Origin of the sequence: Nocardioides cremeus, assembly GCF_030518195.1 — a bacterium.
GTDB classification, from domain to species: domain Bacteria; phylum Actinomycetota; class Actinomycetes; order Propionibacteriales; family Nocardioidaceae; genus Nocardioides; species Nocardioides cremeus.
Genome location: NZ_JAULSC010000024.1, coordinates 1 through 56,053, shown reverse-complemented (window position 1 = coordinate 56,053; position 56,053 = coordinate 1). Strand labels below are relative to the sequence as shown.

The 56,053-nt window shown below is 70.0% G+C and carries 55 protein-coding genes, 1 pseudogene and 4 riboswitches; of the genes and pseudogenes, 35 read left to right on the top strand and 21 right to left on the bottom strand.

Annotated elements, in window-relative coordinates; all coding sequences use genetic code 11:
- Positions 1-178 precede the first annotated feature (178 nt).
- From QWJ41_RS18365 to QWJ41_RS18355, 3 genes are all read right to left on the bottom strand, one after another.
- The gene (locus QWJ41_RS18365) at positions 179-667 is read right to left on the bottom strand and encodes a hypothetical protein (RefSeq protein WP_302709925.1); all 489 of its coding nucleotides are present in this window, start codon (positions 665-667) and stop codon (positions 179-181) included.
- 50 nt (positions 668-717) lie between these two features.
- On the bottom strand, positions 718-1,305 hold the full coding sequence (locus tag QWJ41_RS18360) for a hypothetical protein (protein WP_302709920.1): 588 nt from the start codon (positions 1,303-1,305) through the stop codon (positions 718-720).
- A 174-nt stretch (positions 1,306-1,479) separates the two neighbouring features.
- Positions 1,480-2,739 (bottom strand): MFS transporter, encoded by a 1,260-nt coding sequence (locus QWJ41_RS18355; RefSeq protein ID WP_302709919.1) that lies wholly within the window; start codon positions 2,737-2,739, stop codon positions 1,480-1,482.
- A 311-nt stretch (positions 2,740-3,050) separates the two neighbouring features.
- Here QWJ41_RS18355 and QWJ41_RS18350 point away from each other — a divergent pair, with 311 nt between their 5' ends.
- Positions 3,051-4,085, top strand: a complete 1,035-nt coding sequence (locus QWJ41_RS18350; RefSeq protein ID WP_302709918.1) for an alkaline phosphatase family protein — start codon at positions 3,051-3,053, stop codon at positions 4,083-4,085.
- A 180-nt stretch (positions 4,086-4,265) separates the two neighbouring features.
- On the opposite strand, the gene QWJ41_RS18345 is transcribed toward QWJ41_RS18350, so the two are convergent.
- Complete coding sequence (locus QWJ41_RS18345; protein ID WP_302709917.1) at positions 4,266-5,096, bottom strand: hypothetical protein; 831 nt, start codon at positions 5,094-5,096, stop codon at positions 4,266-4,268.
- 99 nt (positions 5,097-5,195) lie between these two features.
- On the opposite strand from QWJ41_RS18345, the gene QWJ41_RS18340 reads away from it, so the two are divergent.
- Both QWJ41_RS18340 and QWJ41_RS18335 read left to right on the top strand, forming a co-directional pair.
- A complete protein-coding gene (locus QWJ41_RS18340) occupies positions 5,196-5,834 on the top strand; it encodes an RNA polymerase sigma factor (protein WP_302709916.1) in 639 nt (212 codons plus the stop codon).
- Positions 5,835-5,921: 87 nt separating this feature from the next.
- Positions 5,922-6,824 (top strand): hypothetical protein, encoded by a 903-nt coding sequence (locus QWJ41_RS18335; RefSeq protein ID WP_302709915.1) that lies wholly within the window; start codon positions 5,922-5,924, stop codon positions 6,822-6,824.
- A 387-nt stretch (positions 6,825-7,211) separates the two neighbouring features.
- On the opposite strand, the gene QWJ41_RS18330 is transcribed toward QWJ41_RS18335, so the two are convergent.
- From QWJ41_RS18330 to QWJ41_RS18320, 3 genes are all read right to left on the bottom strand, one after another.
- Entirely contained in the window at positions 7,212-7,826 is a 615-nt protein-coding gene (locus QWJ41_RS18330) for a recombinase family protein (protein ID WP_302709914.1), read from the bottom strand.
- A gap of 179 nt (positions 7,827-8,005) precedes the next feature.
- Positions 8,006-8,422 carry a type II toxin-antitoxin system VapC family toxin gene (locus QWJ41_RS18325; protein WP_302709913.1) on the bottom strand — a complete coding sequence of 139 codons (417 nt, stop codon included), beginning with the start codon at positions 8,420-8,422 and terminating at the stop codon, positions 8,006-8,008.
- Between the two features lie 8 nt (positions 8,423-8,430).
- Positions 8,431-9,879 (bottom strand): FitA-like ribbon-helix-helix domain-containing protein, encoded by a 1,449-nt coding sequence (locus QWJ41_RS18320; protein ID WP_302709912.1) that lies wholly within the window; start codon positions 9,877-9,879, stop codon positions 8,431-8,433.
- A 199-nt stretch (positions 9,880-10,078) separates the two neighbouring features.
- Between QWJ41_RS18320 and QWJ41_RS18315 the strand changes: the two genes are divergently transcribed.
- The 5 genes and pseudogenes from QWJ41_RS18315 to QWJ41_RS18295 form a co-directional block, all read left to right on the top strand.
- Entirely contained in the window at positions 10,079-10,882 is an 804-nt protein-coding gene (locus QWJ41_RS18315) for a cyclase family protein (protein ID WP_084622976.1), read from the top strand.
- Between the two features lie 334 nt (positions 10,883-11,216).
- A complete protein-coding gene (locus QWJ41_RS18310; RefSeq protein ID WP_302709908.1) occupies positions 11,217-11,495 on the top strand; it encodes a type II toxin-antitoxin system TacA family antitoxin in 279 nt (92 codons plus the stop codon).
- A 2-nt stretch (positions 11,496-11,497) separates the two neighbouring features.
- Positions 11,498-12,001 (top strand): GNAT family N-acetyltransferase, encoded by a 504-nt coding sequence (locus tag QWJ41_RS18305; protein WP_302709907.1) that lies wholly within the window; start codon positions 11,498-11,500, stop codon positions 11,999-12,001.
- 150 nt (positions 12,002-12,151) lie between these two features.
- Complete coding sequence (locus QWJ41_RS18300) at positions 12,152-12,766, top strand: recombinase family protein (RefSeq protein ID WP_302709905.1); 615 nt, start codon at positions 12,152-12,154, stop codon at positions 12,764-12,766.
- 410 nt (positions 12,767-13,176) lie between these two features.
- A pseudogene (locus tag QWJ41_RS18295) lies at positions 13,177-13,337 on the top strand (transposase); the annotation flags it as partial.
- Positions 13,338-13,383: 46 nt separating this feature from the next.
- Here the strand turns inward: QWJ41_RS18295 and bioD are convergent.
- From bioD to bioB, 4 genes are read right to left on the bottom strand one after another with little or no spacing between them, the layout of a single operon-like run.
- Positions 13,384-14,097, bottom strand: a complete 714-nt coding sequence (gene bioD / locus QWJ41_RS18290) for a dethiobiotin synthase (RefSeq protein WP_302709904.1) — start codon at positions 14,095-14,097, stop codon at positions 13,384-13,386.
- Positions 14,094-15,224 carry an 8-amino-7-oxononanoate synthase gene (locus QWJ41_RS18285; protein WP_302709902.1) on the bottom strand — a complete coding sequence of 377 codons (1,131 nt, stop codon included), beginning with the start codon at positions 15,222-15,224 and terminating at the stop codon, positions 14,094-14,096. The genes bioD and QWJ41_RS18285 overlap by 4 nt, the downstream gene beginning before the upstream one ends.
- Positions 15,221-16,534, bottom strand: a complete 1,314-nt coding sequence (locus QWJ41_RS18280; RefSeq protein WP_302709901.1) for an adenosylmethionine--8-amino-7-oxononanoate transaminase — start codon at positions 16,532-16,534, stop codon at positions 15,221-15,223. The genes QWJ41_RS18285 and QWJ41_RS18280 overlap by 4 nt, the downstream gene beginning before the upstream one ends.
- The gene (bioB, locus tag QWJ41_RS18275) at positions 16,531-17,604 is read right to left on the bottom strand and encodes a biotin synthase BioB (protein ID WP_302709900.1); all 1,074 of its coding nucleotides are present in this window, start codon (positions 17,602-17,604) and stop codon (positions 16,531-16,533) included. The genes QWJ41_RS18280 and bioB overlap by 4 nt, the downstream gene beginning before the upstream one ends.
- 429 nt (positions 17,605-18,033) lie before the next feature.
- Between bioB and QWJ41_RS18270 the strand changes: the two genes are divergently transcribed.
- The 3 genes from QWJ41_RS18270 to QWJ41_RS18265 all read left to right on the top strand — a co-directional run bounded on the left by QWJ41_RS18270 (position 18,034) and on the right by QWJ41_RS18265 (position 19,833).
- Positions 18,034-18,330: an antibiotic biosynthesis monooxygenase family protein gene (locus QWJ41_RS18270; protein ID WP_302709899.1), complete on the top strand. Its 297-nt coding sequence runs from the start codon at positions 18,034-18,036 to the stop codon at positions 18,328-18,330.
- Between the two features lie 316 nt (positions 18,331-18,646).
- A complete protein-coding gene (locus tag QWJ41_RS22085) occupies positions 18,647-18,922 on the top strand; it encodes a GNAT family N-acetyltransferase (RefSeq protein WP_369292737.1) in 276 nt (91 codons plus the stop codon).
- A gap of 155 nt (positions 18,923-19,077) precedes the next feature.
- Positions 19,078-19,833: a class I SAM-dependent methyltransferase gene (locus QWJ41_RS18265; protein ID WP_302709897.1), complete on the top strand. Its 756-nt coding sequence runs from the start codon at positions 19,078-19,080 to the stop codon at positions 19,831-19,833.
- A 173-nt stretch (positions 19,834-20,006) separates the two neighbouring features.
- Here QWJ41_RS18265 and QWJ41_RS18260 read toward each other — a convergent pair whose 3' ends face one another.
- Positions 20,007-20,621, bottom strand: coding sequence for a recombinase family protein (locus QWJ41_RS18260; RefSeq protein ID WP_302709895.1), 615 nt, complete (start codon positions 20,619-20,621; stop codon positions 20,007-20,009).
- A gap of 164 nt (positions 20,622-20,785) precedes the next feature.
- On the opposite strand from QWJ41_RS18260, the gene QWJ41_RS18255 reads away from it, so the two are divergent.
- Both QWJ41_RS18255 and QWJ41_RS18250 read left to right on the top strand, forming a co-directional pair.
- Positions 20,786-21,019 (top strand): ribbon-helix-helix protein, CopG family, encoded by a 234-nt coding sequence (locus QWJ41_RS18255; protein ID WP_302709893.1) that lies wholly within the window; start codon positions 20,786-20,788, stop codon positions 21,017-21,019.
- Entirely contained in the window at positions 21,016-21,258 is a 243-nt protein-coding gene (locus tag QWJ41_RS18250) for a hypothetical protein (RefSeq protein ID WP_302709892.1), read from the top strand. The genes QWJ41_RS18255 and QWJ41_RS18250 overlap by 4 nt, the downstream gene beginning before the upstream one ends.
- A gap of 63 nt (positions 21,259-21,321) precedes the next feature.
- Here QWJ41_RS18250 and QWJ41_RS18245 read toward each other — a convergent pair whose 3' ends face one another.
- Together QWJ41_RS18245 and QWJ41_RS18240 are read right to left on the bottom strand one after the other, a co-directional pair.
- Complete coding sequence (locus tag QWJ41_RS18245; protein ID WP_302709891.1) at positions 21,322-22,251, bottom strand: aminoglycoside phosphotransferase family protein; 930 nt, start codon at positions 22,249-22,251, stop codon at positions 21,322-21,324.
- Positions 22,252-22,747: 496 nt separating this feature from the next.
- Entirely contained in the window at positions 22,748-23,407 is a 660-nt protein-coding gene (locus QWJ41_RS18240) for an HAD family hydrolase (RefSeq protein WP_157953213.1), read from the bottom strand.
- A 1,145-nt stretch (positions 23,408-24,552) separates the two neighbouring features.
- A riboswitch (cobalamin riboswitch) is annotated at positions 24,553-24,736 on the top strand.
- Between the two features lie 56 nt (positions 24,737-24,792).
- Here QWJ41_RS18240 and QWJ41_RS18235 point away from each other — a divergent pair.
- The 5 genes from QWJ41_RS18235 to bluB are packed head-to-tail and all read left to right on the top strand — an operon-like array spanning position 24,793 to position 29,237.
- Complete coding sequence (locus QWJ41_RS18235) at positions 24,793-25,638, top strand: ferredoxin-like domain-containing protein (RefSeq protein WP_302709890.1); 846 nt, start codon at positions 24,793-24,795, stop codon at positions 25,636-25,638.
- Entirely contained in the window at positions 25,635-26,300 is a 666-nt protein-coding gene (locus QWJ41_RS18230) for a precorrin-8X methylmutase (protein ID WP_068751239.1), read from the top strand. The genes QWJ41_RS18235 and QWJ41_RS18230 overlap by 4 nt, the downstream gene beginning before the upstream one ends.
- A complete protein-coding gene (cobJ, locus tag QWJ41_RS18225; RefSeq protein ID WP_302709887.1) occupies positions 26,297-27,826 on the top strand; it encodes a precorrin-3B C(17)-methyltransferase in 1,530 nt (509 codons plus the stop codon). The genes QWJ41_RS18230 and cobJ overlap by 4 nt, the downstream gene beginning before the upstream one ends.
- Entirely contained in the window at positions 27,823-28,596 is a 774-nt protein-coding gene (gene cobM / locus QWJ41_RS18220) for a precorrin-4 C(11)-methyltransferase (RefSeq protein ID WP_224131696.1), read from the top strand. The genes cobJ and cobM overlap by 4 nt, the downstream gene beginning before the upstream one ends.
- Positions 28,596-29,237 (top strand): 5,6-dimethylbenzimidazole synthase, encoded by a 642-nt coding sequence (gene bluB / locus QWJ41_RS18215; protein ID WP_302709885.1) that lies wholly within the window; start codon positions 28,596-28,598, stop codon positions 29,235-29,237. Before cobM ends, bluB begins: the two co-directional genes overlap by 1 nt.
- On the opposite strand, the gene cbiE is transcribed toward bluB, so the two are convergent.
- Entirely contained in the window at positions 29,212-30,423 is a 1,212-nt protein-coding gene (cbiE, locus tag QWJ41_RS18210) for a precorrin-6y C5,15-methyltransferase (decarboxylating) subunit CbiE (protein ID WP_302709884.1), read from the bottom strand. The two genes, bluB and cbiE, sit on opposite strands and share 26 nt — an antisense overlap.
- 56 nt (positions 30,424-30,479) lie before the next feature.
- Positions 30,480-30,626: riboswitch (cobalamin riboswitch) on the top strand.
- Positions 30,627-30,655: 29 nt separating this feature from the next.
- Between cbiE and QWJ41_RS18205 the strand changes: the two genes are divergently transcribed.
- From QWJ41_RS18205 to QWJ41_RS18170, 8 genes are all read left to right on the top strand, one after another.
- Positions 30,656-32,713 carry a VWA domain-containing protein gene (locus QWJ41_RS18205; RefSeq protein ID WP_302709883.1) on the top strand — a complete coding sequence of 686 codons (2,058 nt, stop codon included), beginning with the start codon at positions 30,656-30,658 and terminating at the stop codon, positions 32,711-32,713.
- Positions 32,713-33,327 (top strand): cob(I)yrinic acid a,c-diamide adenosyltransferase, encoded by a 615-nt coding sequence (gene cobO, locus QWJ41_RS18200; RefSeq protein ID WP_224131704.1) that lies wholly within the window; start codon positions 32,713-32,715, stop codon positions 33,325-33,327. Before QWJ41_RS18205 ends, cobO begins: the two co-directional genes overlap by 1 nt.
- Complete coding sequence (gene cobBC, locus QWJ41_RS18195) at positions 33,321-35,753, top strand: bifunctional hydrogenobyrinic acid a,c-diamide synthase/histidinol phosphate aminotransferase CobBC (RefSeq protein WP_302709882.1); 2,433 nt, start codon at positions 33,321-33,323, stop codon at positions 35,751-35,753. The genes cobO and cobBC overlap by 7 nt, the downstream gene beginning before the upstream one ends.
- A gap of 8 nt (positions 35,754-35,761) precedes the next feature.
- On the top strand, positions 35,762-36,802 hold the full coding sequence (gene cobT, locus QWJ41_RS18190; protein ID WP_302709880.1) for a nicotinate-nucleotide--dimethylbenzimidazole phosphoribosyltransferase: 1,041 nt from the start codon (positions 35,762-35,764) through the stop codon (positions 36,800-36,802).
- Positions 36,802-37,569 carry an adenosylcobinamide-GDP ribazoletransferase gene (locus tag QWJ41_RS18185; protein ID WP_302709927.1) on the top strand — a complete coding sequence of 256 codons (768 nt, stop codon included), beginning with the start codon at positions 36,802-36,804 and terminating at the stop codon, positions 37,567-37,569. Before cobT ends, QWJ41_RS18185 begins: the two co-directional genes overlap by 1 nt.
- Positions 37,566-38,522 (top strand): cobalamin biosynthesis protein, encoded by a 957-nt coding sequence (locus tag QWJ41_RS18180; protein WP_302709879.1) that lies wholly within the window; start codon positions 37,566-37,568, stop codon positions 38,520-38,522. Before QWJ41_RS18185 ends, QWJ41_RS18180 begins: the two co-directional genes overlap by 4 nt.
- A 132-nt stretch (positions 38,523-38,654) precedes the next feature.
- On the top strand, positions 38,655-38,873 hold the full coding sequence (locus tag QWJ41_RS18175) for a CbtB domain-containing protein (protein ID WP_068751247.1): 219 nt from the start codon (positions 38,655-38,657) through the stop codon (positions 38,871-38,873).
- Positions 38,874-39,038: 165 nt separating this feature from the next.
- On the top strand, positions 39,039-39,866 hold the full coding sequence (locus QWJ41_RS18170) for a CbtA family protein (RefSeq protein ID WP_302709876.1): 828 nt from the start codon (positions 39,039-39,041) through the stop codon (positions 39,864-39,866).
- A 37-nt stretch (positions 39,867-39,903) separates the two neighbouring features.
- Here the strand turns inward: QWJ41_RS18170 and QWJ41_RS18165 are convergent, their stop codons facing one another.
- Genes QWJ41_RS18165 through cobN form a run of 6 tightly spaced genes read right to left on the bottom strand, consistent with a single transcriptional unit; the run spans position 39,904 to position 47,661 of the window.
- Positions 39,904-40,557 (bottom strand): (2Fe-2S) ferredoxin domain-containing protein, encoded by a 654-nt coding sequence (locus QWJ41_RS18165; protein WP_302709875.1) that lies wholly within the window; start codon positions 40,555-40,557, stop codon positions 39,904-39,906.
- A gap of 32 nt (positions 40,558-40,589) precedes the next feature.
- Positions 40,590-41,111 carry a bifunctional adenosylcobinamide kinase/adenosylcobinamide-phosphate guanylyltransferase gene (locus tag QWJ41_RS18160; protein ID WP_302709874.1) on the bottom strand — a complete coding sequence of 174 codons (522 nt, stop codon included), beginning with the start codon at positions 41,109-41,111 and terminating at the stop codon, positions 40,590-40,592.
- Complete coding sequence (locus tag QWJ41_RS18155; RefSeq protein ID WP_302709873.1) at positions 41,108-41,842, bottom strand: cobalt-precorrin-6A reductase; 735 nt, start codon at positions 41,840-41,842, stop codon at positions 41,108-41,110. The genes QWJ41_RS18160 and QWJ41_RS18155 overlap by 4 nt, the downstream gene beginning before the upstream one ends.
- The gene (locus tag QWJ41_RS18150) at positions 41,839-43,317 is read right to left on the bottom strand and encodes a cobyric acid synthase (RefSeq protein ID WP_302709872.1); all 1,479 of its coding nucleotides are present in this window, start codon (positions 43,315-43,317) and stop codon (positions 41,839-41,841) included. Before QWJ41_RS18150 ends, QWJ41_RS18155 begins: the two co-directional genes overlap by 4 nt.
- On the bottom strand, positions 43,314-44,042 hold the full coding sequence (gene cobF, locus QWJ41_RS18145) for a precorrin-6A synthase (deacetylating) (RefSeq protein WP_302709871.1): 729 nt from the start codon (positions 44,040-44,042) through the stop codon (positions 43,314-43,316). The genes QWJ41_RS18150 and cobF overlap by 4 nt, the downstream gene beginning before the upstream one ends.
- Before the next feature lie 7 nt (positions 44,043-44,049).
- Positions 44,050-47,661 carry a cobaltochelatase subunit CobN gene (gene cobN / locus QWJ41_RS18140; protein ID WP_302709870.1) on the bottom strand — a complete coding sequence of 1,204 codons (3,612 nt, stop codon included), beginning with the start codon at positions 47,659-47,661 and terminating at the stop codon, positions 44,050-44,052.
- Between the two features lie 38 nt (positions 47,662-47,699).
- A riboswitch (cobalamin riboswitch) is annotated at positions 47,700-47,808 on the bottom strand.
- Between the two features lie 17 nt (positions 47,809-47,825).
- Here cobN and QWJ41_RS18135 point away from each other — a divergent pair.
- The 9 genes from QWJ41_RS18135 (at position 47,826) to thiC (ending at position 55,135) form a co-directional block, all read left to right on the top strand.
- Entirely contained in the window at positions 47,826-48,404 is a 579-nt protein-coding gene (locus tag QWJ41_RS18135) for a histidine phosphatase family protein (RefSeq protein WP_302709869.1), read from the top strand.
- A gap of 5 nt (positions 48,405-48,409) precedes the next feature.
- Positions 48,410-49,162 (top strand): uroporphyrinogen-III C-methyltransferase, encoded by a 753-nt coding sequence (cobA, locus tag QWJ41_RS18130; protein ID WP_302709868.1) that lies wholly within the window; start codon positions 48,410-48,412, stop codon positions 49,160-49,162.
- 120 nt (positions 49,163-49,282) lie between these two features.
- A riboswitch (TPP riboswitch) is annotated at positions 49,283-49,392 on the top strand.
- Positions 49,361-49,999, top strand: coding sequence for a thiamine phosphate synthase (gene thiE / locus QWJ41_RS18125; protein WP_302709867.1), 639 nt, complete (start codon positions 49,361-49,363; stop codon positions 49,997-49,999). Its footprint overlaps the riboswitch before it by 32 nt.
- The gene (gene thiO, locus QWJ41_RS18120; RefSeq protein ID WP_302709866.1) at positions 49,996-51,111 is read left to right on the top strand and encodes a glycine oxidase ThiO; all 1,116 of its coding nucleotides are present in this window, start codon (positions 49,996-49,998) and stop codon (positions 51,109-51,111) included. Before thiE ends, thiO begins: the two co-directional genes overlap by 4 nt.
- A complete protein-coding gene (gene thiS / locus QWJ41_RS18115; protein WP_302709865.1) occupies positions 51,108-51,296 on the top strand; it encodes a sulfur carrier protein ThiS in 189 nt (62 codons plus the stop codon). The genes thiO and thiS overlap by 4 nt, the downstream gene beginning before the upstream one ends.
- A gap of 5 nt (positions 51,297-51,301) precedes the next feature.
- Positions 51,302-52,060 (top strand): beta/alpha barrel domain-containing protein, encoded by a 759-nt coding sequence (locus QWJ41_RS18110; protein ID WP_302709926.1) that lies wholly within the window; start codon positions 51,302-51,304, stop codon positions 52,058-52,060.
- Positions 52,057-52,641, top strand: coding sequence for a thiamine phosphate synthase (locus QWJ41_RS18105; protein ID WP_302709864.1), 585 nt, complete (start codon positions 52,057-52,059; stop codon positions 52,639-52,641). The genes QWJ41_RS18110 and QWJ41_RS18105 overlap by 4 nt, the downstream gene beginning before the upstream one ends.
- A complete protein-coding gene (gene thiD, locus QWJ41_RS18100; RefSeq protein ID WP_302709863.1) occupies positions 52,638-53,450 on the top strand; it encodes a bifunctional hydroxymethylpyrimidine kinase/phosphomethylpyrimidine kinase in 813 nt (270 codons plus the stop codon). Before QWJ41_RS18105 ends, thiD begins: the two co-directional genes overlap by 4 nt.
- Positions 53,450-55,135 (top strand): phosphomethylpyrimidine synthase ThiC, encoded by a 1,686-nt coding sequence (gene thiC / locus QWJ41_RS18095; protein WP_302709860.1) that lies wholly within the window; start codon positions 53,450-53,452, stop codon positions 55,133-55,135. Before thiD ends, thiC begins: the two co-directional genes overlap by 1 nt.
- Positions 55,136-56,053 lie beyond the last annotated feature (918 nt).

Below are 56,053 nucleotides of genomic sequence, written 5' to 3'. Positions count from 1 at the left end.
TGGTCGGTGGTGGCCGCAGCCCCCTTGGGCAGATCCCATGGCCACCACCGGGCAGTTCTCGTGGCCGTCAGCGGGCAGGTTTCATGTCCGCCACTGGGCAGTTCTCACTGGCCCTTGACAGATGTGTTGCCCGTCGGGAGCTGTGGCGCCAGTTCACGCGTGTGGAACGCCCGCAGGGTCAGCGGGCGTTGAGGAAGCCGATCGCCATGGCGCCCCACCAGCCGAGTTGCGAGAGCGAGGCGGTGATGGCGCAGAGGCTGAGGCGGAATCGGCGGGGGTCCTCGCTGAGCCGGGCGTGCAGCCACATCGCGAGCAGGCCGTTCCAGCCGATCAGCAGGACCAGTCCCAATTTCGCTTGGGTGATGGGGCCGGTCAGGTCGGGCTCGAGCAGGACGCCGCTGAGCACGAGCCCGCCGAAGCCTGCCCAGATCGGGACGTGGACGTTGCCGGCTTGGCGGAGCACGTCGACGAGCTCGGACCGTCCGGCCATCCAGCGGAGTGCGACCCAGTCGACGGTGAGTACGGCACCGAAGCCGACGACCAGGCAGGCCAGGTGCGCGAAGAGCGCCGCCTCGTGCAGCGTCTGGTCGGGGGCGATGTGAGCAGCGGTCCATACCGAGGCTCCCCCCAGCCCGGTGAGGGCGAGGCCCGCGACGACGTATGGCACCCACGAGGGGAGCGGTGGTGCCGCCGCTGGCCTCGCGTCGAGCGCGCTCGTCACTCGGTGGTGAGCTCGACGCCAGTGAACTCGACGGTCGCTCCCTCGGTGAGTGCCGGCGTCTCGGACTCCTCACCGTGGCGGTTGAACGTCGGGACGCCGAGGCTCGCGCGTAGGGTGTAGGTGCCTGCCTCGGGCACGGTGAAGTTGTTGGCGTAGTGGTAGAAGGTCGAGTAGTAGAAGTTCAGCTTCATCTCCTGCACGACCTTTCCGTCGGCGTCGAGGACCTCGAGAGTGATCGGCACGTCGGGGACGGTCCGCCCAGTCGAGGTCTCGGTCGGGATGATCTCGATGTGGTGGGTCTCCTCGGCCTTCGGCGCCCGGAACCGCGCACCGTGCGTGCCGTGCACCTCGAACCACGGCTCGGCCGCCTCGGTGATCAGGTTGATGGTCCACTCGCCGGACTCGACCGTCTGGCCCTTCTCGGCCAGCTCGTCGGCGAGGACCTCGTACTGCCTCTGGACTCCGGCTGGGACCGCGAACTCCGTCTCGTCCTTCGTGTCGGCCTCGGCGCTGCACCCGGTGAGTGCGGCGAGGGCAAGGGGGGCGGTCAGGGCGGCCAGGGCGGCCAGAGCGGCGCGTTGCATGGTGTGTCCTTTTAGGTTGGCCTGGTTAGGTAAGGCTTACCTTACCCGGACTGCTGGCGTGCGTGGTGCCCGGGCCACGAGATGGTCGGGCGCAGAGAGTCGACGACGGTGGCACCGCCGATCTCGCACCGCGAGCGCGGTGCGCGATCGCGGTGCGAGAGGGAATCGCGGTGGTCAGCCCGGGCTCGTGGAGCGCCGCCGGGTGGTGGGCCAGAGCAGGGCGAGCGAACCGACCTGCAGCAAGGTGATCACGGACGCCAGGACGGCGACGTGGTCGGTGATCAGCGCGCCGGCCAGCGCTCCGCCGGCGAGGGCCCCGATGCCCTGGACCGCCGCGAAGACGCCGTACGCCGTCGCACGGCGTCCGGCCGGCACCAGGTCGGCGACGTACGCCTTGACCGAGGAGTCCTGAATGCCGTTGGCGACACCCCAGATGCCAATGCCGAGCAGGACCAGCCCGACGGCATTCGCGAACACGAGCAGCGGTACGACGGCGACCAGTGGCGGTACGACGACAAGTGTCCTCGGCCCCCAGCGGTCGAAGGCATCGCCGGTGGCGAGGGCGGCGACGCCTGCGACCGCCATGCCCAGGGCATAGACGAGGGGAATGGCGGCGGGCGAGAGCAATCCGTCCTCGACGAACCGGTAGGCCATGACACCGAACGTCATCAGGCCTGCCGTCGCGAACGCCGCAGCGAGGGAGAACCGGTGGAAGGTGCGCGGCAGGTCGCGGCCCACCGCACGAGCGGCGGCACGTCGCTGCGCCGAGACCGGCGCCTGCTCCTCCGGATCCGGGTCGGCGAGACCCGGGACTCGTCGCCTCAACACGGCCAGCAGCACCAGTGACAGAGCGCCGGGAATGGCGAGCAGCGCGAATCCGGGCCACAGCAGACCAGTGAGCGCGGCCACTCCCGCCAGCAACAGCGGACCGGAGAACGCACCAACCTGGTCCAGCGCCTTGTGGACAGCGAAACCCCGCCCGCGGCCGGTCGGCTGCGCCATTCGGGCCAGCAGCGCCGACTTGGCAGGGCTGCGAACCGCCTTGCCCGTCCTCTCCAGCAGGATCAGCAGTGAGGCCACGGCGAGGCCGGCTCCCCCGAGAAAGGGTGTGACAGCCAACAACGGCACGCACACGGCAGTCATCGCGTATCCGACGACTGTGAGTCGCCAGTGGCGGTGGCTGCGGTCAGCCCATGGCCCGGTCACCAGGCGCAGGACAAGCGCGATCCCCTCGCCGGCACCGGTCACCAGGCCCACCGTCAACGCCGACGCTCCCAAGGTGCCGAGGAAAGGCCCGGCCATCGCCCGCATGCCCTCGTAGAGCATGTCGGCAGTCAGGCTGACGAGACCGAAGCCGACGATCGCCTGCCAGGGTGTCCAAGTGCGCGATGAACGTCTCCGGTCGGCGAACTCGTCGGAGCTTGTCCGGGTCACGTCAGCTGATCCTGACATCGATCGTGCCGAGTGTCGTGCTCGCCTCAGCCCCGACCGGCGCAGGTGCATTCCCGCCCGCGCCTAACCCAGACGGCGCGGCGGTGCGCCAGATCGGCCGACCTCCTCAAACACATCTTTCGAGCTCCGCCACCAACAATCGGCTGACTGGATGCGGAGCCTGACACGGTTCTCCGGAACGCCCTCGGCGGTGCGGTGGTCGCCCAGCACGGGGGCGCGCAGGAGTGCGGCGTCCAGCTCCCGCGGAGGTCGGATGACCGCGACACCCTGGTCACGTGATCTAGCCTGTTGTGATGCTCGGAAATATCCGTCCTGCCCTGGCGCCGCTGTTCGCGGCGGTCCTCGCCGCCACCTGCCTGGTCGCGCCGGCCAGGGCGATGGTCAGCTCCGGTGGCGCCTCTGCGTCGGTCGACGTGCCGGTCGCCAGCGTACTTGCCGTGTCGATCGACGGGCTCAACCCGCGCGCCATCCGCGAGCTCGGCCGCGATCGCGCGCCCACCCTGCACCGGCTGATCGACGAGGGCGCGTCCACCATGAACGCCCGCACCGCGCGCGAGCTGACCACCACCCTGCCCAACCACACCGGGATGCTGACCAGCCGACGGGTCAACGCCGACCGCGGCGGCCACGGGGTCACCTGGAACGACGACCGACTGAGGCCCCGGACCGTCCACGCCGCCGCCGGCGAGACAGTCAGGTCCGCGTTCTCCGTCGTCCACGACGAGACCCGCCCAACCGCGCTCTTCGCCAGCAAGACCAAGTTCACGCTGTTCAAGCGCTCCTGGCGCTCGAAGATCGACCGCTTCACGGTCCGGGAGAACAACGCCTTGCTGATGCGGCGCGTCCGTGGCGACCTGCTCAACAACGACCGGGCGTTCCGTTTCGTCCACTTCTCCAAGCCCGACGTCGTCGGGCACGACCGGGGCTTCCTGTCACCCGCCTACCTGGACGCCGTCGCCGACGTCGACCGCCTGCTCGGCCGGCTGATCGCCGCCATCGAGGCCGACCCGGTACTGAAGAACGGCCTGGTCCTCATCGTCACCGCGGACCACGGCGGCAAAGGACACAGCCACAGCGACCCCACCCGGTACGCCAACTATCGGGTTCCGTTCATGGCCTGGGGCCCCGGGGTCGCTGCCGACGCCGACCTCTACGAGCTCAACCCCCACTATGCCAGCCCCGGCACCTCCCGCACGACGTACGCCACCACCCCGCCGCCGATCCGCAACGGCGCGATCGCCAACCTGGTGACCGACCTGCTCGGACTGGGCCCGGTGCCCGGGAGCCAGAGGCAGTTCAACAAGGCCCAGGACCTCGACCTCAACTAGTCTTCGGGATTCCACGAGTGATCGGGCGGCGGGGCTGAAAGCACCGAAGTAGGTGGTGTCCCCACCCGACGTCAGCCAGCTCCCTTTCCGCACGGTCGAACCCTTCGGCGACAACCGGCCCGATCGGATGTTGTCGCGCATGGCTCGACCGGCGTGGCCCCCTTTCGCGGTCGCTTCTCTTCAGTCGTCGTCCTCGAGGTCGTCAACGGACACAGAGTCGTCGCCAGCCCGATCACCTTCGCCGACGTCGACGTCGGGTCCGTCACTGTCGTCGGGTCCGTCGCTCTGGTCGGGTCCGTCGCTGTCGTCGGGGCCGCCGTCGTTGTCGTCGGGTCCGTCACTGTCGTCGGGTCCGTCGCTGTCGTCGGGGCCGCCGTCGTTGTCGTCGGGTCCGTCACTGTCGTCGGGTCCGTCGCTGTCGTCGGGGCCGCCGTCGTTGTCGTCGGGTCCGTCGCTGTCCTCGGGGCCGCCGTCGTTGTCGTCGGGTCCGTCACTGTCGTCGGGTCCGTCGCTGTCGTCGGGGCCGCCGCTGTCGTGGTCCTGGTCTTCGGAGACGCCCGGCGAGCCGGGTACGGAGGAGGGAGCCGGCTCCGTCCCGTCATCCGGCCCTTCCGCTTCGTCACCGGTGGGCGACGAGACTCCGCTTCTCGATGGTCCGCGGCCAGGAGCAAAGGAGCCGCGGTCCTGGCCACTGCTCTCGGACTGTCGGGGAGCCGTGTCCGGCCGTCGGTCGACCGGTTCCTCCACCTGGCGGTCGGACGGGGGTCTGATCGCCGGTTCCGACGGTGCGAACAACAGGCCCGAGGCATGGGCGGCACCGAACACGGTGACCACGAGGGAGGCCGCCACGGCGCCTACCTTGAGCCCCCGGGAGATCCCTGTTCGAGGAGTCGGTGCGGGTGCGGTCCTCGCCACCTGCGCCAGCGTCACCGGGAACACGTCGTCGTCGACGGACGGCAGGTCGGCGCGAAGAGCGCGCGACAGTTCCGTGGCCGAGAACGAGGGAGTCATATGCCTTCATCTCCCGAGCGCGGCTATTCGTTACATCGGAGGGGAAAGTCGGCACGGACTCCCCCCGGGGTCCATAATCGCCCGCAGGAGGAGCCATCAGTGAAGTCTTTCCGGGAAGACGACGACCTCATCACCCGCGCTCGTGCCGGCGACGAGGCTGCCTGGGCACAAATCTATCGCGACCATGCCGGACGCCTGATCGTCTGGCTGCGCACGTCGCCGAGCGGAGACGCCGCGGCGGCACCCGAGGACATCGCCGCGGACGCCTGGCTGACCGCCGCACAGAACCTGGGCAAGTTCTCCGGGACCAGCGACGACTTCGCGGGCTGGCTCTTCAGCATCGCCCGCAACGTCGCGAGCAACCGACGCCGCACCAACGCACGACGAGCCACCTCGCCCCACGACACGGCACTGCCCGGTGGTGTCGACTGGGGCACCACCGCGGATGGATCCCTGGTCATCAGCGGCAACGACGCCACCCGCCGGCTCCTGGGCCACCTGTCCAAGCGGGAGGCCGAGGTGATCGCCTGCATCGACGTCGTGGGTCTCGACGCCACTGCGACCAGCCACGCGCTGGGGATGAGTGTCACAGCGGTACGGGTCGCCCGACACCGCGGGCTCAAACGGCTGCGCAGCATCCTGTCGGCCCAGGAGCCCGACAGCGAACCGGGGCCACCGCCCGAGCCCGAGGTCGGCGCGCCCGCACCGCCCGCAGAAAGTCGCAAGACGGACGTGTAACGAATCGCCGGCGTGGCGACCTGAGTCCCTGCAACCCCCTCGTTCCGCCGGCCCACAGCGGCCGGCTCCGTTGTCCCTGGAGGATCCATGAAGCTTCAACTCTCGCTGCCCGGCAAGGGCGTGGCCGCCGTGGCGGCCCTGGCCACCGCCGGCCTGTTCAGTGTCATGCCCACGGCCCACGCCGCAGCTCGGGACTCCGACGGGGACGGGATCCCCAACCGGTGGGAACGCAACCACGGCATGAACCCGTTCCGTGCCGCGGACGCCAGCGCCGACTACGACAAGGACCGGCTCACCAACCTCCGCGAGTACCGCCTGGGGTCCCTCATCAGGGACGAGGACACCGACAACGACGGCCACGACGACGGCGACGAGGTCAAGGACGGGTTCCGCTCCACTGACATCGACGACCCGGACGCCGACAACGACGGCATTGAGGACGGCGACGAGGACGCCGACCGCGACGGCACCGACAACGAGGACGAGGACGACGCCTCCGAGAACTGCCGCGCCGACGACGACGACCGCGACCACGACGACGTTGATGATGAGGACGAGAACGAGTTCGGCGGCTCGGTGAGAGACGCGGACTCCGACGACGACGGCGTCGAGGACGGCGACGAGGACAGCGACGAGGACGGCGAGTCCGACGAGGACGAGGACGACAGCCTCGAGGACGACTGCTCTGGCGACTCCGACGGCGACGGGGAGTCCGACGAGGACGAGGGCGACCTGCTGGGCACCATCGACTCCTTCGACGGCACCACGCTCGTGGTCACCTCACTGAACGGGTTCACCATCAGCGGGGTCGTCACCGCGGACACCGAGGTCGAGTTCGAGGACGACGAAGACGGGGACAGCGACGGGGACGGGGAAGACCGCGAGGCAACCACCGCCGACCTCCAGCCCGGAGTCTCGGTCGCCGAGATCGAGTTCGACGACGAGACCGGCGCAATCGAGGAAGTCGAGATCTACCTGACCACCCCCTGACCCCACGGGATACCTCGTTCGGTCCCGCCCACGACGGGGACAAAGATCCCGCCGCCCCCGGTACTCGCCGTACCGGGGGCGGCATCAGTTCTGGAGGACCCGGGATCCGATCCGTGGATGCTTCACCCGGATCGTGGCCGGACCGGCATTCGGGCGCTGGCTCGTTGAACCGTCGGGTGACCCGCGGCGGGGGACAAACTGGCGATGCCAGGTTTACCGAAGTCCGGAACTCGACCCCGGCTCGAGCGCCCATCTTGGACCTCTCCATCTATGCCCCGACGGCCCGTAAGAGGAACCTCAAATGGGAGTCACCAGCGAGCAGGCCGGCCGGGAACGCCGACGTCCCGGCGGGGTGTCGGATACGGGACAGCCGGCGTCGTGGCCGGGTCAGCGCCTTGAGGACGCCTCAGCGAGGCCAGCCTTCGCCGCGACTCGTTGGCGTTCGATGGCTCGGTACACGGTGGAGCGGCCAACTCCGAATAGCTCGGCAACTTCGGCGGTGCTGTACTCGCCGCTGTGCACCAGGGAGACCAGGTGAGCTTCCTGTTTCCGGTTGAGCTTGGGTTGCTTGCCACGGAGCCGGCCCTTGGCCCTCGCAACCTTCATGCCCTCGACTGTGCGGAGTCTGATGAGGTCGGACTCGAATTCAGCGACCATCGCGAGAACGTTGAACAGCAGCCGCCCGACGGCGTCGGTGGGGTCGTAGACCGACCCGCCGAGCGAGAGGCTGATCTGTCGGGTGGTGAGCTCGTCGGCGATCGCTCGGGCGTCAGGCAGTGACCTGGCCAAGCGGTCAAGCTTGGTGACCACGAGGGTGTCACCGGCGCGGCAGGCGGCGAGTGCCTCGCGTAGCCCGGGCCGTTCGCGGTTGGTGCCAGTTAGGCCGTGGTCGACGTAGATCCGCTCAGTCTCGACACCCAGTCCGAGCAGGGCATCGCGTTGGGCGGTGAGGTCTTGTTGGTCGGTGGAGCATCGGGCGTACCCGACAAGTAGCGCGCTCATGGCGCACCTCCAAGGGTGGGCTCGGCCGGCCACGGGCTGCGGCCGGCTTGGGCATCGGGCAACGCCCGACTGCACCAGCCAGCGCCCAGCTCGCCTCCTGGCGCAAGGCCAGGTACGCGACCTCATGGGCGTGGACCCCGCTCGTGGCCGCCATCGACGCCCACCGCTCTGGGGATGGCTCAGTCTCTGGGCGCGGTCGTGTCCCATGGATTGAGGCAAGGGACGCCGAGGGGTTCGAAGTGTTTGGTGTTCCGCGTTGCGATGGTCATCTCTGCAGACTCCGCGACGGCGGCGATGAGGGCGTCGTCGAACGGTGCGTGCTCGGGGACCCGATAGGCCGCGAGAATCCGGGCCGCCGACAGGTCGAACGGCAGGACCCGGTCGGCGAACGTGGGCAAGACGTTCTCCTCGAACCAGCGACGTAGGACTGCTCCTTGCTCAGCGTCGGATCGCTCCTTGGCAATCACTCCTCGCTCGATCTCCGCGATGGTGAATGCTGAGACGAACTGGTCACCGACGGGAACCGACGCTGCCCACACCTCGACAGGCCGGTTGCGCCCTCGGACCCGCAGCGCGGACACCACGTTGGTGTCCAAGAGGTACTTCACAGTTGCGCTGAGCGAGCTGTCAGGCCCAGGCGCTCGGGTTCGAACTCGATGTCGGCACCGTCGTCAGTGCCCAGAAGGTCAACAATAGTGACGGGCTCGCCCTCCAGAGCCTTGGTGAGCACGTCGCGCGCCTCCGCCTCAACCGACCGGTGACGCTGCTTGGCACGCGCACGAAGCGCGGCCTTGGTCCCCGCGGGAAGGTTGCGGATCAGGATCTGTTCCATAACGACCACCTCCGATATCACCCCAACGATATCACTGCCAGATGGAGCGGCACGACAACTGCAGCGCGACCTCCCAGTGGCGACCCGGACTGGCCGCAGCACCTGCCTCGGCTCCTGGTCGATCACCGTACGCGGATCCCGCACCGGGTCGCTCCGCGAGCCCATCGTCACGCGGAGCGTGACCAGTGCGGGATCCCTCACCGGCAACCGGTCGTCACCCGGCTGACATGAGCTGGGCGCGGCGGCCTCCCGCGTCTTCGTACCTGCGGTCGTCGCAGGGCTCGGCCGCTTCGGCACGCGGCAGCGGCAGCCCGGCCTGGCCGTCGTACCGCGAAGGCTTCGACCAGTCGGCCCTCCCTCGCAGGCCGGATCAGTCGTGGAGGCGTCGGTCGAGGTGCGCGACCAGCGTCTCGTAGAGCGAAGGGTCGTCGTGGTTCCCGACCAGGAGGCCGGCGAGGACCTGCAGACGGCGCAGGTCACGGCAGTCGGAGAGTCGGGTCCGGTCGATGGGCCGGGGTAGGCGGCCAATGCGTCGTCTGTGATCGTCATCGAGGCCATGTCCCACTCCACGGGCCCGACACACACGTCCTCGAAGTCGGTCCAGAGTGGTCCGTCCGGCGTCATGAGCACGTTTCCTGTGTGGGCGTCTCCATGCAGGGGACGGGCCGGCCAGGACCGGGTCAAGGGGACCAACTCGGCGGCAGCGCGATGGAGGGTCGGATCTGATGAGATCGCCAGCGCCGGGGAGATGTCGGTGAGAGGGCCGATCAGGGTGGGCAGGTCACCGGGGTAGCGGGCCAGTGCGTCGTGCAACGGTCCCAGCATCGCGCCGAAGCCGGCGGCTGATACTTCGCGGGAGTCGTGTTCGGTCCAGTGCCACAGGCACACTTCCAGTCCCTCTGCGATGTGGGGCCCCGGGTCCTCCCACGGGGCGACGATAGGTACGCCCGAGGCGGCGAGGAACTGGGCGACGAGCACTTCACGTTCGAGCCAGGGCAGGGGGTGTGGGCGCAGTGCGCGCCCGACGGTCACGACGCGGGTGACTACTGGTGCGGGCCTGAGTCGTACGCGAACGCTGTAGCCCTCGGCGATGACCTCGGGATCGTCGGCTGGCAGCCCCAATGCCCGAGCACAGGCGACGGATGCCGACACCGCATCGGCAGTGGTGGGGAGGACAGCCACGCCGTCGACGGTTTGTCGCTCATCGAGGTCGTCGTCCATGGCGGCCACTTTGACAGGGCGGGCAACCGCGTCGATGGCGGCTATAAAGACGCACGTCGCCAGATGCACGGATCGCGGCCATGTGAGTGTGCTTCTTCGCGAACGCTTGGTGACGCGACTCGGCCGGGGCAGGTGGCGCAACCAGGATCTCGAGCAGGTGCGCAGCCCGAGGCGAGCGTAGGGCTGGGACGATGATCCGGTGGAAGAGCTGATTTCTCTGTTGGGCCACCGTGTTCGCCTCGTCGACCTGACACACCGTCTCGGACCGTCGCCGAGCGAGCCGGTACCCCCGTGGCTGGAGGCACAGACGCATGAGGAAGGCGCCGAGGTGTGGGAGGGCATGTTCGGCATCCCACGTGGGGCTCTGCCAGGCGGACGGGGTTTCGCCGGTGAGATGCTGCACCGGCTGTCCACGCACGCGGGTACCCATGTGGACGCGCCGTGGCACTACGCGCCGACAGCAGGCGGTGCACCTGCCGCCACCATCGACCGTGTGCCGCTCTCGTGGTGCGTCGGTGACCTGGTGGTGGTGGACGTGTCGGACCTGCCCACCGGGCACCTGATCGGCCGAGACGAAGTGGTCGAGCGCCTTGCGGGCATCGCACCCGATCTGCAGGCGGGCGCTGTGGTGGCGTTCTACACGGGCGCGGAGCGGCTCTGGGGTGATGAGAAGTTCTGGGAGACCGGGTGTGGTCTGGGACGTGAAGCGGTGCTGGCGCTGCTCGAGCGTGGCGTGCGGACCATCGGTACCGACGCCTGGAGCTTGGACCGGCCATATCCGCTGATCGGCGCGGAGTGGCAGCAGCGGCGCGATCCGGCGGCGCTGTGGCCCGCGCACTTCGCTGGCATCGAGCAGCCTTATCTGCAGATCGAGAAGCTGGCCAACCTCACGGCGGTGCCTGCGATCGGGGCCACCATCCTCGCGTTCCCGATCAAGGTTGAGTGCGGCAGCGGAGCGTGGACGCGAGCCGTAGCTCTAGTCGCAGAGCCAGGCGAGCGCTGAACCACCACGGAGCCGCAGTGCGGTTGCGCACTGTGCGTGGGTCGTCTTCGGGCGCGGACGCGCTTTGTGCGTCGGGGACGACCCAGCACCGGGGCCGTCGACGGATCTCCTGAGCCGCTGCCCCCTGCCCGGTCGGGCAGATTCGTATGGCGGCGTCGGCGATGCTCGTGCCGTGAACCAGCTGCCCGACGCCGTCGTGGCCTCGCGGCCGACCGCCACCGTCGGCTGCTACACCGTCCCGGATAGCGATCCCTGGCCGGTGATCCAAATCCCTCGACATCATTGCTAGGTGTCCGTACAGTTGTCCGTACGTACCATGAGGAGGTGACCGTCGATGCCAGCAGCGTCTGCTCGTTTGGAGTTCCGGGTCCGCCCGGAGCGTAAGTCGCGCATCGAGCGCGCCGCAGAGCTGGTGCACGAGCCGGTCAGCGAGTTTGCCCGGACTGCGGCTGAGGAGAAGGCGGAGCGCGTCATTCGCGAGCACGAGGCCACCACCACGGTGCCTGCTGAGTTCTTCGACGATCTGCTGGACGCGCTCGACGCGGCGCCTCGTGCCAACGCGGCGCTCGCGCGTGCGGCGCAGCAGGCGCGCGAAACGATCATCCGCGACTGACGGTGAGTCTGCGGTCCGAGCGGTTCGATCCCGAGCGGCACAACGTCGGCGGGTTCAGTTGCGGTGAGCCGTCGCTGGACGCGTGGTTGGCTGAGCAGGCCGCTCCCGCGGAGGCCCGTCGCACGGCTCGAACGTGGGTCTGGGCCGATCAGGACGGTGTCGCCGTGGGCTACTACGCGCTGGCGGCTCACAAGGTGGCGCGCGATGAGGTTCCCAGCAAGGTCGGTCGTGGCGGGCCGGTAGAGATTCCGGCAGTCCTGCTGGCTCGCCTCGCCCTGTCGGAGTCTCTGCGGGGGCAGGGCCTGGGAGCGGTCCTGGTCGCCGACGCGATGCAGCGGGTCGTCGATGCGACACAAACGGTGGCTGCCCGACTTGTCGTCGTGGACGCCCTACACGAGCGTGTCGCTCGGTTCTACGAGGCCTTGGGCTTTCGCCGCATTCCCGAAAGCCTGCTCCTGGTGCAGAAGGTCGCCGACATCGAGTTGTCGCTCAGAAGCGCGGACTGATCCGCTTCGTGAGGGCACGGTCGTACGTCGTCTTCTCAGACCACTTGCGACTTCGGGGGGTCGAGAACTCAATGACTGGTATCGGCCTCAGCCGCTGCCCGAGCGCGCCACAAACTGACGGCGGGCCGGGCCCAGCTCTGGAGGTGCGCCATGAGCGCGCTGCTTGTCGGGTACGCCCGATGCTCCACCGATCAACAAGACCTCACCGCCCAGCGCGACGCCCTGCTCGGCCTCGGCGTCGAGGCTGAGCGGATCTATGTCGATCACGGCCTAACCGGCACCAACCGGGAACGCCCGGGACTTCGCGAGGCACTCGCCGCCTGCCGTGCCGGCGATACCCTGGTGGTGACAAAGCTCGACCGCTTGGCTCGGTCTCTGCCTGATGCGCGAGCGATCGCTGACGAGCTCACCACTCGGCAGATTAGCCTCTCCTTGGGCGGGTCCGTGTACGACCCAACCGACGCGGTCGGACGGCTGCTGTTCAACGTGCTGGCGATGGTGGCCGAGTTCGAGTCCGACCTGATTCGGCTTCGCACCCGCGAGGGCATGAAGGTCGCCAAGGCCAAGGGTCGGCTGCGCGGCAAGCAGCCGAAACTCAACCGGAGGCAGGAGGCGCACCTGGTCTCGCTAGTGCACAGCGGCGAGTACAGCACCCTGGAGGTCGCCGAACTGTTCGGCGTCGGCCGCTCCACCGTCTACCGCGCCATCGAACGTCAACGCGTCGAAGCCAGAGCCGGCCTCGCCGAGACGACATCCAAGCGTTAAGACCACCTCACGGCGCCGGCTGTCCCGAATCCGACACCCGTGCGGGACGCCGGCGCCTCACCATGCCCGCATGCGCCTGAGTGCCCTCATGGGGTTCGGCTTGTCGGACGCTTGAACCCGTACCGGAGAGCGCGCACCAATGCGATATCGCGGTGCGTGTCAGCAGGCAGACTGCTTGCGTGGAGATGGTGGCATTCGACCTCGACGGCACGCTCGTGGATCAGGCGGACGCCGCCAGTCGGTGGGGCTGAGGAATCCATCAGTTCTAAGCGGCTGGATCTGATGTGGTCGACGCCGCAGGTGCACTGACTGCACGTCCTAGACCAAAGGGCGAGGTCTTCGCAGAGCTAAGTCCAGGAACAGCTCGGCCATGCCGGTCTGGTCTGGCCGGCAGCCTGGGAAGCGGCACCGGCCTGCAGGTCGAGCTGAGCGACCACCTGGGCTGGGAGACAAGGGCGCCCCGGACGCGGCGGCGTTTCCCAACTCCCGCAATGGGTCGACTGCGAAGACGGTCGCCACCCAGATTGGCGACGCCGACCTGGCGGTCCCGCGCGACCGGGCTGGCACGTTCCCCCGGACCTCCGACTGTCCAAAAAGCGCAGGGCACACCAGGGCGGTCATCGGGTCCTCTGTCCGGCGAACCATCCAGGAGCCGCCTCGACGAACTCGGGCGGCGGCAGGAGCCCCGCCCCCTCGGGCAGCACGGCGAGCACGGGCACGTCGGTCACCCGGGGAAGGTCCGTCAGGTTGCACCTCTCGGCCAGCCCCGGTGCGGCCGGCCACGACCCGACCACCAGTCCGGCCGGCTCGATGCCCCGGTACCGGAGGGCGGCGACGGTGAGCTCGGTGTGGTTGAGGGTGCCGAGGCCTGGGCGGGCGACCACCACTACGTCCAACGCGGCCTCGGCGGGGAGGAGATCGCGCAGCTGGACGGCTAGGTCGAGCAGCGTGCCGCCGACGGCGTCGAGCCGGACCAGCAGCCCGCCGGCCCCTTCCACCACCACGACGTCGTGGTCGGGCATCAGTGCCAGGACCTGCGCGACGTGGTCGGCGACCGGCGGGATCGCAACCCCCTGCCGTCGGGCCGCGACGTCGGGTGCGAGTGGCTCTGCCAGGCCGACCAGCTGGTGCACGTCGCGGCCGGTGAGCCGGTGGACGGCCGCGGTGTCGGGCTCGTCGGGATCGATGCCGCCGATGCCGGTCTGCACGGGCTTGACCACAGTGACCCGACCCTGCGCCACCGCGGCCAGGGCAGCGGCCGTGACGGTCTTCCCCACACCGGTGTCGGTGCCGGTCACCACGACGACCCGCTTGCCGTTCCCGGGGGTCATCGGTGCTCCTCGACCAGGTCGACCAGCGTTGCGACAGCACGGGCCCAGGCGTGCGCCGGGATCGCGGCGTTGGCGGTGATCCGCAGCCGTGAGATGCCGTCGGGCACCGAAGGTGGCCTGAAGCAGCCGATGTAGAGGCCCCGCTCCGCGGCTGTCTGCTGCGCGGCGACGGCGGCGCCGGGGGAGGACATCGGCACGGACAGCACGGCGCCGGCCGGTACTGCGACACCGAGCGCCTCGGCCAGCTCACGCACCCGGTCCCGCACCACGGCGGCGAGCTCGGGACGTGCGGTCAGCTCCCGCAGCGCCGCGAGCGCGCCGGCGGCGGACGCCGGCGCCAGGCCGGTGTCGAAGATAAACGGTCGGGCACGGTTGACGAGGTGCTCGCGCAGCGCCGTCGGCCCGAGGACGGCGCCACCCTGGCTGCCGAGGGCCTTCGACAGCGTCACCGTCACGACGACGTGCGGGTGTCCCGCGAGTCCCAGGGAAGCGACGAGTCCCGGACCGTGCACTCCCAGCCCATGCGCCTCGTCGACCACCAGCAGGGCGTCGTGCTGCTCGCAGAGCTCGGCGAGCTCCGTCAGTGGGGCCGCGTCGCCGAGCACGGAGTAGACGGATTCAGCCAGCACGACGGTGCGCTCGCCGGCCGCAGTCGCACTGGCCAGGCCGTCGGCCACGGCGCCGATGTCGCTGTGCGGCACCACGGTCAGCCGGGCGCGCGACAAGCGGGTCCCGTCGACGAGGGAGGCGTGGATGTGCGCGTCCGAGATCACGCGAGTGGATCGGTCGGCGAGCGCGGTGACGACGGCGAGGTTGGCGTGGTAACCGGTCGAGAGGACGAGGGCCGATGGCTGCCCGAGCCGCGCCGCGAACTCGTCCTCGAGGTCGGTGTGCACCTCAAGGGTCCCGGTCACCAGCCGCGAGGCTCCGGCTCCGGCGCCCCACGCAAGAGCGGCGTCCGCCGCCGCCTGCTTCACGACGGGTGACCGCGCGAGGCCGAGATAGTCGTTGCCAGCGAGGTCGATCGTCGGATCGTCAACCGGCCGCGACCTCAGCCGCCGGGTGAGGCCGGCATCCTCCCGCGCCGCTGCCTCGGCTCCCAGCCACCGGCTCCAGCTTGTGCTCATCCGGCGCGCACCGCCCCTCTGATCCCCGCGACGAGCCGGTCGAGCTCGTCGTCGCTGATGACGTACGGCGGCATCGCGTAGACCAGGTCGCGGAACGGCCGCAGCCATGCGCCGGCCGCGAGCGCAGCCTCGGTGGCGGCGACCACGTCGACCGCATGGTCCAGCTGTACGACGCCGACCGCGCCGAGCGTCCTCACGTCGGCCACGCCCGGCGTGGCCCGGAGTGGCTCGAGGCCCGCGGTGAGCGCACGGTTGATCCTGGCGACGTCCGCCTTCCAGTCGCCCTCCCGGAGGAGGTCGATGGACGCCGATGCGACGGCGCAGGCGAGCGGGTTGCCCATGTAGGTGGGGCCGTGCATCAGCACGCCTGATTCGCTCGCCGAGATGCCTCGCGCCACCTCGTCCGTGGTCAGCACGGCGGCCAGCGTGAGGTAACCGCCGGTGAGCGCCTTACCGATGCAGAGGATGTCGGGGGTGACCACCTCGCTGACGAACAGGTGCCCGGTCCGCCCGAAGCCGGTCGCGATCTCGTCGAACACCAGCACCAGGTCGTGCTCGTCGGCGACTTCGCGGAAGACGTGGAGACAGGCCTCTAGGTAGGGGCGCATGCCGCCGGCTCCTTGGAGCAGGGGCTCCACCACGATCCCGGCCAGCTCGTGCGCGTGGGCCGCTGCCAGCGCGCGGAACGCCCCAGCCCACGCCTGGAGATCGGGCGGCGTGGCGTCGTACGACGGAGGCCGGGGCGCGAAGACCTGCTCGGGGAGGAGGCCGCGCCAGATGGCGTGCATGCCAGCGACCGGGTCGGTCACGCTCATGCAGTCGAAGGTGTCACCGTGGTAGCCACCGAGGACCGTGAGCATCCGGGTCCGCTCTGGACGGCCGGTCCCGCGCTGGTGCTGCAGCACCATCTTGAGCGCCACCTCCACGGCGACCGAGCCGGAGTCCGCCAGGAAGACCTTGTCGAGCGGGTCGGGCGTGATCTCCACGAGGCGGCGGCCCAGCTCGACTGCGGGCACGTGGGTGAGGCCGCCGAACATCACGTGCGCCATCTGCCCAAGCTGGTCGGTGACCGCCCGGTCGAGCGCGGGATGGCGATAGCCGTGGACCGCCGCCCACCACGAGGACATGCCGTCGACCACCTCGCGGCCGTCGGCGAGGGCGAGGCGGGCACCGTGTGCACCCGTCACCAGCCGGACCGGCGTGGGGTCGGTCATCGAGGTGTACGGGTGCCAGAGGTGCTCGCGGTCGTAGGCGAGGAACTCGTCTTCGGCGGGCTGGGCGAGGGTCATCGGCTTCGGGATGCCGGTCATGCGTTGGCGGGGACATCGGTGCCGGACCCCCGCTGTCGGATGGCCAGACCATTCGGCCGGGCCTCGCAGCCGGTGTCGGTGAGGGCATCCTCGGCGCCCAGGATGACGAACCCGTTGTCCTTGAGCATCTGGATGTCGGCCTTGGCGTCCTGCCCTTCGCTGGTGAGGTAGTCACCGAGGAAAATGGAGTTGGCCACCTGCAGCGCAATCGCCTGCAGGGACCGCAGGTGCATCTCACGGCCGCCAGCGATCCGGATCTCCTTGTCCGGGCAGACGAACCGGGCCATCGCGAGGATCTTCACGCACCGGATGGGTTCGAGCTCCCAGGTGTTCTCGTAGGGCGTCCCGTCGAACGGCATCAGGAAGTTGACCGGGATCGAGTCAGCGCCGAGCTCCTTCAGCGCGAACAGTGCCTCGACGAGCTGCTCGTCGGTCTCGTTGAGACCCGCGATGAGTCCGGAGCAGGGGGACAGGCCCGCGGACTTCGCCTTGCTGATGGTCTCGACGCGGTCGTCGTAGGTATGCGTCTGGACGATGTTGTCGTGGTTGGACTCGGCGGTGTTGATGTTGTGGTTGTAGGCGTCGACGCCGGCAGCCTTGAGGCGCTCGGCCTGGCCGGCCTTGAGGAGGCCGAGGCAGGCGCAGACCTCGACGTCAGGGTGCTCCTGCTTAAGCGCCTCGATCATCTCCGTGACCTTGTCGATGTCGCGGTCGGAGGGGCCACGGCCGGAGGAGACCATGCACACCCGTGTGGCGCCGCCTTTGAGCCCGGCGCCGGCCTGTTTGAGGGTCTCGTCCTTGGAGAGCCAGGAGTACTTGAGGATCGGCGCCTGGGAGCCGAGGGCTTGGCTGCAGTAGTTGCAGTTCTCCGGGCAGAGCCCGGACTTGAGGTTGACCAGGTAGTTGACCTTGACGGTGTTGGCGAAGTACGCCCGGCGGAGCCGGCCGGCGGCCGCCACGAGGTGCATCAGCTCCTCCTCTGGCGCGCGGAGGATCGCGAGGGCGTCGTTCGGGCTCGCGTCGCCTCCGGCGAGGACCTTGTCGGCGATCTGGTCGAACTGCGTGGTCATGGAGCTCCTTTGGGACACATTCGAGGGCTGGTACCTGAACGGCGTTCAGGTGAAGGTTAGGCGCTCTTGACGTCGCGCGCCATAGATGGGTGCTTGCGGCACGCTGCAGGAGAGTCCCGTGAAGTGGTGGGGTTTGAGGACCCACGGCGGGGCTGCGCGAAGTAGGTGGTCATCGGCGGGATCTTCGGTATGAAACGACTAAGTCACGCACTTGAAGGAGAACCACGGGTCTGCCACCGGCGCCGACTCGGCCCATGGATCCGACCATGTCGTGACGGTTGAGAGCGCGGACGAACTTCCGGCTGCGAATTGCGATCCCGCACTGGTCACGCTCCGCGTGCCGATCCCTTTGTGAGATGCGTGTTTGGACCTCGCGCAGGACCCGACCCTGACCGTTGGACCTGGGAGGCCGGCTGCGACCATTGAAAGGTGACTCTTGAACATGCGCTACTTCCGGTCAGGCCGGGCCACGAAGACGACTTCGAGGCCGCCTTCAGGCAGGCCAAGACCATCATTGCGAGCATGCCCGGCTTCAGGAGCCTGACATTGTCGAGGTGCCTGGAGCGCCCGAGCACCTACCTGCTGCTGGTGGAATGGGACGGACTGGAGGACCACACTGTGGGGTTTCGCGGTTCCGCGGAGTACCAGCAGTGGCGCCAGTTGCTGCACCACTTCTACGAGCCCTTTCCCACCGTCGAGCACTACGAGCATGTCCTGACCGCTTGACGATTCCGCTGTGGCACCCCCGCGGGCCGATCCCTTCGGCGACGGTCCGTGACGCTGAACATGCCGTTAGCGTTCGTCTCATGCCCATACGCGAGAAGACCGGGGAGGACACGTCGGCCTGCCTCGACTTGTTGGTGCAGGTTCATGAGCTCGACGGCTACCCGCCATACCTCCCAGAGGACGTCCCGAGGTTCATCACGCCCGACTACGAGGTCGCGGCATGGGTCGCGGAGCGTGACGGCCGCATAATTGGCCACGTCGCGCTCCATCAGGCTTCCGTTGACCCGACGCTTGACGCTGCACAACGGGCTACCCGATTGCCGGCCGAGCGGCTGGTAGTCATTTCCCGCTGTTCACCGCGCCTGCTCTGCGTCGGGCCGGCATCGGCCGAGCCCTCCTACGCCATGCGACCAAGCAGGCACAGTCTCTGGGGCAACGCGCTGTGCTCGACGTCGGGCAGGCACTAACGGCACCGATTGCGCTATACGAGTCCGAGGGGTGGGAGCGGGTCGAGTCTCTTGCGCTCCGAGTCCACGAGAGCGCCGTCCTCGCCCTGTGGATCTATGTCAGCCCGGAGACCGCCGAGGCATAGCCCGCGTGGCGGCGTGCCCGGATATGGCCCGCACTGGCACGCTCCGCGAGCCGATCCGCGCGCGGCCGATGACCGGACGTCGCACAGGGCGACTTACCGCGCTTGGCTGGCCGTCGCACGAGCTCAACAATCACGGGGACGGCAGACTGGCACCCGTGACTGACGTTTTCAGCGAGAAGTTGGCAGCCTGGCGCGATTACACCGAAACCCCGTGGGCGCGGATCCGGTACGGCGTTGTCGGCGAGGTCCTGCGACGTCAGACGGAACACCTCGGTGAGCAGATCCGGGTCCTTGATGTTGGAGGCGGCGACGGCATGGACGCACTGCCCCTCGCGCTAGCGGGGCACGACGTGACCGTCGTCGATCCTTCAGCAGAGTGGCTGGAAGAAGCCCTGCGGCGCGCGGCCACTGCGGGCACCAACGTCACGACGATCCGTGGTGGGCTGGATGATCTCCCAGCCGGTGAATGGGACCTCGTGATGTGTCACTTCGTGCTGCGCTACCGCAGCGGCGGCGATGGCGATGTCGCGGCCCTTGCGAGTCACGTCCGACCCGGCGGCCGGCTCTCGATCATGGACGTCAACCCCGACGGCCGCGTCCTTCGCGAGTTGCTGAACGGTGGCCCCGCTGCGGCCCTGGCTGAACTACAGGCCGAGCGAGCCAAGGTCGAGACCTTCCAAACGGATGCTAGGAAGGTCAGCGTCGACGCCATCGTCAGCGAGGCAACCGAGGCAGGCATGACCCCCGTCGGGGTCTACGGCAATCGGATTGCGAACGACCTGCTCGTCGACAACACCGCCAAGCACGACCCGTCCTTCTTCGAAGACCTTCTGGCGCTCGAGTTGGAGCTATGCGACCGAGAGCCGTTCAACCGTGTGGGATTCGCCTGGCAGCTGATCTTGCAGCGCTGAGTCCCCGTCGGCTTTGGCGGTCAGTAAAAGCATCACGTGCCGCTCTCGTAGGCCTTTCCGAAGTCCCACATGAGGAACCGCTATCGGGACGAAGTTCTCGGTGGTGCTCCTGGGGTGCGTCGCTCGCCAGCGTCCCGCGTGGGTGTGGGTTGCGGGACGCCAGCGAGATGCTGTCAGCGTCTTGTCGAGGCGTCGACGAGTTCTGCCTTTGCCGCCAGGCGTTGGCGCTGGATGGCGCGGTAGACGGTGGAGCGGCCGACACCGAATAGTTCGGCAACCTCAAGGGTGCTGTACTCGCCGCTGTGGACCAGGGAAACCAGATGTGCCTCCTGCTTCCGGCTGAGTTTGGGCTGCTTGCCCTTCAGCCGACCTTTGGCCTTGGCGACCTTCATGCCCTCGACCGTGCGTAGCCGGATCAGGTCGGACTCGAACTCAGCAACCATGGCCAGGACGTTGAAGAGCAACCGTCCGACGGCATCGGTGGGGTCGTAGACCGACCCGCCCAGGCTCAGGCTGATCTGTCGAGAGGTGAGTTCGTCCGCGATCGCTCGGGCGTCTGGAAGCGACCGGGCAAGGCGGTCAAGCTTGGTCACCACAAGGGTGTCACCGGCACGGCAGGCCGCGAGTGCCTCGCGTAGCCCGGGCCGTTCGCGGTTGGTGCCCGTCAGGCCGTGGTCGACGTAGATCCGCTCAGTCTCGACACCCAGTCCGAGCAAGGCATCGCGTTGCGCAGTGAGGTCTTGTGCATCGGTGGAGCATCGGGCGTACCCGACAAGTAGGGCGCTCATGGCGCACCTCCCAAAGGTTTGGCCCGGCCACGCCACGGGATGTGGTCGGCTCGGGCGTCAGGCTGAACCCGACACCACCAGCGACTGCCTTTCTTTAACGATCCGCAAGTACCGTCACTTACCGCCGCTTCCCCCGATCGGTTTTTCGTAATACGATTTTGGCCATGGTCAGCGAAGAGCAGATCCAGCAATGGGCGGACGAGGCCGAAGCTGGCTACGACGTCGAGGAGATGAAGCGCCGCGGACGCGGTCGGCCCGGACGTGGCTCCGAGCCGATGCAGGTCGTTGCAGTACGCCTCACAGCGGACGAGCTCGCTGCGGTCGACGCAATTGCCGAGCGAGAGCACATCACGAGATCCGAAGCGATCCGCAGGGCGCTGGCCGGCTCTGCGGCGTGAAGATCCACGACAGCGCACTCAGACACGGGGTACTCCCAGAGGACGCAGTTCAGGCAGCCGACTGGCCGCTCTGGGTCGAACCGATTGATGACGAGGACTGGCCGCACCGCGAACTACGACTCGGCTTCGACACCCAAGCCCGTCTGCTCGAGACCGTCGTCCTCCTCTTCGAGAGTGGCGACGAGATGGTCATCCACGCCATGCCGGCCCGCAAGCAGTACTGGGAACTCCTGCCATGAACCGGACGGCTCACGCCCCTGCAAGCGGGCTGGGTCACGCGGAACGTGACCAGTGCAGGATCCTCATCGGAGCAGGATGTCTACCTCGGCTGCGATCGTCTCGACCATCGAGGTGAGGCGCTCGGCTCGGGAGGGCATGGTGTGCCGATAGTTGGCGATGGTGAGGAGGCCCGGGCCGACAAAAGCCCACGCGCGGGCACGAGTCCAGGTTGCGTCATCGGCCCGGGCCGCGGCGCGGAGAATCTCGCGAGCAGGGGCGTCGAAGATGCTCCACGCGTAGAGCAGGTCTACGGAACGGTCGCCGACGCCCACGCCTCCGAAGTCGATCACCCCGGCCAGTCGGCCGTCGCGATGAGCGAGGAGGTTTTCCTCGGACAAGTCGGTGTGCACCCAGCAGGCGGCCCCGCTGGCCACAGGGACGTCGCGCAGACGCTGCCATGCTTCACGAACGCTTGCCGGGTTGAACAGGTCCGCCAGTTCTGCGGCCGCACGATCTGCCCATCGGTCGATCGTCTCGGTGACCGGCTCACCGCAGCGATAGCCCCAGTGTTCGGGCTCGGCCGGAACGTCGGCGGTGTCGACAGCGTGGAGGCTCTGAAGGAAGGTGCCCAAGGACTCTGCGAGAAGGGCCTGCTGTGAACCGTCCAGCGCGAGCGGAAGGTCGCCCGGCACCCAGGACACGACGGCCCACGGCCGGGCGAAGGCCCCGCTGGGCTGGCCAATGGCGACGACGTCCGGAACTGCAACCGGCAGATTCGGTGCAAGACGGGGCAGCCAGCGCACTTCATTCACCAGATCCGCGACGTAGTCGTCGGACCGGGGCAAGCGAATAGCCAGAGTGTCTCCAAGACGGAACACCCAGTTGCTGCTTCCGGAGGCGCTGCTCGCCCGGACGGGCATATCGGCCAGATGCGGAACTTGCTCGCGAAGCAGCCGGGTCACCGCCTGGGGGTCCGGGACAACGTCGGCCGGCACAGAGGACGGTGAGTTCACCCCGCACATGATCGTAGATTCACGTCAGCGACACGACTCGATTTTCGACGCACTCTTGACTCGGGGCATGTCCGTGCGGTTCTTGAGTGGGCTTCGAGCCGTCACGGAAGCGAGCCCTGAAAGGGCCGCCCTCGTCGGCCCGACGGCGGCCGACACGGGCATGCCGCTCAGGTGTCCCACACCGGGTCGCTCCGCGAGCCCATCGTCACGCGGAGCGTGACCAGTACGGGATCCCCTTCGGAACATCCAGCGTGCTCTCGATCTACGTCTCGGAGCCGGCCAGTCTTCCGCCGGTAGCGGTTCGGCTTGCGGTCATCTGGCGCTCAGTTCGGGCCGTCGTGCACCACGTCCCTGGACTCAACTCGCGATGGACCCCCGCCGTTCCTGGCTCAGCGTGCTGTAATCGCGCTTGGTGAGTCCGCGTAGGGATAACGCCTCCTGCGGGACGCACGTGCCCGCTTGAGCGCACGCCGTGTTTGCGGCATTTGAGTGCTCTCTACACGGGACGTGGGGCGGTGGCCAGGTCGATTGCCTGCTGGCAGTTGTCTGCCTTCCGGGTCGGGGCGAAGCCTTCCTCGAGCCACGGCCTCCCCCGATGGAGCCAGACACTGTGGAGCGAGAGGTTGTGGGCGCCTGCGATGTCTGCGCGCGCCGAGTCACCGACCATCCAAGCTCCCTTGAGCGTCTCAGCTGCGCTGCGGGCTGCAAGTTGGAAGATCTCCGGCGAAGGCTTCTTGACCCCCGCCGCTTCCGAGACGACACATGCGTCGACTTCTGCGTCCAGTCCTGTCAACTGAAGCTTGCGGTGCTGCTGCTCCACCGTCCCATTCGTGACGATGACTACCGCCCAGCCAGCGGTACGCGCGCGCCGCAATGCGTCAATGACACGCGGGTCGAGTTCGAGATAGTCCGCCATCCCCCCACGCAGATCGTTCACTAGGCCGGCGTATGCGTTCGGGGCCAACCGGAACCTGTCCCGTGCTGTCTGGGCCAAACGGTCGCGGGGCGTGTAGCCGTCTGCGTCCGCCTCGACGAGCCAAGCAACGGCCCCTTCATCATCGGGAACATGGTCCCGGCAAAACGCCTCCGCCCACGCGAGGAATGCGGCGGCACGATCTACCAGCGTGTTGTCCAGGTCGATCATCAGGAGCGGCACTTGCCGCATCGTAGTCACCCCACGGAGCGTCCGCCCGAGATGCGGGGATCCCGGCATGTCAGAACGTCCCGCAAGCCGAACCCCTGCTGACGAACGCGCAGGTCGATGTGAGGTTGCGTGATCACGTCGCGTCGACTGTCGCCGGATAGGCGGTCCGGAAGCCGTCCCGGGACACGGGGGTCGTGCGGGACTGCTAGCCCGTACACGCCGACGTGCCTGCCGAGAACCACCGGTGGCCCTACTGGTGCCGGGACCTCAGCGACACTGCCGCGGACGACGGCGCCTTCAACGGGGTCAGTCACCTGCAGCAAGAAGAAGTCGTGTTGCCGCATAGCGATGCGTTCGACGCCATTTCTGCCGTCGCGAACCGCAACCTCATCATCCATCAGCGTCGTCAAGATCAACCACGAGCTCACTTGGCTCACCCTCTCCAGGGAACCTGCTTGCGTGGAAGGGCTCCGCTTCAAGGCCCTCTTCAGCGATGCAGAGACGGAGCTCGGCGAAGTGGGGTGAGGCCGCGATGAGCGAGAACGCTCGAGATTCGAGTCGTGTCGCGTTTAGGCCCCGAAAACGGGAGCAAGAGGCGCCTCGACGGGTCACATGCCGGCAAGAAGTGGGGGCCTTGCGTCACCGCCGTACGCAGCGTTCTCGCAGGTCAGGGCACGAATGCGCAAACGCCAGCAAAGGGGCGACGACTCGTGCGCGCTCGCGCCGGATGACCAGAGGTCGCAGGTTCAAATCCTGCCCCCGCTACTGAAGACTGGCCCGTGACCTGCGGAAACACAGGTCACGGGCCACTCGCCATTTGAACCATTCCGGCTTGTGTCGCGCTTTCGTGACCCAGAAACCCCGTTGGTCGCGAAGCGAGGCGCGGCCCGACGGGGCCCGAGTGACGACGCGGTCCATAACCAGCGAACCGAGGCGTGACCGGAATGGCGCCGATGTCTCGGGCCGTTGGAGGCGCGGCGGACTTAGCCCGCGCGGGATCAGATGTCGTAGTTCTCGTTGGCTCTCGTTGTCTTCCAACCTCTTCCATTGCCTGGTCAGAGCGGTCCCGGCGATGGCCGATCCGCACCCTGACAGCCCTGCAGCAAGCGGGGCGGAGGTCTCCGCGGGCTCGCCCTATCGGTCGCGTGAGTGGGAGGCGCTAGTGTGTGGGCGCCAGTCGTACTCCACTCGTGGAGTCAGGGAACCCGGTGAGATTCCGGGACTGACGCGCAGCGGTGAGGGTGACGGGCGAGGCAACACGCCACTGGAGCGATGCTCTGGGAAGGTGCCTCGCACCGGTTGATCCCGAGTCCGAAGACCTGCTGGCACTGGTGACAACCGTCGCCAGGTCGTACGTGGACTCCGCGACAGGGTCCCTGACCAGATAGGTCCTGGCAGTGTCAGCCTCCCGCACTCGCGCCGACCGGTGTCCTGGCGCCCTCCGGCCGTGGCGGGCTGCGGACGGCCTTCTCGTACGGCTTCGGCTGATCGGGGGCAGGGTTCCCGCGAGAGCGCTGAGGTCGCTCGTCGAGGTCGCTGAGGAGTACGGCGACGGACGCGTGCACACGACGTCGCGGGCGAATCTTCAGGTGCGCGCCTTCCCCGGCTTCGAAGGCCGGTTGTCATCCGAGGCGCTCGCCGCCCTCGAGCGAACGGGCCTCCTGCCGAGCAGGACCCATGAACTGGTCCGCAATGTGATGGTGTCGCCGCAAACCGGTTTGGCCGGGGGTCGCGCCGACCTCCGAGCGGTTGCACGTGAGCTGGACGACCGGTTGTGCGCTGACCCGGATCTCGCGGCCCTGTCGGGCCGGTTCCTGTTCGTGCTCGACGACGGACGCGGCGATCTACTGGCTCGCAGCTGCGACCTGGGGCTGGTCGCGCTGGACTCGACCTGGGCTCAGCTACGGATCGGGACCGGGTGGGGGGCGACCGTGGAGCTCGCGGAGGCGGCAGGGCGGATCGCGGAGCTGGCGCATGAGTTCGTCGTACGCCGAGGGCGCGGGCCGGGAGCGGCCTGGCACGTGTCGGAGCTGGCCGAGGCCCTCGCCGTACCGAGAGCGTCCGATCCAGGCCTCCCTGACCCGGCGGAACCGTTGCCATTCGGGGCAGTGCCCGGTGGGCGTCATGTCGAGGTTTCCGAGACCGGTCTCGACCAACAGGTCATCGAAGACCTGACCGCAGCAGTCGATCACGTGATTGTCACACCGTGGCGTGGCGTGCTCATTCCCGAGGAGAGCAGATGACCAACCTGCGCAGGCCAACGCGCCACTACGAGTACGTCGACTCCGGACCCGCCATCTATGTCGACTCCTTCGCCACCATCCGGCGAGACGCCGACCTGCGGGCCGTGCCGGCCGATGCCGAGAAGCTCGCCGTCCGCATGATCCACGGCAGCGGGCAGGTCGACCTCGCTGATGACTTGATCGTGCATCCGCAGATGGTGTCGACTGCCCGGGCCGCGCTGGAGTCGGGCGCGCCGATCCTGTGCGATGCGACCATGGTCGCGACCGGCGTCACCCGGAGCCGACTGCCGAAGGACAATGACGTCGTCTGCCTGCTCAACGACCCGCGGGTGCCCGGGCTGGCCCGCGAGTGGCGTACCACCCGTACCGCCGCCGCCGTCTCACTGTGGGGGCCGCGACTAGACGGTGCCGTTGTCGCCATCGGCAACGCTCCGACTGCACTGTTCCATCTACTGGAGATGATTCTCGACGGGGGCCCACGACCCGCGGCGATCGTGGGCTGCCCGGTCGGCTTCATCGGTGCTGCCGAGTCCAAGCAGGCTCTCGTGGACCTCCACGCCGAGCACGGCATCGACATCCCCTACGCGACCGTCCGCGGCCGTCGCGGTGGATCGGCGATGACCTCGTCAGCACTCAACGCTCTCGCGCAGGAGGCAGAATGACCGGCCGTTTCACGGTTGTCGGCATCGGCCCCGGCGACCCGGAGCTCATGACGCTGAGAGCCGCTCGGATCATCGGCGCGTCCGACGTCGTCGCGTACCACGCTGGCGTGAAGAAGAAGTCCCACGCACGCCGCATCGCCGACGGCGTCATTCCGGCCGACGCCATCGAGGAGGAGCTGCGCTACCCGGTCACCACCGGCACCACGGACCACCCCGGTGGGTATGTCGGGGCGATGGCCGACTTCTACGAGTCCTGCGCGGTGCGGCTCTCGGATCACCTCGACGCCGGTCGCGACGTGGTTCTGCTCTCGGAGGGCGATCCCCTCTTCTACGGCTCGTCGATGTACCTCCACGACCGGTTCAAGGAGATCTACCCGACCGAGGTGGTGCCGGGCGTGCCCGCCTTCGCGGCGGCGACAGCGGCGATCTCTGGTAGCTCTGGCCCGCTGGTTCGACAGACAGACGTCCTGACCGTCCTCCCCGGAACCCTGCCCGAGCCGGAGCTTGCGAGACGGCTGGCGGACACGGAAGCCGCCGTCATCATGAAGCTCGGCCGGACGTTTCCGGGCGTGCGCTCAGCGCTGGCGCAGGCCGGGCGGCTCGAGGGCGCTTGGTACGTCGAGCGGGCGTCGCAGTCCGAGGAGCGTTGGCTGCCCGTCGCCGAGGTCGACCCGGACTCCGTGCCCTACTTCTCCCTGATCGTCGTCCCTGGCGACACGGCCAACCGGCCGACCGCTGACCGGCTGCGCGCTCGCGACGCGGAGCCCAGTGGATCCGCCGCGACACACGACGAGCGGACCGCTGAACTCCTGGTCGTCGGCCTCGGTCCCGGCCCCGACCACTGGCTCACGCCAGAAGCCTCGGCGGCGTTGGGCGAGGTCGACCACGTGGTCGGCTACGCCCCGTACGTGGCTCGCGTCCCGCAGCGTGCCGGACTGACCCGCCACGCGTCGGGCAACACCGTCGAGGTCGACCGGGCTCGTGTCGCGCTCGACCTGGCCAAAGCGGGGGAGAGGGTCGCGGTCGTCTCAGGCGGCGACGCTGGCGTCTTCGGGATGGCAGCAGCCGTCTTCGAGGCGGCCGAGGACCCGGCGTACGCGGGCGTGCCGATCCGGGTGCTGCCGGGGGTCAGCGCCGTGCAGGCGGTGGCCGCCCGTGCCGGTGCGCCCATCGGGGCAGACTTCGCCGTCGTCTCGCTCTCCGACAGGCTCAAGCCGTGGGAGGTCGTGGAACGGCGCCTCCGCGCCATCGCCGACGCCGACCTCGTGCTAGCGATCTACAACCCGGCCTCCCGCTCCCGGACCGAGCAGATAGCCACCGCCCACCGTGTCCTGCTGGAACACCGCAAGCCAGAGACCGTCGTCATCGTCGGGCGCGACATCGGGCGCGACGAGGAGTCGCTGACCGTCACGACGCTGGCCGACCTGGACCCGGAGACGATCGACATGAAGTGCCTGCTGATCGTGGGTGCCGAGAGCACGCGGGTGAGCCGCGCCGGCGTGTGGACGCCGAGGTACGTGCGGTGAGTGCTGCCGTCCACTTCGTCGGCGCCGGACCGGGCGCGGCCGACCTGCTGACCGTGCGCGCGACGCACCTGCTGGCGCAGGCGGACCTGGTGCTCTATCCCGGCACCTACCTCGATCCCGACGTGCTCGCCCACGTCGGCCCGAGCGCAGAGCTCGTCGACACCCAAGACCTCGACCTCGACACGATGGTCGCGCGGATGGTCGGCGCAGCTGGCGCGGGGCAGACGGTGGTGCGATTGACGTCCGGCGACCCGTCGCTCTATTCCGCGCTGCACGAGCAGACCCGCCGGCTCGATGCTGCCGGGGTTGCCTGGTCGGTGACGCCCGGGGTGCCCGCCTATGCTGCCGCTGCTGCGCTGGTCGGGAGCGAGCTGACGGTGCCGCTGGTGGCGCAGTCGGTGGTGCTGACCCGCACCCAGGCCCGCTCTACCGCGATGCCGGAGTCCGAGTCGCTGGCGGCGTTCGCTGCGACCCGCTCGACGCTCGTGCTGCATCTGGCGATCACGCGTGTGCGGGCGCTGATGGCCGAGGTCGAACCGGAGTACGGCGAGGACTGCCCGGTGGCCGTCGTCTACCGCGCCAGCCAGCCCGGGGAGCAGGTGCTGCGTGGCACGGTGGCGACCATCTCGGAGGTGGTGGAGGCGGCAGGGCTGCGCCAGGCGGCCGTGATCCTGGTCGGCTGGGCGCTGGCCCGCGAGGGCGGCGAGTCCTATCTCTACGACGCGGCCCGCGACCGGAGCTCGAAGCGACGCGGCGATCGGGGGCTCTGATGGAGCTCTACGACGTCATCAACCGTCGTCGTGACACTCGCCGAGAATTCACAGGTGAGCCGTTGGCCGCCGAGGTGCTGGAGCGGCTGCTGTCGGCGGCTCACTGTGCACCGAGTGTCGGGATGAGCCAACCGTGGGACTTCGTGCTGGTCCGCTCGCCGGCCGCGCTCAGCGCTTTCGCCGACCACGTCGCGCTCGAGCGGGACACGTTCGCGGCGACGCTCAGCGGTGAGCGCGCCGAGACGTTCTCGCGGATCAAGGTCGAAGGGATCCGCGAGTCGCGGCTCGGGATCGTGGTCGGCTACGACCCGACCCGCGGCGGGCCGAGGGTGCTCGGGCGGCATGCCATCGCCGACGCCGGGCTCTACTCGGTGGTCTGCGCCATCCAGAACCTCTGGCTCGCCGCGACCGCCGAGGGCCTCGGGGTGGGGTGGGTCAGTTTCTACCGCGAGGAGTTCCTGCGCGACCTCGTCGGCATGCCGGAGCACGTACGGCCGGTGGCGTGGCTCTGCGTCGGCGCCGTCTCGGAGCTACCGGACGTGCCTGACCTGGAGCGCTACGGCTGGCGGCACCGCTCGCCGTTGGCGAGCGTCCTGCATGAGGAGAGGTACGGCGTCAGCGCGTCAGTGCCCACTGCGTGACGGTACGGGCCGGGGTCCACCCGGTGAAGGCGCCGACCGGTGCACTGGTCTCGACCGAGACTCGGGTCAGCTCGCCGCCGTGCTCCCGGTAGAGCCGACCGAGCAGCATCTCGGTCTCGAGCGTCACGCCGTGCACGACCAGCCGGCCGGCCGGTCGCAGCGCCGTCAGGCAGGCGTCGATCACCCCGTCGCGGGTGGCGCCGCCGCCGACGAAGATGGCGTCCGGCGGGCGGAGCCCGGCGAGCGCGCCGGGGGCCCGTCCGTGCACGACCTCGAGCCCCGGCACACCGAGACTCGTGGCGTTGCGGCTGATCCGCGCAGCACGGTCGGCGTCCGCCTCGACCGCCGTCGTCGTGCAGGACGGGTGGGCGCGCATCCACTCGATCCCGACCGAGCCGGCTCCGGCGCCGACATCCCACAGGTGCTCGCCCGGGGTCGGGGAGAGCCGGGCGAGAGCGCTGGCGCGCAGGTCGCGCTTGGTCAGCTGGCCGTCGTGCTCGAAGGCGTCGTCGGGCAGACCGGCGACCCAGCCGCCGAGGCTCGGGCCGACGCAGTCAATCGCGACGACGTTGAGCCGAGGGAGGTCGAACTCCTTGCCGGTGAGGATGACGGCCTTGTCGAACAGGAAAGAGCTCTGCTCGCGTCCGCCCATGTCGCCGAGGACGGTGAGCTCACTGTCGCCGTACCCCTCCGCGACCAGCAGCGCCGCCACATCCCTCGGCGTGTGTTCATCGGACGAGAGGACCAGGATCCGACGGCCAGGGGCGAGCTCGCGGCGCACCAGCGCGACGTCGCGACCCACCACGCTCACGACCGCATGGCTCTCCGCCGACCAGCGCATCGCCGCCCGTGCGAGGGCGACTGAGGAGATCCCCGGGACGACGGTCACCTCGTCAGGCCCGAGCAGGTCCATGAAGGTCGTGGCGATCCCCGACACCAGCGGGTCGCCGGACGCCAGGGCGACGACATGCCCGCCTGCCGCCTCGTCCGCCAGGGACGCGAGCAGCGCCGGCAACCGGTCACGCAGCGGGGAGGGCCAGGGCTCGCGGCGCTGCCCCGGCACGTCGGGCAGGAGGTCGAGGTGCCGGCGCCCACCGAGCACCACGCGGGCTCGCTCGACCCAGGCCCGGCCGACCTCCGACACACCGTCCCAGCCCTCGGCGCCGATACCCACCACAGTGATCACGCGAGCAGACGCTATCGTGAGCCCCGCAAGGCGAGAGGTGCCCCAACGGCCCAACCATCGGAAACGGTGGGGACGGCGGACGGGGAGAATCTGGGAAGCCGGTGAGATTCCGGCACAGGCCCGCTGCGGTGAACCGAGCCTCCATTCATGAGTTGAGCGGAGGACTCGGCAAGTCCGAAGACCGGCCTCCCGCCCGACCAGTCACTGCTGGCGAACAGAGCGGGAGCCTCACATGCCACAGCACTACCCATTTTCAGCCGTCCTCGGTTGCGAGACCGACGCCCTGGACGACATGGGCCTCGCGCTCGTCCTCACGACGATCTCGCCGGAGATCGGTGGCGTGCTCGTGCGGGGCGAGAAGGGCACCGCGAAGTCGACGACGGTGCGGGCGCTGGCCGCCGTGCTGCCGCCCATCGATGTGTACGCGGGCGACAGGTTTTCCGTGGACCCTGCCGACCCGGCAGCCACGTCGCCCGACGGCCCGTTCGGCACCGAGACGGAGACCATCGTCCGTCCGGTGCGGCTCGTCGAACTACCCGTTGGCGCGACCGAGGACCGAGTCCTCGGCTCCCTCCACCTCGAGCGGGCGCTGTCACACGGCAAGGTGGAGTACGAGCCCGGACTGCTCGCGAGAGCACACCGCGGCATCCTCTACGTCGACGAGGTCAACCTGCTGCACGACCACCTCGTCGACCTGCTCCTAGATGCCGCGGCGATGGGTCAGGTCACCGTCGAGCGCGACGGCGTCTCGGTCGAGCACGCGGCCCGGTTCGTGCTGATCGGCACGATGAACCCCGAGGAGGGGGAACTGCGTCCACAGCTGCTGGACCGCTTCGGGCTCACCGTCGAGGTTGCCGCCCCCCGGGAGCCGGCGCTACGCGCCGAGGTCGTGCGGCGCCGGATGGCCTACGACGCCAATCCGGTAGCGTTCACCGCGCGCTACCGCGACACGGACCGCGCCCTGACCGAGCGAGTCGAGACCGCCCGCGAGCGTCTCGCCAAGGTGCGGCTCACCGAGTCTGCGCTCATGAAGATCGCCGAAGTCTGTGCCACATTCGAGGTCGACGGGCTTCGCGCCGACATCGTCACCGCCCGCACCGCGGTCGCCCACGCCGCCTGGGAGGGTCGCGACGAGGTCACCCGCGCCGATATCCGACGCGCCGCGCTGCTGGCGCTGCCGCACCGGCGCCGCCGCAACCCCTTCGATGCTCCCGGTCTCGACGAGGACCTGCTCGACCAGATCCTCGGCGACGACGAGCTACCGCCCGAGCCGCCGGAGGGACCGGCCCCGGATGAGCCGCCGACTTCTCCCGAGGACAACACACAGGATCAGGCGCAGGGTGACGGACAGCGGGACGAGGCCGCTGACGGTGACAGCGACCAGGCGCCGGCGACCGACGACACTCCGCCCGAGTCTGACGGCGAGCCGCCGGTGACGCCTCCCGCAGTCACCGAGTCGGGTTCGACGGTTCGTGCCACCGCGCCGTACCGACCGCGGCTGCTGAAGGTGCAGGGGCTCGGCGAGGGCGCGGCCGGACGACGCAGCCGAGCCCTCGCGAGCACCGGCCGCCGCGTCGGCGCCCGGCGACCGGACGGACCCACCGGCTCGCTCCACCTGGCGGAGACCCTGCTGGCGGCCGCTGGCAAGCAGTCCTCGCGCGGCCGCACGACCGGACGCGTGGAGCTGCGCAACGAGGACCTCCGGGTCGCCGTGCGGGAGGGCCGCGAGGCCAACCTGGTCCTCTTCTGCGTTGACGCCTCCGGCTCCATGGCCGCGCGTAAGCGGATGACGCAGGTCAAGACCGCGATCCTCTCGCTGCTACTCGACGCCTACCGCCGCCGTGACAAGGTCGGCCTGGTCACCTTCCGAGGCGCCGAGGCGACGGTCGCGCTGCCGCCCACACACTCCGTCGACATCGCTGCAGCGCGGCTCGACGAAGTTCCGGCAGGGGGACGTACGCCGCTGGCCGAAGGGCTGCTCGAAGCCGCTCGCGTGCTGACCCGCGAGCGAATGCGCGATCCACGGCTGCGACCACTCCTCGTCCTGGTCACGGACGGTCGCGCGACGGGCGGAAAGGACGCTGTCGCGCGGTCACAGCAGGCTGCGGAGTACGTCGCCGGGCTCGGCGTGACGACGGTCGTCATCGATGGCGAGAGCGGCCCCCTGCGTCTTGGCCTCGCACTGCGACTCGCCGAGCTGCTGCGTGCCGAACACCTCCCCATGGCCGAGGTCAGTGCCGAGGCGCTGGCCGGCACGGTCCGATCCCGCACGCAGAAGGGAGCGGCCTGATGCCCCAGGGCAAGCCCGCCGTCGTCCCCGACGACGGCCTGACGACGAAGCAGCGTCGCAACCGACCACTACTGGTGGTGCACACCGGCGACGGCAAGGGGAAGTCCACCGCCGCCTTCGGGCTCGCGCTCCGCGGGTGGAACCAGGGCTGGAAGATCGGTGTCTTCCAGTTCGTGAAGTCGGCCAAATGGCGCATCGGCGAGCAGACCGTTCTGGAGCGACTGGGCCGGCTGCACGAGGAGACGGGCGAGGGCGGCCCGGTCGAGTGGCACAAGATGGGTTCCGGCTGGTCGTGGACCCGAAAGCAGGGTGACGCCGAAGACCACGAGACCGCGGCTCTGCAGGGATGGCAGGAGATCAAGCGCCGCCTGGCCGACGAGAGCCACGACCTGCTGATCCTCGACGAGTTCACCTACCCGATGAAGTGGGGCTGGGTGGACGTCCAGGACGTTGTAGAGACGCTGACCAACCGCCCGGGCTTCCAGCACGTGATCATCACGGGCCGCAATGCCGATCCCCGACTCGTCGAGGCTGCCGACCTAGTCACGGAGATGAGCAAGGTCAAGCATCCGATGGACGTCGGCCAGAAGGGCCAGAGGGGCATCGAGTGGTAGCCCTGCCCCGGCTCGTCGTTGCAGCACCGTCGACCGGACAGGGGAAGACGACAATCGCCACCGGCCTGATGGCGGCACTGCGGATCGCCGGCCACGAGGTGAGCGGCCACAAGGTCGGTCCGGACTACATCGACCCCGGCTACCACGCCTTGGCGACCGGCCGCCCCGGCCGCAACCTCGACCCGCACCTCGTGGGCGAGGAGCGGCTCGTCCCGATGTTGCTGCACGGTGCGTCCGGCGCGGACATCGCGGTGATCGAGGGCGTCATGGGCCTGTACGACGGACGACTGGGCACCGACGGATTCGCCTCCACCGCGCACGTCGCCACCCTCACCCGGACGCCAGTAGTGCTCGTGATCGACGTCGCCAAGCTGTCCCGCTCCGCGGGGGCGATCGCCCTCGGCATGGCGACGTTCGACGCCGGAGTCCGGGTGGCCGGTGTCGTCCTCAACCAGGCGGGATCGGACCGCAACACCGCCGAGATCATCGGCTCGCTCGAGCAAACGGGCCTGCCGGTCCTTGGCGTGATGCCGCGCGACGTCCGGCTCTCCACACCCTCACGCCACCTGGGGCTCGTCCCCGCCGCCGAACGGGACGGTTCCATCCGGATGATCGAACAGCTCGGGGAGCAGGTGGCCCGCCACCTGGACCTCGACGCGATCCTCGAGGTCGCCCGCTCGGCGCCGCATCTGGACGCCGAGTCGTGGAGCCCCGCACGAGAGGTGATGTCGGTCGACGCCAGCGACCACCGGCCAGTCGTCGCGATGGCCGGCGGGCGCGCCTTCACGTTCCGCTACGCGGAGACCGAAGAGCTCTTGACCGCTGCCGGCTGCGAGGTCGTCACCTTCGATCCGCTCGTCGATCCGGCCCTTCCGGCTGGCACGCAGGGCATCTACCTCGGCGGCGGGTTCCCCGAGGTGTACGCCGCCGAGCTCGCCGCCAACCGTGGTCTCCTGGACGATCTGCGTAGCGCCGTGGCAGCCGGGATCCCGACGGTCGCCGAGTGTGCCGGGTTGCTCTACCTGGCCGAGTCGCTCGACGGCGCACCCATGGCGGGCATCCTCCCGGCCACGGCTGCGATGGCAGGGCGGCTCGTGCTGCGTTACCCGGCTGCGGTCGCCGCGACCGATTCGCTCCTCACCAAGGCAGGGGAGGAGGTCACCGGCCATGAGTTCCACCGCACCCGTACCTCCCCGGCGGCCGGCGAGAGCGCGGCCTGGGCGATCGGCGACGAATCAGTCGGCTATGCCAGCGGGAACCTCCACGCGTCGTACCTCCACGTCCATTGGGCCGGCCACCCTCAGCTCGCCCAGCGGTTCGCCGACGCCGTCTACGCCGCGCCGATGCACGTGGTCTCGCCCGCTCCGCCTGCGGTGCCCGTCACGCGACCCCGTGACCGTGTGGCCGACCCTTTGCGCCATCACGGCGACGTCGAGACGGGGGAGGGGCTCTTGGACTTCGCCGTCAACGTCTACGACGGCGGCCGGCCGGCCTGGTTGGAGCGCGCCCTGCGCGAGAGCCTCACCGCGGCGGCGGCGTACCCCGACGCCGAGCCGGCCCGCGCCGCGATCGCCCAGCGGCACGGCCGAGAGCTCGAGGAGGTCCTTCCGACCGCCGGCGCCGCGGAGGCGTTCACGTTGATCGCCCAGCTGCGCCCATGGCGGCGCCCCGTCGTCGTACACCCCCAGTTCACCGAGCCGCATGCGGCGCTGGAGCAGGCCGGACACACCGTGACGACGGTCCTGTGCCGACCGGAGAATGGCTTCGCGCTCGACCCCGACGCGGTCCCTGATGACGCCGATCTCGTCGTCATCGGCAATCCCACCAATCCGACCGGTGTCCTCCACCCCGCAGACCTGCTCCGCGGTCTGCGCCGGAGAGGTCGACTCGTCGTGGTCGACGAGGCGTTCATGGACGCGGTGCCCGGCGAGACCGGCTCCCTGGCCCGCGAGCGACTCAAGGGGTTGGTGGTCGTCCGGAGTCTCACCAAGCACTGGTCCATCCCGGGCATCCGAGCCGGCTACATCGTCGGCGATCGCACGCAGGTCCGTTGGTTGGCCGACCGGCAAACGCCTTGGTCCGTCTCGGCACCGGCCATCGCGGCAACGATCGCGTGCACCAGCCGGACAGCGACCCCCGAGGCCCGCGACCGCGCGGCCACGCTGGCGCGCTGGCGCGACTTCCTCGAAGGCGGTCTTCGCGGACGCGGGATCGACTACGCGCCATCGGCGGCGCCCTTCGTCCTGGCGCGGCTGGGACGGGGCGCTCATGCGGCGCTGAGGGAGCGCGGCGTCGCCGTACGCCGGGCCGACACGTTCCCGGGGCTCGACTCCGCTTGGGTCCGCATCGCCGTGCGTCCACCGGGGATGACGAACCAGTTCTTCACCGCGCTCGACGCGGCCCGCCTTCTCCAGCCCACCTCGTGAGGTCCGCCATGCCCTACGTCTCCGCCCCGTCCGACATCGCCCGCGATCATGCGGCCAAGCGCTTGGCCGCGCTGGCCACCCCGCCCGGTGCCCTCGGCCGCCTCGGCGAGCTGGGCATCTGGCTCGCGTCCTGCCAGGGCCATGTACCTCCGAAGCCGGTGAATGACGTCCGGCTGGTCATCTTTGCCGGCGACCATGGCGTCGCCTCGCACGGTGTCTCCGCGTTCCCGCCCGCGATCACCGGTGCGATGGTCCGCACCTTCCTAGCTGGCAAGGCGGCTGTGAATGCCTTGGCAGCCACCCACGGCGTCGCGGTCCGCGTGCTAGACCTCGGTGTCGACGACGACTTCGCCGATCTCGACGAGGCGACTCGCGCGGCGCTGACCGTCCACAAAGTCCGTCGGTCCAGCGGCGCCATTCATCTCGAGGACGCGCTCACGCCGGAGCAGACCCGGCAGGCCCTCGACGCAGGGGCGGCGATCGCGCGAGAGGAGATCCGGGCCGGTGCTCAGTTGCTCCTCGGCGGAGACATGGGCATCGGCAACACCACCCCCGCCGCGGCCCTGATCGCCGCCGGCCTCGGGCTTCCCGCAGCCGAGGTGGTCGGGCGCGGCACGGGGATCGACGATGTCGCGCTTGCGCACAAGACCGAGGTGATCGACATTGCCCTCCGGCGTGCCGGCACCCGGGCCGGCGACCCGGTCGAGACACTGACAGCCTTGGGAAGCGCAGACCTGGCCGCCACCACCGGCTACCTCCTTGCCGCAGCCCAGGACGGCGTACCGGTGCTGCTCGACGGACTCATGAGCGTGGCCTGTGCCCTCACCGCCGACCGGATCGAGCCCGGCGCCGCCGCCTGGTACGCCGCTGGGCACCGCTCCACCGAGCCTGCCCAGTCCCTCGCGCTCGCCAAGATGGGCCGAGAACCGCTGCTCGACCTCGGCATGCGGCTGGGGGAGGGGTCAGGTGCTGTCGCGGCCGTTCCGGTGGTCCGCAGCGCCTCCGCCGTGCTCCGCGAGGTGGCGTTGCTGTCCGAGCTACGGGCGTGATGCTGCTCGACGCGTGGCGGCTGGCCCTCGGCACACTCACCGCTATCCCCGTCGCCCCACCGGCCCTCGTCGACCGACGCCGGGCCGGCATGGCCATGGTGCTCGCACCGCTGGCAGTCCTGCCGCTCGCGGTGGCGGTGACTCTGGTGGCCCTGGCCGGGCATGGCCTCGACCTGCCGATCCCCGTGGCGGCTCTGCTGGCGCTGGGCGCAACCATCCTCGGCAACCGCGCCTTCCACCTCGACGGGCTCTCCGACACCGTCGACGGCATGGCGGCCTCCTACGACCGCGAGCGGTCATTGGCGGTGATGAAGAGCGGCACGTCGGGTCCGGCCGGCGTCGTGGTGGTGGTCCTGGTCCTCGGCCTGCAGGCCACAGGCCTGGTCGCAGTATTGGCCTCAACGCACCCTGTGCGCGCCGCCGTCCTCGCCGGCTGCGCGCTCTGCGTCTCCCGCGCCGCGCTCGCCACCTGCTGCGCCCGGGGCGTGCCGTCCGCACGACCCGGGGGACTCGGCGACACCTACACCGGCACCGTGGCCCGGCCGGTCGTCGTGCTCATGTGGCTGACGTGCGCCGCCGTTCTCTCGCTCGCCGGCGCTTGGTCCGGACTCGCCTGGTGGCGCGGAGCGCTGGCCAGCGCGATGGCACTCGCCGTGGTCGCCGTCGTCGTCGCGCGAGCGGTGCGGCGGCTCGGCGGCGTCACCGGCGACGTCTTCGGCGCCGCGATCGAGCTGGCGCTCGCCGCCCTGCTGGTGGCCCTCTCGTGAGCGCCCGAGCCGTCGGTCTTCTGCTCGGGTTCGCCGCGGACCGCGTGCTCGGAGACCCGCAGCATCTCCATCCCGTTGCCGGCTTCGGCAACGCGGCCGCGGCGCTGGAGCGTCGGCTGTACGCCGACTCGCGGCCGCGGGGTGCGGCACACACGGCGGCACTCGTCGGGGCGGCGATCGTGGTGGGAGTCGTAGCGGAGCGGGCAGCGCGGAACCCCGTCGCCCAGGCGGTGGCCACCGCTGTGGTGGCCTGGACGGTGCTCGGTGGGCGCTCGCTGGAGCGCGAGGCACTCGCGGTCGACGCGCTCCTGAGAGCAGGCGACCTCCCGGCCGCCCGTGAACGCCTCACCCATCTGGTGGGCCGCGACACCTCGGCGCTGGAGGAGTCGGAGGTCGCGCGCGCGGTCGTGGAGTCCGTCGCGGAGAACACCTCGGACGCCGTCGTTGCACCGCTGCTGTGGGGATCCGTGGCCGGGATGCCCGGGCTGCTCGGCTACCGGGCGGCCAACACCCTCGACGCGATGGTCGGCCACCACAACGACCGCTATGAGCGGTTCGGCTGGGCCGCCGCCCGCTTCGATGATCTGGTCAACCTGCCCGGCTCGCGGATCGCCGGTGCCGCCACGCTCCTTGCCTCGCCAGGAACGGCGCGGTCCGCCGCCAAGGCATGGCGCCGTGACGCCGCCGCCCATCCCAGCCCCAACGCCGGAGTCGTCGAGGCCACTTTCGCCGGCGCTCTCGGCATCCGGCTGGGCGGCACGAACCGCTACTACGGCAGTTGGCTCGAGCACCGTTCCGTCATGGGCGACGGGCGCGCCGTACGACCCGAGGACATCGGTCGGGCCGCCCGACTCGCACGCAGGGTTGGCATCATCGGTGCGGTCGTGTCGGCATCCGGCGCGTTGCTCGTGGCTCGGCGCACAGCGGGCCGGCCTGCGATAGCATCCGGCTAACGGGCACGAGGAAGCCGGTGAGAATCCGGCACAGTCGCGCTACTGTGACATCGCCTCCGGGCGGTGGAGTCAGACCCGAGTGTCCGTATCCATCCCATCGAACAGGGACGCACGTATCCCTGAGGAGGACACATGTCGCAGGTCTCTGCGGTGCCGGTCGCCGGCGCACCTTCCGTTCCCACCATCCCGTTCGGCCAGCTGGCGCCATGGGCGCTGTTCTTCGGTCTCCTCGGGACGCTGGTGCTCTTCTTCGTCAGCACCGACCAGGGTGCCGTCTCCCTCCTGGCCGGCACGGCCATCCACGAGTGGGTCCACGACGGACGCCACCTCCTCGGCTACCCCTGCCACTGAGCCTGATTCCGGCCCGGATCCAGGCCTGAGCCCGGGATCCGGGCCGAGCTCTGAGCGCTCTTCGGCGCGATAGCGACCCCGAACAAGCGCGGCGGGGCTGTTGACGACACTTCTCGCGCGCGGCGCCGACGTCGGCGCCGCGCTGCTTCCTGAACGGAAACCAGCATGACCGCACGTGCATTTCTCATCCGTGGTCTGATCGCCGGCCTGGTTGCCGGCATCGCCACCTTCTTCGTCGCGTACTCGGTGGGGGAGCCCCACGTCGAGACTGCCATTGCCCTCGAGGAGTCAGGCACCGCCGCCGAGGAGGCGCCGACCGACGCGTCCCACGACCATGGCGACGAGGCCGCCGGAGGCCACAGCCACACACACAGCCACTCTCACGGTGACGAGGGCGAGGATACCGAAGTCTCCCGGGACAGCCAGCGGACCTGGGGCCTGCTCACCGGCAGCCTCGCCGTCGGACTCGCGCTCGGCGGCATCGTCGCCCTCGTCGCGGCCGGCACCATCGGCCGCATGGGCCGGCTCCAGCCCGGCCAGTCCACCGCCCTGATCACTCTGCTCGGCTTCGTCGCCTTCGCCCTGGTGCCGTTCCTGAAGTATCCGGCGAACCCGCCGGCGGTCGGAAGTGGTGACACCATCGGCGACAGGACGGCGCTCTACTTCGGCTTCGTGGTCGTCTCGGTCCTGACGGCCGTCGCCGCGACGTACGTCGCGCTGAGGCTGCGCAACCGCCTCGGCACCTACGGTGGCGTCGTCGCCGGTGCAGCCGGCTACCTGGCCGTCATGGTCGTCGCCGGCCAGCTCTTCGCCACCGTCAACGAGGTCGGCGACTTCCCGGCCGACACGCTCTGGTTCTTCCGCCGGGCGTCACTGTTCACGCTGGCCACGATGTGGGGCGTGATCGGCGTGGTGCTCACCGGACTGGTCGGTCGGCTCTACGCCGCGCAGACGGAGCGGGCGCAGCGGCGCGCGCTAGCCGCGAGCCTCTGACGGCCCGCCCCGCGAACCAACCTGTCGGCTCCTGCGCTCAGCGCGGGAGCCGGCGGCTTTCCACGGGAGTGTCGGCCAGCAGGTGGTCGGACACGATCCGGCGGGCCGCGTGTGGATCGACGCCGCCGTACCAGACGTCGTCGGGCTGCACGCTGACGACCGGGGCCTGGTTGCAGGGGAACTGACAACCAGTGTGGGTGACCAGCACGTCATGGTCGCCGAGCCCGGCCTCCATCAGTCCGAGGATCAGCGCGCGGGCCGTCTCGTCGGATCCGCGGGCCGTGCACCGCGGGCCGCGGCAGATGAGCACCTGGCGCCGGTGGCGGGTCACGTCCTCCCAGGCGGTCGAGGTCAGGCCCGGCTCGGCGTCGGAGATCGGCTTCAGGTCGAACAGCGCGACCTCGATCTCCTCGATCGTGGAGGCCAGCCGGGTCGCAACCTCGATCACCGGGCGGTGCCCGGCGCGCTCGCGCCACCAGTGGGAGGCGATCCTCCGTAGCCATGACTGCCCAGGGGCGAGCGGGCCGAGGCTGATGCCGGCGAGGCTGATCGTGGTGGCGCCGGCGTCCGCGAGCCGGGTGAGCTCGCGCGAGATCGATGGGTCGCCCATCTGCAAGAAGGCGACGCCCGCATGGTGGCGGGCGGCCGCCGCGAGCAGCTCGTCGCGACGGTCGACATCGGAGACGGACATGCCAACGAGAAGCAGCGCGGTGCCTGGCTGGGTCATAGCCGGATCACCCTGCCTGCGATCACCAGGTGCACCTCGTCGCAGGCCGCCGCGATGCGCTGGTTGACCAGTCCGAGCAGGTCCCGGAAGAGCCGACCGGACCGGTGCTCGGGGACGACGCCCAGGCCGACCTCGTTGGTGACGAGAACGGTGTCCTCTCCCTGGTCGCGAACAGCGAGGACGTCCGCTGTCTCTTGCGCAACGTGTCCGATCACGTCGGTGATCTCGTCCGCCGGCGCACCCCAGAGGCCACGCTCGTCGAGCACCGCCGTGAGCCACGTGCCCAGGCAATCGACCATGACGTGCCCGTCCGTGCGCGCGAGCACTCCGACGAGGTCGTGGGACTCGACAGTCGTCCAGTCGACAGGCCGCCGCGCCCGATGGGCGGCGATCCGCGCGGCCCAGTCGGCGTCGTCCTGGACCGGCCCTGGGGCGAGGTAGGTGACCGGTCCGGTCAGGAGCGACTCCGCGTGACGGGACTTGCCGGAGCGGACTCCGCCGGTGACGAGCGCTCTCACGACTGCTCCCTGACCCAGGCGACGGCATCGTCCACGTCGTGCACGGTCGGCACCCCGACCGGGCACGCGGGACGCCGTACGACGACCACGGCGACGTCGAGCTCGGCGGCGGCCTGCATCTTGGGCCACGTGTAGCTGCCGCCTGAGTCCTTGGTGACGAGGACGTCGATGGCGTGCTGCCGCATCAGGGCGAGCTCGCCGTCGAGGGTGTAGGGGCCACGGCTGGTCAGCAGCGTCCACGTCTCGGGCAGGTCGAGGGCGGGACGGTCGACGACCCGGGCGAGCACGGCGTGGCCGGACAGCGCGGGGACGAAGCGAGCCAGCTCCTGGCGGCCGACGGTGAGGAACGGCCGCGCACCGAGCGAGGCGGCCAGCGTGCTCGCCCGTTCGTGGTCGTCGACGTAGTGCCACCTCGGGTCTGGCTCCCAACCGGGCCGCTCGAGCCGCAGCAGGGGGACGTCTTCGAGGCGACAGGCGGCTACGGCGTTGGCGCTCATGCCGAGGGCGAAGGGATGCGTCGCGTCTACCACGGCGTCGTACTCGGCGAGCGCGGCCCGCAGACCTTCGACTCCGCCGAAGCCGCCGATGCGCACCTTCCCGACCGGCAGACGCGGCTCGGCAACCCGGCCGGCCAGGGAATTGGTCACCTCGATGCCGCTGTCGCGATCGTCGACGAGCCGGGCGGCGAGGTCGCGCGCCTCGCTGGTGCCTCCCAGGAGCAGCAGCCTCACGGGGAACCTTCTGGGGGTAGGACGGGCAGGCCGGCTGGTGTGCCGTCGCGGGCGAGTGTCAGCAGTGCGTCGACGTCGAGGTGCTCCTCGACCAGGTCGCCCAGCCGGTCGAGCCTGGCGTCGCGGGCGGCACCGAAGCTCACCGCGGACGGCTCTCGGCCCAGCAGTTCGGACAACAGCGCACCCCGCAGCGCGTCGCCCTCGAGGCTGCCGTGCCACATCGTGCCGAAGACCTTGCCCGCGCGGGCTCCGCCGAGGAACTCCTCGCCACCGCCGCGGGTGATCCGGCCGTGGTGGACCTCGTAGCCCGAGGCGGGTGCGCCCAGGGCGGCGCCGGTGGGCAATCGCAGCACCTTCTCGGCGGCGAAGTCGGTGCGGACGTCGAGCAGCCCCAGCCCCTCGACCTCGGCACCCGGCACGCCCTCGACACCGGCAGGGTCGCTGATGGTGCGGCCGAGCATCTGGAAGCCGCCGCAGATGCCGAGCACGGGGCGACCTCGGCGGGCGTGGTCGAGGATCGCGGCGTCCAGGCCCCGTGCGCGCAGCCATGCCAGGTCGCTGATCGTCGAGCGGGTCCCCGGCACCACGATCACGTCGGCATCGGCGACGTCGCGGGGGTCGGAGACGAAGACGACGTCGAGGTCGGGCTCCAGACCGAGCGCGTCGACGTCGGTGAAGTTGCTGATTCGCGGCAGCCGCACGACCGCGATCCGGAAGGCGGCCTCACCGCTGGAGCGACGACCGTCCAGGTCGAGGGCGTCCTCGGAGTCCAGCCACAGGCTCGGATCCCACGGCAGTACGCCGAACACGCGACGGCCCGTCAGCCGCTCCAGGGAGTCCAGGCCGGGGGAGAGGAGCGCCAGTTCGCCACGGAACTTGTTGACCACGAAGCCGGCCACCAGCCTTTGGTCGGCGGGCTCCAGGAGTGCGACCGTGCCGTACATCGCGGCGAAGACACCGCCACGGTCGATGTCGCCCACGACCACGGTGGGCAGCGATGCGTGCCGGGCCAGCCCCATGTTGACGTAGTCGCCGGCGCGCAGGTTGATCTCGGCCGGGCTCCCTGCTCCCTCAGCCACGATGACGTCGAAGCGCGCGGCGAGGTCGTCGTACGCGGTGTGTGCGGCCGTGGCCAGGTGACGTCGGCCGGTCTCCCAGTCCGCCGACGAGACCTCGCCGGTGGGGTGGCCCATCAGGACGACATGGCTGCGCCGGTCGCTGCCGGGCTTGAGCAGCACCGGGTTCATCGCCGGCTCAGGGGCAACGCGGGCAGCCAGTGCCTGGACCCACTGTGCCCGGCCGACCTCGGCGGTCGTGCCGTCGGCGGCGGCGCAGACCATCGAGTTGTTCGACATGTTCTGGGCCTTGTACGGCGCCACCTTCACGCCACGTCTCGCGAAGGCGCGGCACAGGCCGGTGGTGAGGACCGACTTGCCGGCGTCCGAGGTCGTCCCGGCGACGAGCAGACCGCTCACGGCTGCGTCTCCCGAGCCCGCAGCAGATAGACGTCCATCACCCAGCCGGCCGCTGTCTTCGCCCGCTCGCGCGCCGCTTCGATCGAGGGCAGCACGTCGGCGACCCGCCCCGCGACGAGCTCCTCGGAGTCAGTGCCGAGGTTGGCACCCCACCAGATCGACCAGTCGTCGAGCCCGGCCAGGTCGAGGGTGCCGGTGAGCATGACGCAGAGGTTGGTCTGGCCGGCCGTCAGCTCCTCGCGGAGCCGCCGGCCGGTGGTGATGTGGACCGGGCGCCCGACAGGGTGCAGAACGATCCGGTGACGGGCGGCCAACAGCTGCGGTGCGCTGATGCCCGGCAGCACGTCGTACTCCAGCGGCATCCGCTCGGCGAGCCGGTCCACGACCCGGATCGTCGAGTCGTAGAGCGACGGATCACCCCACACGAGGAACGCCGCCGTGCCACCCCGCTCGCGCAGGACCCGCTCGTAGGCCGCCACCCGAGCCTCGTGCCAGTCCTTGACGGCCTTCGCATAGTCGACCGGATCGGCCCGATCCCGCTCGGGATCGGGGACCGCGACCACCTCGAGACCATGCTCGGCCGCGATGGCTCGGCGGACCGAGAGCAGGCCGTCGTCCTCGCGCTTCTCGGCGGCGAGGACGTAGTCGCACGACCGGAGCGCGTCGGCCACCTCCGGGGTGATGTGGTGCGGCCCCATGCCGACGCCGAGAACGCGGACCCTCACCGGGCGTTCACTCGCGGTCTTCGAGGTCGCCCTCGACCTCGAGGTAGACCTCCTGCATCGCGGCCAGGGTGTCGGCGTCGGGCTCGGCCCACAGTCCGCGCTCGGCGGCCTCGTGAAGTCGCTCGACGATGCCGCGCAGTGCCCACGGGTTCGACTTGCGCAGGAACTCCTGGTTCCGCTCGTTGAGGACGTACTCCTGGGCGAGCTTGTCGTACATCCAGTCGTGCACCACCCCGGCGGTGGCGTCGAAGCCGAAGAGGTAGTCGACGGTGGCGGCCTGTTCGAAGGCGCCCTTGTAGCCGTGCCGCTGCATGGCGGCGATCCAGCGCGGGTTGACCACCCGAGCCCGGAAGACGCGCGCGGTCTCCTCCGACAGGGTGCGGGTGCGGATCGCGTCCGGCGAGGTGGAGTCGCCGACGTACGCCTTCGGATCGGCACCGGTCAGCGCCCGGACCGTGGCGACCATGCCGCCGTGGTACTGGAAGTAGTCGTCGGAGTCGGCGATGTCGTGCTCGGCGGAGTCGACGTTCTTGGCGGCGACCTTGATGCGGCGGTAGTTGGCGCGCATGTCGTCGGCGGCCGGGGCACCGTCGAGGTCGCGGCCGTAGGCGAAGCCGCCCCAGGCGGTGTAGACCTCGGCGAGGTCGTTGTCGTCGCGCCAGGTGCCGGACTCGATGACCTGCAGGATGCCGGCGCCGTACGACCCGGGCTTGGACCCGAAGATGCGGGTGCTCGCGCGGCGGGCGTCGCCGTGCTCGGCCAGGTCGGCGGCGAAGTGGGCGCGCACGTAGTTCGCCTCGGCCGGCTCGTCGAGGTCGGCCACCATCCGCACCGCGTCGTCGAGCATCGCCACGACGTGGGGGAACGCGTCGCGGAAGAAGCCCGAGATCCGGACGGTGACGTCGATGCGCGGGCGGCCGAGCTCCTCGAGCGGGACGACGACCAGCCCGCGGACCCGACGGGACTCGGCGTCCCACTCCGGACGCACCCCGAGCAGCGCCAGCACCTCGGCGACGTCGTCCCCGGAGGTCCGCATGGCGCTGGTACCCCACACCGACAGTCCGACCGACGTGGGATAGGTGCCGGTCTCGTCGAGGTACTTCTGCACCAGCGAGTCGGCCATCGCCTGGCCGGTCTGCCAGGCCAGCCTGCTGGGGACGGCCCGCGGGTCGACGGTGTAGAAGTTGCGGCCCGTCGGCAGCACGTTCACCAGGCCACGCAGGGGGGAGCCGGAGGGCCCGGCCGGCACGAACCCGCCGGCGAGCGCGTGGAGGACCGCGTCGAGCTCGCCGGTCGTCCCGGCCAGGCGGGGGACGACCTGCTCGGCCGCGAACCTCAGCACCTGCTGGACCTCCGGCGCGTCATGCAGCGTGGTCGCGACCGTCGGGTCCCAGTCAGCCGCCTCCATTGCCTCGACCAGCGTCCGGGCCCGCGCCTCCGTCTCGTCGACGGCCCGAAGATCGGCGCCATCCTTGAGGCCGAGCGCGGCCCGCAGGCCGGGGACCGCGTTGCCGACGCCGCCCCACACCTGCGCGGCGCGCAGGATGGAGAGCACCAGGTTGACCCGGGCCTCGCCGGTCGGCGCCGCGCCCAGGACGTGGAGGCCGTCGCGGATCTGGGCGTCCTTGATCTCGCACAGCCAACCGTCGACGTGGAGCAGGAAGTCGTCGAACTCCTCGTCGTCGGGGCGCTCCTCCAGGCCGAGGTCACGGTGCAGTTGAGCGGTGTGCATGAGCTGCCAGATCTCCCCGCGGATGGCCGCCAGCTTGGCGGGGTCCATCGCTGAGATCTTGTCGTACTCCTCGAGCAGGCCCTCGAGTCGTGCGATGTCGCCGTAGGATTCCGCGCGCGCCATGGGCGGCACGAGGTGGTCGACGATCGTGGCGTGCGCGCGTCGCTTGGCCTGCGCGCCCTCGCCGGGGTCGTTGACCAGGAACGGGTAGATCAGCGGCAGGTTCGCGATGGCGGCGTCAGGGCCGCAGGCGGCGGACAGTGCGGCGTTTTTGCCGGGCAGCCACTCCATCGAGCCGTGCTTGCCCAGGTGCACCACCGCGTGTGCCCCGAAGCCCCCGGCCTGGACATCCGCCCCGAGCCAGCGGTAGGCCGCGAGGTAGTGGTGGCTGGGCGCAAGGTCGGGGTCGTGGTAGATCGCGACCGGGTTCTCGCCGAAGCCGCGCGGAGGCTGGATCAGGATCACGACGTTGCCGGCCTGCAGGGTGGCGAGAACGATCTCGCCGTCGTCGTTCACGAACAGGCCGCCCGGTGACTCGCCCCACGCCTCGACCATGGCGTCACGCAGAGACACCGGAAGGTCGGCCGTCCAGGCGTCGTACGCCGCCTTGCCGATGCGCACGTGCGCGTCGGTGAGGTGTGCGTTGGTGAGCCACTCCTCGTCCTGCCCACCGGCGGCGATGAGGGCATGGATCAGCGCGTCGCCGGCCTCGGTGTCGTCGGGCAGGTCGAGGAGCGGCAGCACCGGGTTGTCGGTGCCGAGGTCGTAGCCGTCCTCACGCAGGCGGCGCAGCAGCCGGATGGCCGAGACCGGCGTGTCGAGGCCGACCGCGTTGCCGATCCGCGCGTGCTTCGTGGGATAGGCGCTGAGCATCAGCGCGATCCGCTTCTCGCCGGTGGGCACCCGGCGCAGGACGGCGTGGTTGACCGCGATGCCGGCGACGCGGTCGCAGCGCTCGGGGTCGGCGACGTAGGACGGGAGACCCTCGGCGTCGATCTCCTTGAACGAGAACGGCGCGGTCGTGATCCGGCCGTCGAACTCGGGGATGGCGATCTGGCTGGCGTAGTCGAGCGGGCTGATCCCGTCGTCCGAGGCGTCCCACTCGTCGCGGCTGTTGGTCAGGCACAAGCCCTGTAGCACCGGGATGTCGAGGGCTGCCATCCGCTCCACGTCCCACGCTTCGTCGTCGCCGCCGGCACTGGCCGTGGCCGGGGCGCTACCGCCTGCCGCGAGGACCGTCACGATGAGGACGTCGAGCGTCCCGAGCGCTTGGTAGAGGTCATCGGGCGCCGAGCGGAGCGACCCGGCGAAGATCGGGACGCCGACGGCTCGGCCGGTGGCGTCGATCGCGTCGGCGAGGGCGTGGGCGAACGCGTTGTTGCCGCTGGCCTGGTGGGCGCGGTAGTAGAGCACGCCCACGCGGGGCAGGTCGCCATCGTGGCCGGCCGGTCGGTCGGCGTACCCCCAGGCCGGGATGGCGACCGGAGGCTCGAACCCCTCGCCGGTCAGCAACACGGTGTCGGAGAGGAACGCGTGCAGCTGGGCGAGGTTGGCCGGACCGCCCTCGGCCAGGTAGCGGTGGGCTTCGGCGGCCGTCCCCATCGGCACGGTGGAGAGCTCCATCAGCTCGGCGTTCGGCTGCTGCTCGCCGCCCAGGATCACCAGCGGGGTGCCGGCCTCGCGCACGGCGGCGAGGCCGGGCCACAGGTCGTGAGGCGATCCGAGCAGGCGCACGACGACGAGGTCCGCGCCGGTGGCGAGTGCCGTGAGCTCGGCGTCGGTGCTGCGGGCAGGGTTCGCCCAGACGTAGCCGGCGCCGCTGGCGCGAGCAGAGAGCAGGTCGGTGTCTGATGTCGACAGCAGTGCGATGCGGGTAGGCGCAGCCATGGGCCGTTTTCCTCCTCCGGGGTTCTCGCCCCGTCAATCGGTCGGATCAGCCCATGGCCAGTGTCTGGCTGCGTCTTGTCGACGTCACAGTGGCGGAACCGCCCCGGAATCTCACCGGGTTCCTGCACCACGAGCAGTCCGCAGCCTACGGGAGAATCACCCCCATGCCTCACCCGGTCTATCTCGTCCGCCACGGCCAGTCGCAGTGGAACGTCCGCCGCCTGACCCAGGGACAGACCCCTCATCCGCCGCTGACCGATCTCGGGCGCTCGCAGTCGGCCGCAGCGGCAGAGCTGATCGCAGAAGACCTCAAGGACCTGGGACTAGCTGCTGACCGTCTCGTCAGCAGCGACCTGACCCGCGCGGCGGAGACCGCCGCGGTCATCGGCCGCCGGCTGCAACTGACTCCGGAGTCGGACCCCCGCCTCCGCGAGCAACATCTGGGTGACCTGGAGGGCCGAACGTACGAGGAGACCTGGGCCGCAGCGGAGACCTTCGACTGGTCGGACCCGACGCAACCGATCGCGGGTGGCGAGTCGCTCATGGACGTGTACGACCGCATGGGTGCTGTGCTCGGCGACCTCGACCGCGGCTCCGTATCCGTCCTCGTGTCGCACGGGGACGCGATACGGTCCGCCGTCGCGTACCTCCAAGGCATGAAGCCACACGAAGCACCGTGGGTCCACGTCCCCAACGGCGCCGTGGCCCGCATCGACGATGACCTCACCTGGCTTGGACAATGACGCCCATGCCTGACCAAGCCCTTTGCCTTGACCCAGCCTCCTCCGCCGGAGTCACACTCGTCGGCGCCGGCCCAGGCGACCCGGACCTCATCACGATCGCTGGCCTCAAGGCGCTGCTCGGCGCGGATGTCGTCGTGACCGATCGGCTGGTGTCTCATGAGTTGCTTGCAAGGCTCGCTCCCGATGTGGAGCTCATCGACGTCGCCAAGTTCCCGCGCAGCCGGTTCACCGCCCAAGAAGACATCAACGCCGTCCTGCTCGACCGGGCGCGAGCCGGAAAGAGGGTCGTCCGCCTCAAGGGAGGCGACAGCCACGTCTTCGGCCGAGGGTTCGAGGAGGTGCTTCACCTGCAACAAGCCGGGGTCCCGGTCCGTGTCATCCCCGGCCTCTCCTCGTCCATCTCCGTACCAGCGCTGGCGGGAATTCCCGTCACACACCGAGGTGTCGTCCACGACTTCACCGTCGTCTCAGGACACGTACCGCCCCGCCACCCTGACAGCCTCGTCAACTGGGACGCCCTGGCCGCATCAAGAGGCACGATCGTCCTGATGATGGCCGTCCAAAACGCCGCTGCGATCGCCCAGACCCTCATCGATGGCGGACGCGACGCCGGCCAGTCCGCGGCCATCGTCGTGGACGGATCCTTGGCGAGCGAGCGGGTCATCCGCACGACCTTGGGTCAGCTCGGAAAGTCGATCGAGACCGAGAAGGTACGCCCGCCGGCGATCATCCTGATCGGCGACGTCGCCGGGCTCTGACCTGCTCAGCTCACTGGTTGGCCTCACCGCGGGTCGGCGTGGTTGTCAAGCAGAATGCGGGAGGGCTGTGCCTTCCGGCTGACCTCCTTCCGAGAGAGCTTGCACGGCTGCTACGGTCGTCGCATTCCACACGGGAGCCCGAGGCATCGGGCTGAGATGGGGCTGGAGCCGCTCCGACCGTCGAACCTGATCCGGGTAATGCCGGCGAAGGAAGTGAGGAGCGACGTGCTACCGCGCATTCATTGCATCACCCACTTCGGGTCGTACGACGACGAAGCTATCGCCGTGCTGGAGGCCGTGGTCCGCCAGGGCGTCGACGGGGTCCAGGTCCGGGCGAAGTCGCTGTCGGACCGTCAGATCGTCGCGTTCACCCGCACCCTCGTGGATCGCCTGGCCGGTACCTCGGCGCGCGTCATCGTCAACGACCGCGTCGACCTTGCGCTTGCCGCCGGCGCAGACGGTGTCCACCTCGGCCGTGATGACGTCCCCGTCGCCGAGGCCAGACGCCTGGCACCGCCGGGTTTCCTCGTCGGCGGCACGTGCCGGAACGCCGAACAGGCTCGGAAGGCGAAGGCGGAAGGCGCCGACTATGTGGGTGTTGGGCCCGTCTATCCCACGACCACGAAGAGCGGTCTCCCCGTCCCGATCGGGTTGGAGACGCTGCGTGATGCGGCTCGGGTCCTGCCGGCGATCGCGATCTCCGGCATCAACGCCGAGCGCGTGCCCGAGGTGATGGCGGCCGGGGCCTACGGGGTCGCGGTGGCGTCGGCCATCTGCCGATCACCCCAGCCCGCCATGGCCGCGAGAGGACTCGTCGACGCCATCGCGCTCGCATGAGGGTGGCGGTGATCGGTGCCGGCATAGTCGGTCTCGCCTGCGCGGAGGAGCTAGTGCGCTGCGGGCACGACGTGCGGGTGTTCGATCCCGACCCGGGCGGCGGCGCCACCCGGGCGGCGGCCGGGATGCTCGCCCCGGCCGGTGAGGCCTGGCACGGTGAGACCGACCTGCTCAGGCTCGGCGTCGCCTCTGCGCGACTGTGGCCGGAGTACGCGGCTCGACTGCAGGCTGCCTCCGGCGTGGACATCGACCTGCGCACCGCGGGCACGCTGCTGGTGGGGCAGGACCACGACGACCTGCAGCAGATGCGACGCACGCTCGAGGTCCTCGCGACCCAAGGCATCGCCTTCCAGGAGCTCGACCGGCGAGAGGCACGCGCGCACGAGCCCACCTTGTCGCGGGTCGCCGGCGCGACCCTGCTTCCCGAGGATCACAACGTCAACCCGCGCCTGGTCGCCGAGGCCCTCCTGTGCCTGCTGGGTGACCGGGTGGTCCGTGCCCGGGCAACGGTGCTCGACGGGGGAGTCGCCTTCGCGGACGGGACCGAGTTCGGCTGCGACGCGGTGGTCGTCGCGACCGGGGCCGAGGCCCGAAGCCTGGTGCCGCAGGTCCGACCGGTCCGGGGAGAGACGATCCGGCTGCGGGGGGCCGACCGGCCGTCCCGGGTCCTGCGCGCGCGGGTGCACGGCGAGCCGGTGTACGTCGTGCCGCGGGCGGGCGGCGAGGTCGTGGTGGGTGCGACCGAGGAGGAGCATGCCTCGGAGCCGGTGGCGACGCTCGGGGCGGTGGTGCGGCTGCTGCACGCCGCGCGCACCCTCGTCCCCGGGCTGGAGAGCGCCGACGTCGTCGAGATCACCGCCCGGCATCGCCCCGGCACCCCCGACAACGGACCACTGCTCGGGGTCACTGACAGGCCAGGAGCGGTGCCGCAGCTGCTGGCCGTCGGCCACTACCGCGGTGGCGTGCTGCTCGCGCCGCTGACCGCCCAGGTGATCCGGGCTCACGTCGAGGACGGCGAAATCCCTGCGGTCGCGCGGCCGTTCGCGCCGAGCCGGTTTGGCCCGCACCAGATCTGTACGCCCGCCGATCACAGGAAGGACGCCATGTCATGAGGATCAACCTCAACGGCCAGCCGCGTTTCGTGGAGGAGGGCGCGACGTTGCAAGACGTGCTTCCTTCGGCCCGGGGAGTCGCGGCCGCCCTCAACGGGAGCGTCGTGCCCGCAGCATCGTGGGAGTCGACCCCGCTGTCGGAAGATGACGCGGTCGAGCTCGTCACCGCGCACCAAGGCGGGTGAGCGCGATGCAGGTAGCGGGCATCGAACTCCCCGGACGGCTGTGGATCGGCACCGGGGGGCTGACCAGCACCAGATTGGTGGGCGAGATCGTCGAGGCGGCCCGGCCCGGTCTGGTGACCGTATCGGTCCGGCGCACGTCTGACACTGGAAGCGGCGGGCTGCTCGACACGCTTCGGGGGCTGGGGGTACGCATCTTGCCGAACACGGCGGGATGCCTCAGCGCCCGGGAGGCCGTGCTCACCGCTCAGCTGGCGCGCGAGGCACTCGAGACCGACTGGGTCAAGCTCGAGGTGGTCGGCGACGAGACGAGCCTGATGCCGGACGCCGTCGAGCTGCTGGACGCAGCCGAGACGCTGGTCCGGCAGGGATTCACGGTGCTGCCCTACACCAGTGCCGACCCGGTCCTCGCTCGGCGCCTGGTCGACGTCGGCTGCGCGGCCGTCATGCCGCTCGGATCTCCGATCGGCACGGGCCGTGGCCTCGACGACCCCAGGGCCATCGAGGCCGTGCGCGCCGCTGTCGCGGTTCCCGTGGTCCTGGACGCCGGGATCGGCACCGCCAGCGATGCGGCGCTCGCGCTGGAGCTGGGGTGTGATGCCGTGCTGGCGGCCACGGCGATCACCCGGGCCGACCGTCCGGCCCAGATGGCCGCGGCGTTGCGCGCCGCCGTCGAGGCCGGCGAGCTGGCACGCCGGGCCGGTCGCATCCCCCGGCTCACCACCGCTCGCGCGTCGAGCCCAATGGCCGGGCGGGTGGGCACATGAACGTGCCCCGAGTGCTGCTGCTCACCGACCGCAGCCAGCTTCCCACCGGCCGCGACCTCGTGGGCACCGTGGCTGCGTGCGTCGATGCGGGGCTCGACGCGGTGGTGCTGCGCGAGCTCGACCTGCCCGAGGACCAGCGGCAACGGCTCGCCCGCGCGCTCGGCGCGGCCGGGGTCGCCGTGCTCAGCGCTCGCACCCGGCTGGACGGAGTGGCCGGCGTGCACCTGGCAACGGCGCAGGCGCGCCCCGACGAGGGGCCTCCCCTCCCGCACGGACGTTCATGCCACGACGACGCCGAGATCCGCGCCGCCGCGTCCGGCGGTGCGTCGTACCTCACGATCTCGCCGGTCGCCGCGTCGGCGTCCAAGCCCGGCTACGGCCCCGCGCTCGGCCTGCCCGGCCTCCGACGTGCCGTGACGCTCGCAGGACACGTGCCGGTCTTCGCCCTGGGAGGGGTCGACGAGCAGAACGCCGCGGACCTGCGGAACGCGGGTGCCCACGGGGTGGCCGTCATGGGTGCCGTCATGCGCGCCGACGACCCCGCCGGCGCCTTCCGGCGGATCTCGCAGGCTGTCCGGTGAGCAGCCCGCTGGTCGCACTGACCGTCGCCGGCACCGACTCCGGCGGTGCCGCCGGGGTGGCCGCCGACCTGACGACGTTCGCGGCGCTCGGTGCGCACGGGGCCTGCGCCGTCACGGCCGTGACCGCCCAGGACACCGTCGGAGTGCGCCGGGTCGTGCCGCTGTCGGCCGACGATGTCCGGGCCCAGATCGACGCCGTCCTGGAGGACGTGCCGGTCGCCGTGGTCAAGACCGGCATGCTCGGGTCCGCCGAGGTCGCCGCAGTGGTGACCGACCTGCCGCCCGGACTCCCGCTGGTCGTGGACCCGGTCCTGGTGGCCACGAGCGGTGCGGAGCTCGGCGATGCCTCAGTGGTGGCCGCCTACCGCGACCACGTCCTTGCGCGAGCCACGGTCGTCACGCCGAACTTCGACGAGGCGCTCCGGCTGACCGGCGCCGGGCCGGCGGATCCGCGGGAGGACGTGGCTCTGGCCCTGCATGCGCTCGGGCCTGCGGTCGTGCTCACCGGTGGTGACGCCGAGGCCCCGACGTGCCACGACGTGGTGGTGGACGGCCGGGGCCGGGTGCAGACCCTCGAGCACGCCGCCGTACCCACGACCAACGACCATGGCACCGGGTGCACGTTCTCGGCGGCCCTCGCCGTCCACCTGGCCAGCGGCGCCGACCTGATCGACGCCGCCACCGCCGCCCACACATTCGTGGCGGCCGCCCTGCGCACGAGCGCCGACTGGCGTCTCGGTCGCGGCCGCGGCCCGGTCGCCCACACGTTCACCCCAGCCCGACACAACCCGCCCACCCAGGAGAAGTGATGCAGATCCACCCGAGCCACAGCACCGTCCACCGCAGCGGATCGCGAGCCGACATCCGTGTCCCGTTCACCCGGGTCGCGCTGACCAACGGCGAGACGTTCGACAGATACACCACCGCCGGACCCGGCAGCGACCCCGAGGTGGGCCTGCCGCCCCTGCGGGCCGCCTGGGTCGCCGAGCGTGGCGACATCGAGGAGTACGCCGGGCGGGAGACCCAGCTGCTCGACAACGGCAAGGCCGCGCTCCGGCGGGGCGAGGCGCGCGAGCAGTGGCGGGGGACGAGGCCTCGTCCGCGCCGCGGCGCCGGCGTCGTCACCCAGATGCACTACGCCCGCCAGGGACGGGTTACCCCGGAGATGGAGTACGTCGCGATCCGTGAGGGCTGTGACGTCGAGCTGGTCCGCTCCGAGGTGGCAGCCGGGCGCGCGATCATCCCGGCCAACGTCAACCATCCCGAGGCCGAGCCGATGATCATCGGACGCCGGTTCCTGGTGAAGGTCAACGCCAACATCGGCAACTCCGCGGTGACGAGCTCGATCGCCGAGGAGGTCGACAAGCTCACCTGGGCGGTGACCTGGGGCGCGGACACGGTGATGGACCTGTCCACCGGGGACGACATCCACACCACCCGCGAGTGGATCATCCGCAACTCCCCGGTCCCGATCGGGACCGTGCCGATCTACCAGGCACTGGAGAAGGTCGACGGCGACGCCAGCAAGCTGACCTGGGAGGTGTTCCGAGACACCGTCATCGAGCAGTGCGAGCAGGGCGTGGACTATATGACCATCCACGCCGGCGTGCTGCTGCGCTACGTGCCGCTGACCGCCCAGCGGATCACCGGGATCGTGTCTCGTGGCGGTTCGATCATGGCCGGCTGGTGCCTCGCGAACCACGAGGAGAACTTCCTCTACACCCACTTCGACGACCTGTGCGAGATCTTCGGCCGGTACGACGTGTCCTTCTCGCTCGGCGACGGCCTCCGTCCCGGCTGCACCGCCGACGCCAACGACGAGGCGCAGCTCGCCGAGCTCCGCACCCTGGCGGAGCTGACGCAGCGCGCCTGGGAGCACGACGTGCAGGTGATGGTCGAGGGCCCCGGGCACGTGCCGCTGAACCTGGTGGAGGAGAACGTCGTCCTGCAGCAGGAGTGGTGCCACGGCGCGCCGTTCTACACCCTCGGGCCGCTGGCCACCGACATCGCGCCCGGCTACGACCACATTACCTCTGCCATCGGCGCGGCGGCGATCGCCATGCACGGTACCGCGATGCTGTGCTACGTCACCCCCAAGGAGCACCTCGGCCTGCCCAACCGCGACGACGTGAAGACCGGGGTGATCACCTACAAGCTCGCCGCCCACTCGGCCGACGTCGCCAAAGGTCACCCCGGTGCCCGCGACTGGGACGACACGCTGTCACGTGCCCGTTTCGAGTTCCGCTGGCACGACCAGTTCGCGCTCTCCCTGGACCCGCACACCGCCGAGGCGTTCCACGACGAGACCCTCCCGGCCGAGGCCAGCAAGACCGCGCACTTCTGTTCCATGTGCGGGCCGAAGTTCTGCTCGATGCGGATCAGCCAGGACGTCCGCGACTACGTCGCGACGGGCATGGCCGAGAAGTCCGCACAGTTCCTCGAGCTCGGGAGCTCGGTCTACGTGGACGACGAGACTTACAGTGCAGCCCCGTGACCTGGCAGCGGCTGGTACCCCTCATCGGCTACCAGGCCCGGCGGTGGAGCGGGCCGTGACGCGGTCGCTCCGGGTGGCAGCTGGATTGATCGCGCCCTCTTAACCTCCGGTGTGACGCTGCTGAGCCCGACGCTCAGGGGAGCGTTCACCGCAGCGACCGTGATGAGGTTGCCTGATGGACCTCTCGGCCGAGTGTCGCGCCGCGCGACATGATGAGGATGTCGCACAGCTTCGGCGTGTGCCCGCGCTGAGGGAGATGGTCGCAACGGGGATGAGTCAGCGGGAGACCGCAACGGCGCTCGGAATCAGCCAGCCCGCAGTGAGTCAGCACGTGAATGCAGCTTCGGATCTGCCGAGCGTTCACCCGGAGAAGCGGATCGAGGCGGCTGCTCCCGTGCTATCGGCGTATCGCCGATGATGCGGGCTACGGGAAGCTCGCGGTCTTCGGTCGGTGGCGTACCGGGAGGCTGGGCAGGAATCCGATATCGACCCGCTGGTCGAGCGGGAGGGGACATCGTCGTTCGAATTCGTCCGATTCAAGCAGGGTCAAGTCGCAGCTCGCGGCTGATCGTCGATGCTGCGCGGCCCAACTCCCGCCCGATCGCTGTCGGCCCGAGACCCGGCTGGCCAGGTCGGCGATCCGGACCCGCTCGTCCTCGGACAGGAAAACGAGGCGAGATTCGACGTACAGCGAGCGGCTCCAGAGGTGGCACGACGAGCACCGGGAAGTGCCCCGCTGGGTGGTGGGCTTTGAGGGTTGATCCTCGGTGCCTACTCGCCGCTGTTGATCGCGGCGACTGTCAAGGGCCAGTGAGAACTGCCCAGTGGCGGACATGAAACCTGCCCGCTGACGGCCACGAGAACTGCCCGGTGGTGGCCATGGGATCTGCCCAAGGGGGCTGCGGCCACCACCGACCA

Excerpts from the sequence above, each read along its gene's own strand:
- QWJ41_RS18360 (WP_302709920.1), bottom strand. The coding sequence starts at position 1,305 with ATGCAACGCGCCGCTCTGGCCGCCCTGGCCGCCCTGACCGCCCCCCTT.
- QWJ41_RS18350 (WP_302709918.1), top strand. The coding sequence starts at position 3,051 with ATGCTCGGAAATATCCGTCCTGCCCTGGCGCCGCTGTTCGCGGCGGTC.
- QWJ41_RS18345 (WP_302709917.1), bottom strand. The coding sequence starts at position 5,096 with ATGACTCCCTCGTTCTCGGCCACGGAACTGTCGCGCGCTCTTCGCGCC.
- QWJ41_RS18335 (WP_302709915.1), top strand. The coding sequence starts at position 5,922 with ATGAAGCTTCAACTCTCGCTGCCCGGCAAGGGCGTGGCCGCCGTGGCG.
- QWJ41_RS18330 (WP_302709914.1), bottom strand. The coding sequence starts at position 7,826 with ATGAGCGCGCTACTTGTCGGGTACGCCCGATGCTCCACCGACCAACAA.
- QWJ41_RS18320 (WP_302709912.1), bottom strand. The coding sequence starts at position 9,879 with ATGGACGACGACCTCGATGAGCGACAAACCGTCGACGGCGTGGCTGTC.
- QWJ41_RS18310 (WP_302709908.1), top strand. The coding sequence starts at position 11,217 with ATGCCAGCAGCGTCTGCTCGTTTGGAGTTCCGGGTCCGCCCGGAGCGT.
- QWJ41_RS18300 (WP_302709905.1), top strand. The coding sequence starts at position 12,152 with ATGAGCGCGCTGCTTGTCGGGTACGCCCGATGCTCCACCGATCAACAA.
- bioD (WP_302709904.1), bottom strand. The coding sequence starts at position 14,097 with ATGACCCCCGGGAACGGCAAGCGGGTCGTCGTGGTGACCGGCACCGAC.
- QWJ41_RS18285 (WP_302709902.1), bottom strand. The coding sequence starts at position 15,224 with ATGAGCACAAGCTGGAGCCGGTGGCTGGGAGCCGAGGCAGCGGCGCGG.
- QWJ41_RS18280 (WP_302709901.1), bottom strand. The coding sequence starts at position 16,534 with ATGACCGGCATCCCGAAGCCGATGACCCTCGCCCAGCCCGCCGAAGAC.
- bioB (WP_302709900.1), bottom strand. The coding sequence starts at position 17,604 with ATGACCACGCAGTTCGACCAGATCGCCGACAAGGTCCTCGCCGGAGGC.
- QWJ41_RS18260 (WP_302709895.1), bottom strand. The coding sequence starts at position 20,621 with ATGAGCGCCCTACTTGTCGGGTACGCCCGATGCTCCACCGATGCACAA.
- QWJ41_RS18255 (WP_302709893.1), top strand. The coding sequence starts at position 20,786 with ATGGTCAGCGAAGAGCAGATCCAGCAATGGGCGGACGAGGCCGAAGCT.
- QWJ41_RS18230 (WP_068751239.1), top strand. The coding sequence starts at position 25,635 with ATGACCAACCTGCGCAGGCCAACGCGCCACTACGAGTACGTCGACTCC.
- cobJ (WP_302709887.1), top strand. The coding sequence starts at position 26,297 with ATGACCGGCCGTTTCACGGTTGTCGGCATCGGCCCCGGCGACCCGGAG.
- bluB (WP_302709885.1), top strand. The coding sequence starts at position 28,596 with ATGGAGCTCTACGACGTCATCAACCGTCGTCGTGACACTCGCCGAGAA.
- QWJ41_RS18205 (WP_302709883.1), top strand. The coding sequence starts at position 30,656 with ATGCCACAGCACTACCCATTTTCAGCCGTCCTCGGTTGCGAGACCGAC.
- cobO (WP_224131704.1), top strand. The coding sequence starts at position 32,713 with ATGCCCCAGGGCAAGCCCGCCGTCGTCCCCGACGACGGCCTGACGACG.
- cobT (WP_302709880.1), top strand. The coding sequence starts at position 35,762 with ATGCCCTACGTCTCCGCCCCGTCCGACATCGCCCGCGATCATGCGGCC.
- QWJ41_RS18185 (WP_302709927.1), top strand. The coding sequence starts at position 36,802 with ATGCTGCTCGACGCGTGGCGGCTGGCCCTCGGCACACTCACCGCTATC.
- QWJ41_RS18175 (WP_068751247.1), top strand. The coding sequence starts at position 38,655 with ATGTCGCAGGTCTCTGCGGTGCCGGTCGCCGGCGCACCTTCCGTTCCC.
- QWJ41_RS18170 (WP_302709876.1), top strand. The coding sequence starts at position 39,039 with ATGACCGCACGTGCATTTCTCATCCGTGGTCTGATCGCCGGCCTGGTT.
- QWJ41_RS18165 (WP_302709875.1), bottom strand. The coding sequence starts at position 40,557 with ATGTCCGTCTCCGATGTCGACCGTCGCGACGAGCTGCTCGCGGCGGCC.
- cobN (WP_302709870.1), bottom strand. The coding sequence starts at position 47,661 with ATGGCTGCGCCTACCCGCATCGCACTGCTGTCGACATCAGACACCGAC.
- QWJ41_RS18135 (WP_302709869.1), top strand. The coding sequence starts at position 47,826 with ATGCCTCACCCGGTCTATCTCGTCCGCCACGGCCAGTCGCAGTGGAAC.
- cobA (WP_302709868.1), top strand. The coding sequence starts at position 48,410 with ATGCCTGACCAAGCCCTTTGCCTTGACCCAGCCTCCTCCGCCGGAGTC.
- thiE (WP_302709867.1), top strand. The coding sequence starts at position 49,361 with ATGCCGGCGAAGGAAGTGAGGAGCGACGTGCTACCGCGCATTCATTGC.
- thiO (WP_302709866.1), top strand. The coding sequence starts at position 49,996 with ATGAGGGTGGCGGTGATCGGTGCCGGCATAGTCGGTCTCGCCTGCGCG.
- thiS (WP_302709865.1), top strand. The coding sequence starts at position 51,108 with ATGAGGATCAACCTCAACGGCCAGCCGCGTTTCGTGGAGGAGGGCGCG.
- QWJ41_RS18110 (WP_302709926.1), top strand. The coding sequence starts at position 51,302 with ATGCAGGTAGCGGGCATCGAACTCCCCGGACGGCTGTGGATCGGCACC.
- QWJ41_RS18105 (WP_302709864.1), top strand. The coding sequence starts at position 52,057 with ATGAACGTGCCCCGAGTGCTGCTGCTCACCGACCGCAGCCAGCTTCCC.
- thiC (WP_302709860.1), top strand. The coding sequence starts at position 53,450 with ATGCAGATCCACCCGAGCCACAGCACCGTCCACCGCAGCGGATCGCGA.